Here is a 57,671-nt window from a genome sequence, read left to right as displayed (position 1 = left end):
CCCAGGCCAGCAAAATAACCAGCGAGGTCACAATCAGCACGGTTCGTCTCGTCGCTGCTTCCAGTAACCGATTCATCCTTAACCGTCTCTCCTTTTGCCGGTAATACGGCTGAATAGCGAGATGCCGGTCCGATGAACGGACCGGCTTTAGCGTACGCTGCTTGTTAAACCGAAACCTGTTAATTGACAGCCGGATTAGGCAGGCTGCTGGCCGGCTGCGCTTCGACCTGCGCGGGCGCCAGCGGCTTGTCGTCGCCCGGATACGGGGTATCGAAGCCCCTCGCGGCGTACCAGTTCACATGGTTCAGCATGTTGGCGTTCACGTCGTCCGGCGTGGCGCGGCTTCCGGTAAAGTGCTGCTTGTTGGCATTGGACCATTCCGTCCACTGCTTCGCCAGGTCCTTCGCCTGCGCCGTGACGTTCGCCGTATTGGCGAGCGCCGCCGTGTTGGCGGCCGGCTGGCCGTTCAGCGTGTCGAGCGGAATTTGGTTCTGCTCGAACGTGTACGGCGTGAAGTCCGGCTGATCGGTGAACAGCTCGCTCATCGGGAGCGCGGCCGCATCGTTCTGGTTCATCGGCGGCAGGCCGAGAACCTGCTCGATCGTGCGCACCATGTTGATGACGGTCCAGTAGTGGCTGTCGACAACGCCCCGTTTCACCCAGGGACTGACGACGAAAGCCGGCTCGCGGTGGCCGTCGACATGGTCGAGTCCGTTTTGCGCATCGTCCTCGGTAATCAGAATGAGCGAATCTTTCCAATACGGGCTGTGCGAGATGAGGTCGACGATTTTACCCACGGCCAAGTCGTTGTCGGCAACCTGCGCCTGCGGCGTCGGCGAACCGGTGTCCGTGCCGGACGTATGGTCGTCCATGACCCACATCGGGATAAACTGCGGCAGATCGCCGTTCTTCACATACTGGTCGAACTGCTGCTTGAAGATTTCGTACCGGTACTGGTCGGGAATATTCGTATCGAACGTCGGGAACGGCTTGTACGTGATCGGATTCAGCGAAGGAATATCGCTCGTCGCCTGGTAGCTGCCGATCGGCACGTGCAGCTCGCCCTGCTTTTGCCCGGACAGGATCAGATAATCGTTATACCAGTCGGTCCAGGTTCCGAAAGGCTGCGGTCCGGTAAAAGCGTTCGTGTCTTCGCCGTAGTTGACGACCGAAATGTTGTGCTTCAGCGCATTGTCCCACAGATGGCCGGTCGCCGCATAGGCGAGGGCATCGCCCGCACCGCCCGGATAGCTGCGGATGTTCGCGGTATCGGTCTCCTTGTCCTCGTAATCGACGTTCGTTCCCTGCATCACCCATTGGTGTCCGCTCGCCGACTGGATACCGGACGTATACATATTGTCGAGCAGCGGAAACGTATTCGCCAGCTTGTGCAGGTTCGGCGTAACCTTCTGGCCGAACTGGACGAGGCTCGGATCGGAATTTCCTTTGCCCATATCGCCGAGTACCTGGTCGTACGTGCGATTCTCCTTGATGATGTAAAAGACGTGCTTGATCGTGGAGGGCTCGCCGATCCGCTCCGGAATCGGAACCGGCTTCTTGTTGTTGCGCGGCTGGGCGTTGCGGCTGGCGATATCGAACCAGTTGTTGTTCTGGAACACCTCGTCCGTCCCCTGGGCAATCTCTTTGTCCGTCGGAAAGGGCATGAGCGACAGCGAGCCTTCCTGCGCATACGAGGAGTGGCCGGTCACCGTAATGTTTTGAATCGTCGATGTCCGGTCCGGACCGAGCGAGCCGACGCCGTCCGCATTGGCGACGAGCATCTTGCCGCTTGAGGCATCGACCGCGATATCGACCGGGAACCATGCGGTAGGGACAAGTCCTTTGAAAACCGGCTTTGCCGATAAATCGACGATTCCCGTGCCTTTTCCGTTGTTCTTCCGGTCGCTGCCGTTCTGCGCCTGCTGTCCGCTTTGGGCATTCTGACCGCTCTGAACGTCTTGACCGTTTTGTGCGTTCAGGCCGCTTTGAGCATCTTGCCCGCTCAGAGCGTCTTGGCCGCTTTGGGCGTTTTGTCCGCTTTGGTCATTGCTGGGCTGATTCGATTTGTTCGCGCCCCATTGATAAATCGCGATCGCGTTGTTCCGGCCGAGGCTGACGGCCAGCCGATTGGCGCCAATCATCGCAACGGCGTTCGGCGAAGAGCCGAGCGGCGCGTCCGGATACGGCTGGATATCGATCGTTTGAACGACGCTGTCCGTATTCGAATCGATGACCGACACGGTATCGCTATTCGTATTCGCGACCAATACGTAATGGCCCGAAACGGTCATCCGCGTCGGCTGAAGGCCGACCTGGACCGTGCTCTTAACGGTATTCGTCGCGAGATCGACGACCGAGACGGTGCCTGTGGCCGAGCTGCCTTCCGGCGTCGCCACGACCGGCGTACCCGAGGAATCGACCGTGAAGTCGCCCGGCTGCGCCATCCTGCCGCCGACATTCGTCACGTACGCCTTGCCGCCGCTCACGACAACGCTTGTCGGCGATACGCCGACCGGAATGCGCGCCGTCAGCTGACTCGTCGAGAGATCGAAGACGCCGAGGCTGTTATCGAGGTTCAGCGCGACGAGCAGCGTCTTGCCGTCCGGCCCCATCACGATGTCCTGCGGGTTGATGTTGCCGCCCGCATACGAGCTGTCGACGCTTGCCTTCGGCAGATCGACCGTTTTGGCGACGGCCGGAATCCCGTTGTCGTCAACGGTCATCACGACGATTTTGCCCACGCCGCTCTTCGAGCCTGTTGCGTACAAATACTTACCGTCCGGCGAATAAGCCAGCCCCCACATCGTGGACAGGTTGACCGAAATATCGCTCGCCTTCAGCGTTCCCGTCTGCATGTCGACGATGTTGATCCCTTTGCCCCCGTAATTGTTCCGGCCGACGATCGCAGCCGCCGTCTGTCCGTCCGGACGAATCTTGACCGAGATCGGATTTCCGCCGAATTCGATCTGCTGGCCTGCCGGCGTGACAAACTGGTTCACGTCGGTCAGCACCGAGCCGTCCTGCTGGCGTCCGGCCAGGCTGGTGCCGAACGGGTTGCCGTGCGTAGCGGCATAGACGCTGCCTGTACCCGCAAGCACGGAACCCGCCGCAAGAAGAGCTGCAAGCTTTTTCTTGCCGAGTTTTTTCATTTTCATTACCAATCCTCCTGTCAGCATTTGGTACATCATGACAAGAGTCAACTGTATAGAGGAAATGTAAGGACAGCGTAAAACCACTGTGTTATTCATGTAAAGGAAGAAATTTCCTACCTCGGACATATTCCGCAGCGATGCGACATCATTCCAATCTCCCCCTCCTAAGGGACTATATCTTTATTCCTACAATATGTAGTCTGTATAATCCAAGATTTTTTTATATATGTTACTAGAAACGACCATTTCAATTTATGGTTTGGAGAGGCTCTCATGAATATCGAACTTATGATTTTGATCGGCTCCATCGCCTTCACCGTTTTGATCCTTCCGCTGCTCATTAAACGGGACAGGCTGCTCGATGCGCTGATCAGCTTTTCCGTCATGCAGGCCATGACCTGGCTGTTCGGCGCTTTGGTGGTCGAAGAACGGCTCATCGAATACCCCGCCGATTTTTTCAATTTTGCGACACGGACAAGCTTCACCTTCGAATATTTCATTTTCCCGGCGGTCGGCGCCATCTTCAACGTCCATTATCCCCGCGGCAGCAGCCGATTCGTCCAGGCGCTGTATATACTCGGCATCCCCGGGGCGATCACGGCTGCGGAGGTGTTGATCGAGCACTATACGAAAATCATCGATTACGTGGATTGGAAATGGGAGTACAGCTTTTTGTCCATGACGGCTACGCTGCTGCTCTCTTACGGGTATTACCGCTGGTTTATCGGAAGAATAAGGCGGTCCCGCCTGCCGGAAGTCTGAACGGTTTCCCAACAAAAGCAAAGGACCGTCCCTTCAGGCGCGAAGCCGGGGAACGGTCCTTGTCGCTGCACGGGCCCGATCAAGCGATGCCGTGCATAATTTTTTTGACGAGAGTTTCCATTTTGGCGTTCATTTCATTGTCGTCCACCCGCTCCGCCGCCTGCGGCGTCAGCAGCTGCCGCTTCTTGATCAGGTAGTAATCGTACAGCGCCCCGCGCAGCGTCAAATTGCGCTTCATCAGGTACACCGGATCGATTAAACTACGGAACATGAGCTCGTCCTGAATGATCAGCAGCACCGGATTCTGCTTATAGAAGGCGCCCGTCTCCATGCCGGCCTCGTAAAATTCCCGCAGCCGCTCATTCCGCTGGCCGATTGCCGCATCCATCCTCTCGTACTGAGCGGGCAGCGTCTCGCGCAAATCGTTCAGAAAAGGATCGCTGGCGTAATTGACGATCAGCATCGTCTGGGTAAAGCTTCGCTGAAATTTCTCCCCGAACGGTACGTCCGGTTCGTTCAAATATTGCTTGTAAACCTCCACAACGTTCTCGATCAGCCGCTCGACAAGCAGCGTCACGATTTCTTCCTTGGAGCTGAAATATTTATACAAGGTCGCCTTGGAAATATCCATGTATTTCGAGATATCGTCCATGCGCAGCGACTGAAAACCGGATGATTTGATCGGGTGCAGCAGCTTGGCAGCAAATCTCGTTTTGCATTCCGGGTCCTGGTAACGGAAACTGGTCTGGTCCTCCTGAATGGCCATCAGCGCTCTCCCCCTTTCTTCTCCTCAGTATAAACAATTTTAACCTTACGGTAAACTGAACTGTACCGATTAAACCGATTTATATAAAATCAGTTTACTTTGTTTTAAAGATGGTGTATGATCTAAACCATCTTACGGACGAATGTCCGATACGGCAGGAAAGGAATGAAAGACGGTTATGCAAAACGAAACGAATACCATCCGCTTTTGGCCGGTCATGCTGGCTATATTTTTCGGTTCTTTTTTAAGCATCCTCGGCATCAGCTCGATTAATATCGCGCTGCCGGTCCTGATGAACGAATTTAGCTCCGATCTCGGCACGGTGCAGTGGGTGCTCACCGGATTTATGCTTTCTCTTGGCGTCGTCGCGCCGCTCACCGGGTATTTGGGGGACCGCTTCGGCTATAAAAAGGTGTATCTCTACGCGATGGCCGGCTTCGTCGTTTTTTCGCTGCTCTGCGCTTTGTCGTGGAATATGTCTTCCCTGATCGCCTTCCGGATCGCCCAGGGCGCGTTCAGCGGACTGGTGCTGCCGGCAACGATGACGATTATTTTTCAGGTCATGCCGATGGACAAACGAGCGTTCGCCATGAGCATCTGGGGCTTATCCGCCACGCTCGCGCCCGCCTTCGGCCCGACGATCAGCGGCTGGCTGATCGATCATTACAGCTGGCCCTGGCTGTTCTTCTTCAACATCCCGATCGGCGTCGTCGCAATCCTGTTCATTCAATGGATGATTCCCGATTACCGGGTCAGCACCGGCAAGCCGCTGGACAAATCCGGCCTTGCCGCCGTCATCCTCAGCAGTGCGTCGCTGCTGCTTGCGCTCAGCGAAGGGCGCGAATGGGGCTGGACGTCCGGGCGCACGCTCGGCCTGCTCGCGGCGGGAGTTGTTCTGCTCGCACTCTTTATTGTTCGCGAGCTGAAGGCCCGCCATCCGCTGCTGAACCTGCGCGTCTTCGGCAACGGGCGGTTTTCGGTCACGCTTGTATCCAGCACCATTATCACGATCAGCCTGTATTCCGGAACGCTGCTGGTGCCTCTCTTCCTGCAAAATGTCCAGGCGGTCACACCGCTCGACGCCGGCATCATTATGCTTCCCGCCTCGCTTATTATGGCGCTGGCGATGCCGCTTGCGGGTAAGCTGTATCCGGCGATCGGCCCGCGGTGGATGGTCGTCGGCGGCATCGTGCTCATCCTCGTCGGCAGCTATGAGATGACGCGTCTGCAGCCCGATACGTCCTATCTCTTCGTGATTTTATGGATGGCCGTCCGCAACATCGGCGTTTCGATGGCCTACACCGCAGCCAGCACGGCGGGCATGGAGGAAATTCCGCCGGAGCTGACCGGCCACGCCTCTTCGGTTTCGAACTGGGTGCGAAACGTAGGCGGCTCGTTCGCCATCGCGCTGTTTACGTCGCTGCTCATCTCGCACGCTTCGCGGCATGCGGGCGAACTCGCGGCAGGCGGCCGGCAGACCGGCGCCGCAGGCCTTGCTTATACGATGAGCGTAAACGACGTGTTTATGGCGGCGACGGTCATCGCCGCTATCGCTCTGCCTTTCGGCCTTCTGGCCGGCAAGAAGCGGCAGCTCAAAGCGGCGCCCGCCGCCGCGGCAGGGGCGCAGGAGCAAACCGCCTGATCCTATTCGTGCGCAGCCGCGCCTTGATATAGATTCGTCAAGTCCCTGGGAGCTTCAAGACCCGGGGCTTGTTTATTTCAACCGCCGCGGATTTCGAAGCTTGCAACATGGAGCTCGGCCCGATAAGCTTGAAGAGAACGGACAGCGCCGCGGCGGTCACCGCCGCCCGTGCGCGAATCCATCCGCAGGCCGTGCCGGTCCGTTACGAGAAGCGGAGCGAGAATCGGCATTTTTCACCGTGCGAAAGCAGGGTATTTGGGGAGGCAGGAAGCAATGGCGTTGAACAGGCGGCTGATCAGCGATGCGGATTTTCAGGAGGCGCTCGACCGGCGGACCACGATCCGTGTTTTTCAGGACGATCATATCATCGATTCAGGCAGCGTAATCGTGCGCTTCGATGAGCGGACGATCGTGACACAGTCCGGGGTCAGCGAGCTCGCTTATCATTCCAGGGCGGAATGCGAATTTTTCGAGATCAAAAAACGGTAGTCGTCCGATTGTGCGCCGAGGCAAAACCGCAAACATTTGTTCGCAAAAACCATTGACGGCTGCAGGGCATTACGCTATAGTAAAAAGCATATCGCATTCTTGATCGGAAGCACCGGTAAGAAATGGCGTTCGACACGCCGTTTTTTCCGGTGCTTTTTGCGTTGGAGTCCGAAATGGCATTGGAATGAGGAAAGGGGAGCCGAATATCATGAAAGCATCCATTTTTGTCCGGTCGTTTGCGGCGTTTCTTACGCTGCTGCTTCTGTCGATTTTGCCGCCGGCATTGGCGGGCGCCGCCGCCTTCGAAAGCACGCCGTCGCTGAAAGCCGCGCTGGCGAAAACCGCCGCCTCGGACGGAGGCCGCCTGCAGGCGGCCATTAACAGCCGCTACGGCGAGTTTGAAGCATTGCGGAAGCAGGAAACCACGCTGGATAAACGCATACAAGAGATCCACGGCGCGAACGGAACGAAGCTCACTCTGCTGCGCAAGCGGATCGGCTTGATCGATGCGGATAAAGTGGCCAAATTGGAGCAGGAGCTGAGCCGGACCAAAGGCCGGTATGAGCCGCTCTTCAATCTGTACACGGCGCAGAACAAGCAAGTTTCGCTGGCCCGGTCGTTCGGCGACAAAACGCTGGTCTCGGTGCTGCGGACGCAGGCGGAGGCGACGAAAGCCGCCGTTCAAATTGCCCGGCTCGATATCCATACGAAGGAGGCAAAGCTGAAGGCGGCCAAACGCGAGCGAAGCGATAAAATGAATCGTGCGCGAAAAGCGCTGTCAGCCGTCGATCCGCTCGGCAAGCAAATCAAAGCACAGCGGAGCGCGGCGTCCCTTCATAAGAAGCATGCCGCGGCGGAATGGACGAATTTCACGAAAGCGGCGAGGAAAACCGATGCCGGGCGAGCCGCGAGCGCGCTTGCCGCGCTAACGGATTTCCAGCGCCGGCTGCTCGCGCAAAAGACGAATATTTTAACGCTCGAAAACCAAATCGCCGCGATCGCGGCGAAGGTGGACGGGCAGGTCCGCTAGGCAGCTTACGATGCGCCCGGACGGCATTTTAACAAAATTTAAACCGGTCTTCAGTTCGCTTTAAGGTTGGTCGGTTACGATAAGTATGCAACCGAATTCATCATCCGCCGTAGTAGGTAAGAAGCGGACTGCCGGACGGCAGCGCAAATGTCCACTCTTCCCATGGCCGATATATACAGGCTACATAAGAATGCTTTTGAAAAGAGGTTAGCCCATGAATCCGAAACGAATTATTATCGTCGGCACCATGGCGTTTGTCATTACGGTTTCCGGCGGGATTTGGGCCGATAAAACGAGCGCTTCCCCGCTGAGCAAATCGGGCTCCTTCAAAACGAAAGACGGCGGCACCCCGGCCCGGCATCATACGGCGGGACAGGATGCGTTCCTGAGAGGTCTCGGCGCTTCTTCCGACGAGGATGTCTTCACCGCCTTGTATAACGGCAAATCGCTGGCCGATATCGCCGCGGCGAATCATGCGGACATCCAGAGCATTATCGATTTGCAGGTATCGGAATTGACGCGGCAGCTGCAGGAGCGGCTCGCCCGCGGCAGTATCACGCCGGATCAATTCGAAGCGCAGAAGGCCGAACTGCCCGGTCTGATCACGGGCAGCGCATACGGCGCGAGCAAAGCGTGAGCCGCGGCAGAGCTGCCGCACAGGGCCGGCTCATCAAGCCGGACGACGCACGATTGCTGCTTTCATGCATGAGCGGACAAGCCCGCAAGATCGACGCATGACGAAGCAGCCCCGAACGGGTTTCCACCCCCGTCCGGGGCTGCTTTTTTGTCTCGCGGCCGGCTTGTCTATCGCCCATCTCGGAAGCCGCAGCTCTGATTCGATGCTACTGAAACAGTTTCTCCTGGTATTTGGCAATCGTTTCGTACTCGTCTTCGAGCTTGCGCGCCAGGCTGATATACACCGGCAGCAGCTCATGATAAACCGCAGCCGCCTCCGGGTTGGGCTCATGCTCATGCGTCGACCCGACCATACCGGAGACGATGCCGAGCGAATCCGTTTTTCCGAGCGCGTACAAGCCGAGCACCGCGGCGCCGAGACAGGAGCTTTCGATGCTCTCGGGCACGACGACGCTCTGGTCGAAAATGTCGGCCATCATCTGGCGCCAAAGCGCCGATCGTGCGAAGCCGCCGGTCGCTTTGATCACCTTCGGCCGGCCGGTCGTTTCCGTCAGCGCGAGCAGCACCGTGTACAGATTATAGATCACGCCCTCCAGCACGGCCCGGATCATGTGCTCCTTCTGGTGATGCAGCGTCAGACCGAAGTAAGAGCCGCGCGCGTGCGGATTCCATAACGGGGCGCGTTCTCCCGTCAGGTAGGGATGAAAGATGAGTCCGTCCGAGCCGGGCCGGACGTGCTCGGCGATCCGGGTCAGGATGTCGTACGGGCTGATGCCGAGCCGCTTCGCCGTCTCCACTTCCGAGGCAGCCAGCTGGTCGCGCACCCACCGAAAAATGACGCCGCCGTTATTGACCGGCCCCCCGATAACCCAGTGCTTCTCCGTCAGCGCGTAGCAGAAATAGCGGCCCTTCGGGTCGGTCGCCGGCCGGTCGATGACCGTGCGGATCGCGCCGCTTGTCCCAATCGTGACGGCCACGACGCCGGGATCGATCGCGTCGACGCCGAGATTGGAGAGGACGCCGTCGCTCGCGCCGACAATAAACGGCGTCGAAGGCGCAAGTCCCATTTCCGCCGCGTACGACTTGTCCATATCCTGAAGCTTGTACGTAGTCGGTACAAGCCGGCTGAGACGGTCTGCGGTAATGCCCGCAATCCGCAGCGCCTCCTCGTCCCAGTCCAGCCGCTGTAAATTCAGCATCCCCGTGGCGGATGCGATCGAATAATCGACGACATATTCGCCAAACAGCTTGGCGAGCACATACTCTTTAATCGAAACGAATTTGCTCGCCCGGTCGAACAGCTCGCGGCGTTCCTCGCGCAGCCACATGAGCTTCGTGATCGGCGACATCGGATGAATCGGCGTGCCGGTTCTCAGATAAAGCTCATGTCCGTTCAGCTCCCGCTTCAGCCGTACCGATGACGCGGAGCTGCGGTTATCCGCCCAGGTCAGGCAGCGCATGAGCGGCTTGCCGTCACCATCGATCGGGATGACGCTGTGCATGGCGGAGCTGAACGAGACGAACAGGATCCGCCGGGGCGGAACGCCGCTCACGGCCTGTTTGACGGCGCGGACGACGGCGGCGAATATTTCGTCCGCGTCCTGCTCGGCGACGGACGGAGTCGGCGTATACAGCGGGTATTCTTCGTTAGCCGTTGCGGCCACCTTGCCGCTAAGTTCGAACAGAACGGCCTTCGTGCTGGTCGTTCCGATATCGATGCCGAGCATATAATCGGTATGGGTCACGGGTTAACCTTCTTTCGTTTGAGATGAACCTTGCCGGTTATGATGAACCTTAGCCGATTTCAAAAACGTACTCGGAATGTTCAACCGGGCAAGCCCATTCGGATCCGTTTTCAACATTCGCTGCCGCAGTGTGCGGAAACGTAACCGTTCCTTTTGGCGGCCATTTACATTTCGCCGGCTGCCGTCATCCAGCCCGCTATTTTCGCAGCCCATTATTTTTGGCTGCGCACACAGCTCCCTAGTGCGCGCTGTGGCGGCGCATAATGGCAATGACCCGCATGTTCCCGGACTCCGGGAGGCGCAGGGTCGGTCAGCTGCGGCCGATACTGCGGTACAGCGTCGCAAGCGAGTCGGCGAAATAACCGCGGACAACCTCCTCGATCCGGGAGCCGTCCTTCGACTCGAGCGCATGGATGATCAGCCGGTGTTTGTTGACGACCGCCTCGATCGCTTCATCCGTTCTTGCAAAAACGTCTTCGGTCGTCACCAGCATCACCGTCATCACGACGTTCCGGATGCTCTTCCACAAATGCAGCATTCTCGCATGACGCGCTTCCGCAACGATCGCATCGTGGAACGACATATCGTGCCAGGCAAATTCGGCGATATCGCGATGTCTCACCGCCAGCTCCATTTTGTCGACGATGTGCCGAAGCCGCTTCAGAAGAGCGCCGGTTTCGAACCGGGAAACGCGCAGCTGAACGAACCGTTCGATCAAATGCCGCACGTCGTACAGCTCCTCGACATCTTGCAGCCCCAGTCCGAGCACGACCGCTCCCATCCGTTCCGGACGGATCAGGCCTTCCCCCGCCAGCAGCTTGAACGCGTCCCTCACCGGCGAGCGGCTTGAGCCGTAATCGCCCGCGATCCGGTTCTCGGACAACACCTCGCCCGGCGCGATGGCGCCCGTAACGATGCGCAGCCGGATTTCGCAGGCGATCTCCTCGCCGCGGGAAAGCCCTCGCAGCCAAGCCGCCGGATATTGATCGATCACGTGCACACTCCCGTTCATCAGCTTGATTTTAACGCCGGATTGCCAGATGCGGCTAAAAATAAAAAACGCTGAAACCACCGCGATGAGGCTCGATCCAAACGTAAAATGTATGATTCGTACACTTGTATACAACATTGTCATCGTACCTTGTTCCGGCTCGCATGTAAATCTTTCTTTGACGTTAAGCGTTTTCATCTTTTGGAAGCAAGCCGCCCAAAGGTTTATCCTGAAGCCTGCCCTTCCTTTAAGCTTCGGGGTGCCGTTTTCGTCCGATGAAGCCTTCGTCCCAGCCGTGATAATACGCGACGCGTTCTTCACCCTGCTTCCAGCAGATGAGCGCGTTTCGCCCGTCTACGACGGCGGGAAAGTCGATCAGGCCGGGGTCGATCATTTTGAGCAGCACGCCTTTGCGTGAAAAATTGTCAATCATGAGGTCGGCTTCCATCCGCATAAACTCGAGCTTCGCCTCCTGCTCGAAGAACGGATCGGCACCTCCCTCTGCACTGCGGCCAGCCGGCCGGCCTTCGGCTGCCTTCCGCTTGCGCAGCTCGGCGGACTGGTCCGCAAACTGCGCCGTCAGCCGCTGCAGCTTCTGCAAATCCCGGTTCAGCTCCGGCAGCATCGCATTCGCTTCGCTCAGCGTAAACATTTTATGCACCGCAGGTCCTCCTCTCCCGCATGTATAGAGGGCGGTTCTCCATGCTTAACCTTAAACCGGACGACATTCCACCGCATACCGTCCCGCCGGCTGCCGCACGGCAGCCGTTACCTCCAGTCCGCTTGCACGGGCAATCTCCCGAAACTCGGACAGCGTATTGGTTTTGCCGCCCAGCAGAACCATCTCGATGGTCAGCTTCCGCGGCGCATCGTCGGGCGTAACCCCGCCCAGAACCATCACTCTCCCGGAAGGACGCGCCGCTTCCGCGCAGCGCCGCAGGATCGCCGCCGTCTCCCGGTCGGGCCAGTTGCTGAGCACGCTTTTCAGCAGGTACAGATCCGCGCCCGCAGGCAGCGGATCAAAGAAGCTCTGGCCGACTGCCGTCACGCGGCCGGCCACGCCGGCGTTCCGGAAGGTTTCCGCCGAACGGGCCGCGGTTGCCGGAAGGTCGACGAGCGTGCCGCGAATCTCGGGATGAGCCTTAAGTATCTCCGCAAGCATCGCTCCCGTGCCTCCGCCGACGTCGACCACGCTCCGAATCGGTCCCCATCCCCCGGTAACCGGGATATCCGGATCCGGGATGCCGTGCCCGGCCGGCCCCATCAACGCATCGAAGCTCTCCGCAAGCTCCGGATGGGCGGCCAGGTCTTCCCAGAACGGCAGGCCGAAAAAGGCGGCATAGCCTGAAGCCCCGGTCCGGACATAGGCCGGCAGCGTTCCCCAGGCCAAAGCGAAACGGCCGCCGATGCCGTTCAGATCGGGACGCCGGGACGGATCGAGCAGCCCTTTGGATACGTCGTTCAGCGCAAACCGCCCCGGCTGCGGCTCTTCGAAGACGCCTTTATCCGCAAGATATCCGAGGACATTGTGCAGGGCATAGGCGTCGCAGCCCGCCGCCGCGGCAAGGGCCTCTACATCGTCCGTTCCAGCGGCGATATGGTTGGCAATGCGAAGCGTGCCCACGACATGGATACACCACGGGGTGCAAAGATCGCTCAAAGCTTCGAGATCGGGACCTTTTTCTGCGGACATGCCGTAACGCCTCCGTCTTATCCTTTTTCGCCAAGTTTCCAAGTATGCCCATTATAGCACGGGCACTAGTCGTTCTCAATGAAGGCGCGCTCGGAACGGCTATGAGAAAGGCGGGATTCGCCGCCCCTTCGAAGACGAACTGCCTGCTGAAGGAACATCAGGTTCACAGGCGGCAGCTCCATGAAAACCAGCCGGGATCTAGACAGTAATGCTGGTTGTCCGCCTCCAGGGATAGCGTATCAAACAAGAAGAAGCATCCGAAACGGCCCCAGCCGTTCCGGATGCTTCTGTTATGATTTGCTGCAGACGGCGCCCAGCGTCACAATCTCGCATGGACCGGCTGCAAGCGTCGCTCGCCCGCCGACCGGGCCGGCAGACAGGGCATCGCCCCGCTGCTCTAAAATGCCGCTTTTATAGAAGCCGCCAATATTAAGGTCCTGCGCCGCGCAGACCGAAAGCTCGGCCACCTCAGGCATCATGTTGAACCACCGGAGCATCAGGTCGCCGGTTTCAGGGCTCCTTGTCAGCGACGAGAAAGCGAGACCCGCGCCTGTCCACTCCAACAGCGCGCCGGATGAGGCGAGCTTGCCCCGGTGAACCCCGGTCTGGCAGACCGTCCACGGCGTCTGATATTGATAGGCGTCCGCATAGGCCTCCAGCCGCGAATCGTCGCCGCCGTGCGGCAGCACTCGCATTCGGGCAGTATGCTGGCCGATGCACTGCGCCTCCGGCGTCGGGAAGACGCCCCAATCGCCCAGCTCGCCGACGGCGCGCAGCAGCGTGACGGCGATCGTATTCCTTCCGTCGCGCAATATCTCGTACTCGTTCAGCCCAAGGTTTGCGACCGTCAGCCCCGCTTCCGCTTCGCTGACGTCCACGAACGCCTGCTGGTGCTGGCAGTTGCTCGGATTCTCCCACTCGGCCGCCGGCTCGGTGTCCCGGACCGCCACTTCAAAGATCGAATCCGCCCGGTGCCGCGCCGCTTGCAGGTCGGTCGGGAACAGCGCGCGGATGCGGTGGTCCTTCGCCCGGTTGTCGAACGAAACCTCGAAGTCCACGCCTTTGCCCCCGCGCTCCAGCCGGACGATCGTCTTCAGCGTCAGCGGCACGAGCTCGCTTACGCGCTTGCCGCGGCGATACGGGAAATAGACGACTTCCCGCTTCTCCCGCTCGAACGTCTCGTCCCCGCCGGCGGGAACCTTCCATTCGTGCACGATTTCAAGCGCCGCCCGGTACGGTGTATCTTCCACGACGCGCACCGAAGCGGGCATCCCCTTCGTCGTCAGCGGCGTCTCGCCGTCCGGCTGCCGGTACATATACTCGTTGCCGATGTCGCCGGTATCCTCGAACACGAGCAGATCCCGGTACGTCCGGCCGCTTGCCCGGTCCGTCAGCGTCAGCGAACCGTCCGCCGCAGCCTCGACGCGGATCCGCCCGTTGTCGAGCACGCGTTCGCCGTCGACCAAGGAAGCGGCGCCGCCGGTGTGCGCCGCCGGGGATACGGGAACCGATGCTTGCTTGCCGGATGTTCCCGCTTCTTCTGCCGCGCCGGCCGATGCCGTTGGCTCGCCGGATGCTCCCGCTTCTCCTGCCGTGCCGGCCTTATCCGCCGCAGCGCCGCCTTCCGCCCAGGCGTAGCTTGCCCAGCCGAGCGCCGGCACACCTTCCGCCGCGAACGTCAGTTTCACCCGGCGGCACATGTACGGCTGGCGGAAGCGGTCGTCCGGCAGGTCGTAGCCGAACTGCAGCCCCAGGTCCTCCACCGTGCAGGCAGCCGTTTCGCCTTTATCGCTGACCAGCACCCGGCCCGACAGGTCAAGCGCCTCCAGGCGGCGGTTCATCTCCGGGAACCGGATACCGTCGCGGAAATAAATCCGCTCGGCGTCGAGCTCGACCTCGACCGTCCCGCTGCGCTCCGTGCCGGACGTATTAAACACGACGAACGGCACGGCGCCCGGCCGCTTGCTGAAGCCGGACGTATCAACCGCTTCGGCCAGCGCACGCTTGCTGTCGTCCACGATCGTCTCCGCCACGTGGCGGCTTTTCGCAAAGCGCGTCACCATCTCTTGATGCACCTCGTCGACGCTGCAGCCGCAAATGCTGTCATGCGGGTGGTTCTGCATAAGCGTTTTCCATGCGTAGGTGAACAGGTGGTGCGGATATTCCGCCCCGCCCAGCGCCGAGGCCATCGAAGCGAGCGGCTCGGCCGCCCGCTCCAGCAGCGCCTGGCCCCGCTGGTTCATCTGCTTCAGATACACGCGCGCCGAAGCCGTGTTCACGAGCGTCGACCAGCCGTCCGTCCGCTGGCTGCGCAGCTCGCCCTTTACGACGGACAGCGGGCGGTTCTGCGCGCCGCGCACGGCGGCCAAGTAATCGGAGAAGTTCGAATGGACGAACTCCGTATCGGGGAAGAGCTTCCGCGCCATGCGGATCGCCTCCGGCAGGTCGGTCTGGATCGGCTGGTGGTCGCAGCCGTTCATGAACAGCAGCTCGCCGGTCGAGGCGTATTTCTCCGCGTCCGCCAGCTTGCGCTCCCAAAACGCCTGCGCCTCCGCCTCGTCCGCCGGCACCTCGTTGCCGTTGCTGTACCAGTTGGCGAACAGGATGCCGAGCACCTGCGAGCCGTCCGGCCCTTCCCAGACCAGCTCCGAAAACGACGATTCGTATTCGGCGTCGGCGATCGTATTGTTGAAGCCCGTCGGCTTCACGCCGCGGCCGAATACGGCGTTATCGATGCCGGCCTGCAGCATAAGCTGCGGCGCCTGGCCGATGTTGCCGAACGTGTCGGGAAAATAGCCGACCTTGGCGGGCCTGCCATAGCGCAGGGCGTCCCGGTGCCCGATCTGCATATTGCGCACATTCGCCTCGCCGCTCGTCAGGAACGCATCCTGCAGGATGTACCACGGACCGATGACGATGCGGCCGGCGCGGATCAGCGCCTCGAGCCGCTCGCGGTTTTCCGGCCGGACCTGCAGGTAATCCTCCAGAATGGCCGTCTGGCCGTCCAAATAAAAGCTCCGGTACTCCGGCTCGCGCTCCATCGTATCGAGCAGCGTATCCATCAGCGCGACAAGCCGTACGTGATGCTTCTCGTAAGGCAGATACCATTCCCGATCCCAGTGAGTGTGCGAAATGATGTGCGCCTTCCGCCCGCTCACAGCAGCTCCTCCTTCATCGCCTTGTAAACCAGCTGCGAGAACAGGCTGTTCGACCAGGCGAACCAGCTGCGCGTGAAGACGGCCGGATCGTCGGCATGAAACCCTTCGTGCATAAAGCCGGTATCGGCGTCGGTCGACTCAAGCATGTCGATCATCGCCAGCTTCTCCTCCTTGGAAGAAGCGGTCAGCCCCTGCATGGACAGGCCCATGTGCCAAATGTAGCCGGGCGGCGTATGCGGACTGCCGACCCCTTTGGCCGCTTTGCCTTCGTAATAGAACGGATTCTCCCTGCTGAGGGAGAAGCGCCGCGTATTTTGATAAACCGGGTCTTCCGCGCCCACATAGCCGAGATACGGGATCGAAAGCAGGCCGGGCGTGCCGGCGTCGTCCATCAGGCAGTAGTTGCCGAAGCCGTCCGTCTCGTAGGCATAAATCGGGCCGAACTCCGGATGGCGGTAAATGCCGTACAGCTTAATCCCGTGGTCGATGTCGGCCTCCAGCTTCTTGAGCTCGTCCAAAAACGCGAGATCGCGAAACACCCACTCCGCGAATTCCTGCATCTGACGCAGCGTTGCGACGATAAACATGTTGCCCGGAATGTTATAGTGAAAATCGCAGGCGTCGTCGCTCGAACGAAAGCCGGACCAGACCATGCCCGTATAATTGACCGGCATGCCGAGGCCGTTATTGCGCAGCGAGTCGGTCGGAATCCCGTTGTTTCGCGTAAAACGGTACGGCGACAGCTCGAAATGCCGCTGCTCCGTTTTCCACAGGTCGACGATCGTTCGCATCGCGGATTTGAAGCCGGCATCGAAAATATCCGTCCGTTCCGTCGCTTTCCAGTACAAATAAGCGAGCCGCATCGTGAAGCAGACCGAATCGATCTCGAACTTCCGCTCCCATACCCAGGGCGACATGTCCGTCTCGTCCGTCGTGTTCCAGTGCCAGTCATTGGCCGTTTCGTTGAACGCATTGGCGTACGGATCGATATGGATGTAATGAATATGCCGTTTAATCAGGCCGCCGATGATCCGCTGCAGGCTGGCATCCTCTTTTGCGAGCGGCACGTAATGCACCATCTGCTCGACCGAATCCCGCAGCCAGAGCGCCGGAATGTCCCCCGTAATGACAAAGGTCGTGCCGTCGTCCATCAGCTTGGTAGTCGTTTCCAGCGTATTGGGAAAACAGTTCCGGAACAGCCGGAGCAGCTTGGGGCGGTGCGCCAGCTTCGCTTCCGCTTCCTCCAGCACCTGCTGCACGGCCTCGGGCAGCGGCAGCTTCGGCATCGGGATTTTGGGCAGTCTAAATTGCTCCACGGGCATCGGCTCCTTCGAAATCGTTAATGGGATGTATAATATGCGCCGTAAATATTACTCTTTCACCGCGCCGATTGTCAAACCTTGAATGAAAAAACGCTGGAAAAACGGATAAGCCAGAATAATCGGGCCCGTAGCCAGCACGACCATCGCCATCCGCGACGTATCCTGGGGCAGAGATTGGATAATACCGAAGCCGAGGGACGCATTCTGGGAATTTTGCAAAATGAACTGCATGCTCGTCTCGATCCGCATCAGCATCGACTGCAGCGGCACCAGATTAGGATCGTCAATATACAGCAGCGCGTTAAACCAGTCGTTCCAGTAGCCGAGCGTGCTGAACAGCGCGATCGTGGCCAAGCCCGGCATCGAAAGCGGCAGCACCAGCTTGGTGAAAACCCGCGCTTCGCCCGCGCCGTCGATCCGGCCGGATTCGATAATGGCGTCGGGCACCATCGTGCTGTAAAACGTGCGCATGATCATGATGTAAAAAGCGTTGACGGCGAGCGGCCAAATGAGCGCCCAGACGGTATCCTTCAAATGAAGGAGCTGCGTGGCGACGATGTAGCCCGGCACGAGGCCGCCGTTGAACAGCATCGTGAAAAATGCCATAAACGCAAAGAAATGGCGGTATTTGAAGCTTTTCCGGGAAATCGCGTAAGCGAACAGCGAAATCATGACCAGGCTGATGATCGTGCCGACGACGGTGACGAAAATCGTTACCCCGTAGGAGCGCAGCAGCATATCGCCGGATTTGAAAACGTATTGATAGGCCGCCAGGCTCCATTTGGCCGGAATGAGGGCGTAGCCGTTCTTGGCCAGCGTCGCCTCGTCCGTAAACGAAATGACCATGACAAACAGAAACGGGAATACGCACAGCGCGGCGAATACGGCCGCAATGAGGTTGAAGATGACGTTCCACACCGGCGTAAGCTGCTGAAAATCGCGGCGCTTACTTTTGGCATTCGTCATAAGCACGGCGCAAAACTCCTTTCGGCTATGCGGATGGTTTTAGAACAGCGCATTGTCCTTGTTGAATCTCCGCACGATATAGTTCGACGTGATGACCAGCACGAAGCCGACGAACGACTGGTACAAGCCTGCGGCCGTACTCATGCCGATCTCGCCGTTCACCTTCAACCCGCGGTATACGTAGGTATCGATGACGTTCGTGACGGAATACAGCGTTCCGGAATCGCGCGGCACCTGATAGAACAGCCCGAAGTCCGCGTAGAAAATCCGTCCGATCGCAAGCAGGGTCAGAATCGTAATAAGCGGCGTCAGCAGCGGAATCGTAATGCGGCGGATTTGCTGCCACTTGTTCGCGCCGTCGATCATCGCCGCCTCGTACAGCGATTTGTCGATCCCCATGATGGAGGCCAGATAGACGACGCTGTTGTAGCCGACACCCTTCCACAAGCTGACCAGGACGAGAATGTACGGCCAATATTTCGGTTCGGAATACCATTGAATCGGATCTGCGCCAAGCCCGCTCAGAATCCGGTTAAGCAGGCCCCGGTCCATGCTCAGAAAGCTGAACACAAAGTAGCCGACAATGACCCACGACAGAAAATAAGGAAGAAACATGCCGGTCTGGTACCATTTGGCCAGCCGTTTGTTGGCGATTTCGGACAAAATAACGGCCATTGCAATCGAACAGACCGTTCCCAAAATGATAAACACGAAGTTGTACAGCACCGTATTGCGGGTAATGACCCAGGCGTCGTTCGTCTGGAACAGGAACTTGAAGTTATCGAAGCCGACCCACTTGCTGTTCAGAATGCTGGCGATAAAGCCGTCGGGGTCGAAGCGGTACTGCTTGAAGGAAATGATCGTCCCGAACATCGGCAGGTACGAAAAAAGCAAAAACCAGATCGTGCCCGGCAGAACGAACAGCAGCATCGCCCGGTTTTTGGACACGTCCTTAAAGAAACGCCCGATCGCGCTCATGATGCACCTCCTAAAAGTTTTGTGCAGGGAAACTTCGGAGCATTTGCTGCGCAACAAACCTTGCTTCAGAAGCATCCGCTTGGTTTTGTGAAGGGAAACTTCGGAGCATTTACTTCGCAACAAAACTCGCTTCGGAAGCATTCGCTTAGTCTTCGTGAAGGGTAACCCCGTGCGGATTGAAAAAAAATCGGGCGAATGCTGCCATTCGCCCGATCTTACGAACGCTATTACTTGCCGTTGGCGGCTCTCCAGGCGTCGAGCTGCTTTTGCGCTTCCGCAATAATCTTGTCAATGCCGGCCGCTTTGAATTTCTCGATCGCTTTCGGCAGGTATTCGTCGGGATCGACCGTACCGGTCATCAGCGACGACCAGAACTCGTCCTTCACATTTTGCACGGCGGTAAGCTCGGACGAAACCTTCGTCGCGTCGAAGTTGAAGCCGAGCGTCGGCGCAGCCACGCCGGACGCGTTAAATTTCTTGAACACGTCCCACTTGTCCGCCGGATCGTCCTTCGTGCGGTACGTAATCATGATGTTGCCGAACGTAAAGGTCGGCATATCGTAATCCTTCGACGCCGGCAGGTTTTCCATCACGTCGTCGCCGGTTTTTTTGTAGTGCACGCCTTCGATGCCGGAATCCACCATGTTGCGCAGCACCGGATCGGTATTCAGCAGGTTCAGGAACTCCATCGCCTTCTCCGGATGCTTGGAGTTGGCCGAGATGGCTTGCAGGGAGCCCATGACGGACCAGTTGAAAATATACGCCGGGCTTGCAGGCGTCGAGACAACCGGGTAGCCGTAGCTGGACGACCACAGGTTATCGGCGAACGGCTGCGTCGTTGCCAGGTCGGTAAACCAGGTGCCCGCTTTCTGCAGGTCCGAAGCCGACGTCGTCGTGGCCGCTTCAGGCGAAATGTAGCCCGCTTTGTAGTATTTGTGCATCGTTTCGAGCGTGGATTTCAGCTCCGGCGTCTCGAGAACATCCACGACTTTGTAGTCCTTCTTATCGAGACTGACCGCCATCGGCATGTTTTGGATCAAATAGTCGTACGGCACGTAAGGCATGAACGTTTTGTCCATTGCGAACGGCGTGACGTTCGGTTCTTTTTCCTTGATCGTCTTCAGCAGCGGCTCAAGGCTCTCGAGCGTGTTGACGTTTTTGATATCAAGCTTGTATTTGTCGAGAAACGTCTTGTTGAAGCGCCATACCTGCTGCGCCGGAAGCTCCTTGTTGGCCGGAATGCCGTAGTTGTGGCCGTCGACCTTCGAGCCTGCCAGGAAGGCCGGGTCGAGCACCTGCTTGATGCCTTGGCCGTATTTGTCGAGCAGATCGTCCAGCTGCATGAATGCGCCTTTGCGCGCGTTCTGCACGTAATCGAACGCCCAGGAGCTGGTAAACATAATGTCCATCGGCTCGCCGGAAGCGACAAGGACCTGCATCTTCTGCGTGTAGTCGCCCCAATCGATCATTTTCATATGGACGGTGACGCCGATTTTATCTTTTGTGTATTTGCTGACTTCTTCCATCACTTTGTCCACGTCTTTTTGCGGCGTTCCGATCGTGTACCAAATCAGATCGACCGGCTTGCCGGACGCGTCGCTGCCGCTTGTATTACCGGATGTATTGCCTGAAGCGGAATCGCCTGCCGCGCTGCCGGACTTGTCGCCTCCGCCGGAGCCGCATGCGCTTACAATGACCGAGACGGCCAACAGCAGCGCAGCGAGCAGAGCGAAGCTTTTCTTGGACTTGCTCATCGTGTTCGAATCCTCCCTTTATGTGTATCACGCACTCATTTCACCCTGATTGGGCTACCTTTACACTACCTGATGAAAACATTTTCAAATAGGCGACATACTTAATAATCACTGTTCAAACTAAAGAAACGCGGAGCAAAAAATGAGAAAAAAAGAGACCGCCCCGGTGATCCCCTAAAGCAGCCCCTGATAATCCTTCGGCGATATGCCGACGTATCGCTTGAATTGCTTGTAAAAATAGCCCGTCTCCCAATACCCGACCTGCCGGGCGATATCCGCGACCTTCTTGTTCGTTTCGCGGAGCAGCGCCTTCGCCTTCTCGACGCGGAACCGGTTAACGTATTCGGAGAACGTCTCGCCGGTTTCCTTATGAAACAGCTGGCCGAGGTAAACCGGGTGGATGTTATACTGCGAGCTGAGCGACTTCAGCGACAAATCCTCGGCATACGCCTCGTGGATCCGGCCGAGCACCTGCTGGATGACCGGGCTTTTTGCATCGCGGACCAGCGAATCGACGGCTTCTTCCGCCACCTTGGCGACGGCGGTCTTCAGCTCCGCGATCGTCCGCGCTTTGGACGCCCGCTCCACGCCCTCCCGGATCAGATCGGGCGAATCCGTCTGCTTGATCAGCTTCAGCTCCAGCTTGATGCGGATCATCATTTCGATCGCGACGCTTTGGAGAACGGCAGGCGTAATTCCTTCCATCCGCTGCAGCCGGTCGAATTCCCCGTCCGACGCCGCGATCAGCGCATCCTTATCTTTTGCCGCAATCAGCTTTCCGTATTCAGGCCAGTTCACGGGGAGCTGCGCGTTCGCTTTTTCTTCCTCAATCGCAATCTCTTCATAGACGAGCAGCTCACGGTCGGGATAAATCAGAAAATATTCCTGCGCTTTGCCGGCGCGGCCGAAGCTGACCCTCACGCGGTCGGCCGACCCGGATGCGCCGGCCGCCGAAATGCGCAGCCCCGCTTCAGGGAATGCGCCCGGCAGGCGGCGCAGAAAGGCAAGCGCTTTCTCCCTGCCCGCTGCTTCATCGCCCAATGCGAAGACGATCACGATGCCTCCACCGACATCGCGGCACGGCATGACGGACGGATCGGACTCGGCCATCCGCATGATATGCCGGTACATTTCGTCCTCCTGCGACCCGGTCCGTACGATTGCCGTCACGACATGCGGCTTATGGACGTCGAGCTGCAGCAGCGCCGCCCGCTCCTCCAGCTCCTTCGGCGCGATTTGCGCGGTAAGCCACCGGTGCATGACGTGGTTTCGCAGCACGTCGATATCGTACGCGCCAAGTTCCCGGTCCGTCCGGGATGCGTTCAGCTTCTCCAGCGTTGCGGCGAGGGTCGATTCAAGCTCCTCCAGGTTGATCGGCTTAAGCAGGTAGTTCTCGATGCCGAGCTTCATGCCTTCCTTTAAATAATCGAATTCATTGTAGCCGCTTAGGATGATGACCTTGAGCTCCGGCCGGAGCTTCCGCGCTTCCCGGATCAGCTGCAGGCCGTTCATAACCGGCATGGAAATATCGGTGATGAGAATGTCCGCAGGCGTCTCGCGCAGCGCCTGCAGCGCCTCCTGGCCGTTGCCTGCGCTGCCGGCGATCTCCAGGTCGAGCGCCGGCCAGTCGATGACGTCGAGCAGCCCTTCGATAATAAACGGCTCGTCGTCTACGAGAAACACTTTATACATGCCCCTCTCCTCCTCCCTCCGCCGGGTACCGGAACTGCACGATCGTCCCTTTCCCATATACGCTGTCAATGCTGAGTCCGTAGCCGCCGCCGTACAGCAGCTTCAGCCGCTCGTGCACGCTACGCAGGCCAAACGAGCCTTCCGCCGCGGCCGGAAGCGACAGCGACTGCCGGATTTTGTCCAGCTTGTCCGGCTTGATGCCTGTGCCGTTGTCCTCCACGGCGACGAGGATGTGTCCCTCCGAACGGCGCACCCGGATTTCGATCCAATTATCGTCCCGGTCGGGACGGAGGGCGTGTACGATATAGTTTTCGATGAGCGGCTGCAGCGACATTTTCAGCGCCTTCGTGCCCGCAAGCTGCTCGTCCCAGTCGATGCGGTACGCGAATTTTTCCTTGTACCGGATCTGGAACAGCTTGAGGTATAACCCGCAAGCCTCCAATTCATCCCGCAGCGTATACACCTGCTTGTCCTGCACAATATTTTTGAACAGCACGGACAGGCTGTAGATCATCTCCCCGGCGTCCCTGGCGCCCTGAGACAACGCGCGCATCCGGATCACCTCGAGCGTGTTGTACAGAAAATGGGGATTGATCCGCGCCTGCAGCGCTGAAAATTCCGTATGCTTCTGCCGGATCTCCGCCTTGTACACCCTGTCGATATGGCGGTTAAGCTCGCCGATCATTTCATTGAAGCTGCGGGAAATTTCGCCGAGCTCGTCCTCCTTCCCGTCCTGGATCCGCACCGTCATATCGCCGGTTTCCACCTTGCGCATGAGCCGAATGATGTTGCCCGTCCGCTTCGCATAGTTGCGCACCACGAATGCCGGAACGAGAATGGTGAACAAAATGCAGATGGAGCTCACGATGGCGATCGTCCGCTGCAGCCCCCGGTACGCCATAGCGACCTCGCTCTTCGGCGCGACGCCGACGACCGTGTAGCCCGCCTGATTTTGCGTGAGCGTCGTGACGTACGCCTGCTGCTGAAGCCGCCCTCCCCCTTCCGCCTGCTGCAGCTCGTCGGCATAGGGGTACGTCGTGCCGTAATAGGTTCCCGAAGAATCGAACAGCACCTTTCCGTCGGCGGCGAGCACCAGAATGCTCCCCTTCAAATCCTTGCTGTAATTTTCCATCGCCCCCGCGATCGCGTCCGAATGAAAATAGACGTGCAGCTGGCCGATGTTTTTGTACGTCCGGTTATTGTTGACCGGCTCGCTCACGTCGAACAGCGCCAGGTCTGGGTCGCCGCCGATCGCCCTGCGCACCCATTCGTTCGGCAGGGAAACCGGCTGCTTGTCGAGCGCCATCGCGTCAGGAATGTAAGAATTCGCCGCATTCGTCTGGATAAGCCGGGCCGTGCCCTGCTGGTTGAAGACGAACAGGAACTGCTTTTCCGCGCTGTACAGCAAAATATTTTCGATGCCGGGGTCATCCTCCAGCCGGTTTTTAAAATAGTCGAGCAGGTCGAGAGAGCCGCCGTCCGCGTAATATTGATCGAGCCGGTGCGAGTAATAATCGTCGAGCGAATGCAGCAGTAAATACGAGCTGTGATCGGACAGCTGCGGATCGCGGTAAATATCGCTCATCATCGCGTGCACGGCTTCGTATTTGCGGTCCATGAAATTGTTGACGCTGTCCATCGCTTTCCGCTGGTTGGCCAGCTCGCTGCGGACAATCGACTGGCTCGTGAAATACGACATCAAATAAGCAAGCGTCGCGATCGACAATACCGTAATGCCGGCGAACAGCAGAATAAGCTTCGTGAACAGATTGTTCCGGATATGAGCGCGGTACAGCTTTCCGATCATCGGCGTTCCTCCTGCAGGACGGTATGCCAGCATTATATCACGTTCGACAAATGACGACATTTTTCACCGGTTTACAGTTTCAGGATGTTCGACTCATAATGAACTTGCATGACCATCCCGCTAGATGAGGAGCTGATTGAATGTCCAAAAAAGTGCTGATCGTCACCGGCGACGCCGCCGAGGTGCTGGAGGTGTATTATCCGTATTACCGCGTGCTGGAGGAGGGCTACGAGGCCGTCATCGCCGCGCCCGTTAAAAAAGTGCTGCATACGGTCGTGCACGATTTCGTCGACGGCTGGGAAACGTACACCGAGAAACCTGCGCACCTGCTGCCCGCCCATATCGCCTTTGCCGACGTCGAGCCCGCGGATTACGACGGCCTTATTATTCCCGGGGGAAGAGCGCCCGAGTATATCCGCTCGGATGTCAATCTGCCGCGCATTCTGAGCCATTTTCTCGAAAACGGCAAGCCGGTCGGCGCGATCTGCCACGCCGCGCAGGTGTTCGCCGCGCTGAAGGACACAAGCTTCTTCGAAGGCCGGACGATGACGGCCTATACCGCCTGCCGGCTCGACGTCGAACGTCTGGGCGCAACCTACGCGAAGGACACGCTCCACGTCGACGGGAAGCTGGTCACCGGCCACGCCTGGCCGGACTTGCCGGGCTTCATGCGCGAGTTTTTGCGACTGATGCAATAACGCCCTCTTTCAGACGGCCCCGAAGACGCCGGCCGGCCCGCGGTTCGGGCTTCCGCGTCCGGGGCCGCTTTGCTTTGCCCCGCAGCAGCCGTATGCTATAATCACAGGATTAACGGACAGCCGTCATGGAGGCGCATATGCTTACATTCGAACAAAAACAGTCCATTCTGGACGCCTTCCCGGAGCTTGAGCGCAAGCCGGTTTCGCTCGGGCGGATCAATTATCATTACGAAGGCAGCCTTTACGACAAGAAAACGGTCGTGTATCACCTGCATCCAAACGGCAACGGCTACGTCTATGCCGGGCTGCTGCAGGAGTTTCCGGTCGATGACCGGGGTTTCGTCAACATCCGGGATTTCGGCGCCGACGAGCTGCGCCGGATCGTTGCGGAGTCGATCCGCTCGCTCTCGCAGCGGGAGGAGGAGCCGGCGAAGCCGAAACGCCGCAAAAAGAAGAAGGAGCAGCACTGGACGAACACCGAAGGCCAGTCGCTGGTGCTGAAGTTCGAAGACGACCTGTGGTACGTGTATGCCGGGCTCAGTCTTGAATCCGTCTTCGAGACGTTCGAAGAGGCGGAAGCGTATTTGCGCGAGGAAGGCTTCTCTCCGGCGACATAGCGAAGCGCCGGATACGCCCGCGCTGTCGATGAAATGGGGAAATTAGCGGACGGCAAGACGCGGCCCCGAATCGATGCGCAGGCGCACAAAAAAACACTTTGTTTAGCGAATAACCACTACCTTTGTCAGCCTTGCAGGGAGTTCGGCGCGGAGCGCGAATACGTTCTTTAAACTAGCCGAACGAGGTGATTTCCATGGAAGCCAAGAAAACGAAGGAAGCCGCGCTGATGCTGGGCGTCAGCCAGACGACCATCAAACGCTGGGTTGCTTTTTTTCACATGTCGTTCCGGAAGGACAGGTTCGGGCACTATATTTTTGATGAAGCGGATATCGACAAGCTGGCTTTTATTAAAGAGCAGATCGAGCAGGGGCTGATTTTAAGCCAGATTGAACTGCCCGGGCACGAGGACGTCCGGGAGGAGCAGACGAACGGGGCGGCGGATGGCTTGAACGCCGGCGAAGTGCTCTCCCGTATCAAGCAGCTGGAGTTCCGGCTGGCGCAAAAAGCCGACGATGTCGTGTCGATTCAGGTGCTGCAGCACCGCAAGGAGCTGGAGGAAATCCGCAAAACGGTGGAGCAGCTGGCGGCGTCCGTCGAGTCGATGCGCCAGTCCGAGCGGAAAGCCGCCGTACAGCAGATCGCGGTCCCGGTCCCGGCTGCGGAGCCTTCGTCGCCGAAGCCCGCCCGGAAGCGGGGGCTGCTCGGCTCGCTGTTTCATTTATTTTAGACCGGCTGAAGCGGCTTCTCGCGCACTTCGGCCGTTTGCAGGAACACGTGCTGAGCCGGATAAGCCAGCTGGACGCCTTCCTCCTCCAGGATGCGCAAAATCGAAAAGTTCTCGTCCTGCCGCGTCTGCAGGTGCTCGGACCAGACCGTCGTTTTGGTGAAAAAATAAAAGTACAGGCCGAGGCTGCTTTCCTGAAACGAATTGAACTTGACCTGGATCGTCTCCGGATCGATGCGTTCATCCGAACGCAGCTCGGTCTCGATGCGGGAAATGGCCGTTTTCAGCTGCCGGGATCGGAATCGAGCGCCGCTCCGAGCGTAAACGTAATGCGGCGCTTGCCCATCCGGCTCCAGTTCGTAATCGGATTGCCGGCCAGGGTGGCGTTCGGCACGACCACCAGCGAATCGGCGAACGTGCGGATTTTCGTGCAGCGGAACGTAATATCCACGACTCCTCGGCATCCGGCGTCACGATCCAGTCTCCTTTGGCGAACGGCTTCTCCAGGATGATGACGACACCCCCGAAAATATTGCCGAGCGTGTCCTTCGCCGCAAGCGCGATCGCCAGACTGCCGAGCCCCAAACCCGCCACCAGCCCGTTGATGCTGAAGCCCCACTCCGAGCCGACCGCCGCTATGACCAGCACCACGATAAAGAAGCGGAGCACCTTGGACAGAAACGGAATGATCATGCTGGACGCTTCGGGCCCGAACCGTTTGCCCACGCCTTCAAGCAGGGCCGAGGTGGAAGCGGATACGTTGAAAATGCCCCAGCCCGCCAGCACGATGCCGACGCTCCGGCAGACCCGGTCGGCCAGCAGCTTTACGCCCGCGTGCGGAAACGCCAAATAACGCACCGCCAAATACGCCCCGATCAGCACGATCAGCGCACGGACAGGCCAATTCGAACGCCCGCGCCCATTTGACCGCCGTGTCGGAACGGCTCAACCTTCGGAGCAGCAGAGGAAACAGATAAGCCGCGAACAGCTTGCGAAACAGCAGAAAGAGCAGCAGGATGCCGATGGCCATCAGAATCTCCGTCCCCCGGACCTGCGTCACCCACGTCCAGTTCAAGGATCGTTAACCTCCTCAGCGTTTTACGGCGTAAAACGGTGTAAAACGCCGCTTCGTAAGCCTATGCTTTACGTTTTACGTAGTAAAACTCCGCTTCGTAAGCATACGCTCAGCGTTTTATGGAATAAAGCGCCGCTTCGTAAGAAGCTTGGTAACCATTAGCTTGCGACAGCGAAGCCAAAATCATGAAAAACAGCAGCCCTCCCCGGCGCAGCGGCAGCGGGCCGGGCCGCCGAGACGACAAAAAGACACCTCGCGGTGTCTGTAATTATGCATATGGAGCGGCTTTCCGGGATTATTCCCCGTTCCGCCGCGGATTCGTATTGACGAGCACGGCGAGCTTCTTCTCGCCTTTCTCCATCGGGGATTGGCATTGAGGGCATGTCGGATTGCTGGAAAACGAGAAATTATCCCGCATCCATCCGTTGCACGTTTCATTCGTACACGACCAGATTGCAGTCATTTCTTCAGCAATTTCTTCCATCGGTTTTTTGCGTGAATTGTACATGGAACGCTCCCTCTTTCTTGTTTAATTTGGACGGACCCAAAAGCAAAATGCCCCAAACGATAATACCGCTTGGGGCATGCCGATTCCTGCTTACAGCTTAACGACGTTCTCGGCTTGCGGTCCGCGGTTGCCTTGAACAACGTTGAACTCAACGCGTTGGCCTTCGTCGAGCGATTTGAAGCCTTCGCCTACGATCGCGCTGAAGTGTACGAATACGTCGTTGCCGCCTTCAACTTCGATAAAGCCGAAGCCTTTCTCTGCATTGAACCATTTCACTGTACCTTGTTGCATGTGTTCATTACCTCCTAAGTTTAACTCTATATGACCTTTTATTTTGTCAAAAATAAAAATTCACATATTGTACAAGGTTATTCCTCATCCAAAATAATAACCCTCTACAATATGTGAATTCATCCGAATTCCTCAGGTCACAATTTTATATTCATTGTACCACGTAAAAATCGGAAATGCAACAAAGAGCTGGAATCGGATAACGGTCCAGACGGTTTCTGGAATAACCGCCGGCCAAGCGCGAACCGCCGTTCGCTTCGGCCGGCGGTTCCCGTCTACCCGAGCGTCTCCGCCGGCATGCCCATACAGAGCGCCATGCCCCGCCGCGCCGCCGGAACGTTCATGAAATGGCGCCAGACGAAGCCCGCCCGGTAATTCTCGATCATAAGAAGCGAAATGCCTTTGTCGATGCCGATCACGTCCTCCGCAAACCAAGCCGGCGAAACGTCCAGGTTGTACGCGTCCTGAAAGCCGTATTTGCCCCAGAGGTGCGGGAAATGCTCGTAATAATGGCGCAGCGCGGCGATCGATTCCTCAGGCGCAAACACGATCGAGCCGGCCGCGCCGCACGGCGGAATCGTGCCGTCGACGTAATCGCGCTTCGTCGTGTTCGGGTTGGCGCCGTAGCCGCCGCTGTAGCCGCGCGGCCCGTCGCACGCCGTCAGCCCCCAGGAATTTGCGCCGAACGTTTTTGAGCGGTCCCTATGATCGATGCAAAACTGCCGGTTGGCCAAGGTAGCCTGCACTGAATTTTCAAACCAGTCGACGCCGAATTTATCTTTCCGCCCGCGAAAATCGAACCAGGCGTGCGAAAACTGGTACACGAACAGCGCCCCGCCCGTACTGTGGATGACCGGCCCATAGCCGCCGTAATAGCCGACGTACCGCACGAAATCGTCGAACATATCGGCCGGTACCGGATGCGTGGGCGACGCCGCACCCAGAAAATACATCATAAACTGCTCGGCGTAATGGTCCCAGGCGCCGAAGTGGCGCTTTTCCTTATCACTGTAGCCCATATAGAACTGGTTCGTTTCCGGGTTGCGGTACCAGTCCCATTCCACCCGCTCGTAGAGGTCCTGCGCCAGCTCCCGGACGTATCCGCCGAAATATTCGCCGGCCGCCAGGACGCCGCAGATGCAGATCGCCGTATCGATGACGGAAACCTCGCATCCGCCGTATTGCTTCGCTGTGTTCCAATCAAGGAAATGGAAGAAAAACCCGTGCCGCTGCTCCGCATGGCGAAGCAGCGTAACCATCGTGCCCCGAGCCCGTTCGTGCGCTTCCCCGCGGGGAACCCAGCCGCGCTCCGCGCCGATCGCCAGCGCGGTCAGCCCGAATCCGACGGAAGCGACGCTCGTCATATCCGGCTGCCCCGGCGCCCGGTCGCGGATCAGCCCGTAGCCCGGACTGTCCGGATCGTCGTTCGCTTCTTCCCAGAAAAATAGAAAGCTTTGTCTGCTCTCCAATTCGAGCAGCTCTTCGTCCGTCAAGCGGCGCATCCCCATTCCCTCCTCTTTGAAATGAACCCGTAACTGCCCGGAGCTACTCCCACGGCTTTCGCGCCGGGGAGCCGATTTTCTCGAAACGGAACAGCCGCTTGCACCGCTCCGACATGGCGTCGTACGTCTCCTGCGGAATCGGGATGCTGGAACCGTAGCCGTACCAGCTCTTGCTATAAATAAACGCCAAATTCGTTCGCCTGTAATCCGACCGGTTCGGCGTCCCGCGATGCCAGACGCGGATGTCGCGGATAACGACCGAGCCGGCCGGCATCAGCACTTTTTCCGACGGCATATGCGACGCGGCGCGCACGATGTCCAGATGCGGGTTCACGCTGCCGTCCAGCGTATCGTGGTTGGAACGGTCCGGGTTCAAGTGAGTGCCGCCCGGCCAAATTTCAAGCGGCCCGTTATCCTCCGTCACGTCGACGAGCGGAATGTTGACGACCAGATTAAAAATCGGCAGCGGGACCGAGAAATCGGGGAACAGCGGCCTAATGTCGCAGTGCGCGTTCTGGTAATCCGAGCCCGGCATCGGCGTGTCGGAGGCAAAATAGATGCAGCGGCTGTCGTCGCCCAGAATCCGGTCCACCACCGACATGGCGATCGGATTGCAGACGATGTTTTCGTCGCAGTACGGGCGCTCGAAGGGCAGAAACATTTGCGCCCGGTTTTTGCCGGTATTGTAGCCCCGCCGGCCGATGTATTCGTCGAACAACGGGTCGAACGCCGCGCGAATCTCCTCGATTTGTTTCCGCGGAATAACGCTTTCCAGCACGACGTAGCCGTTGACCCGCACCAGCTCGGCAAGCGTATCCAGCTTCTTCGGGCTCAGCTTTCCCGTATTTCGCTCTTCATCCGTCAATGTAAAATTCATCTTGATTTCTCCCTCCGGAATAATTAGCGGACGCCGAACCGGACGGTCATCCGGTCGTTCGCCTTGGCGTGCCGTTTCGATAAGACTAGCTGCGCTTCCCCCCGATGCTCGACCGTGTAATCTTCATCCGGTAAAATTTCGCGGCCGGTCTCGATCAGTACAGCGTCACGTTCCCCGGTCAGCCGGAACGAGACGGAGCGGTCGCCGATTTCCGCAATTTCGGCGGTGGACCATACGATGTGCGCCTCGCCCGCCGCGATATGAAGCGGCAGCATGACGCCCTCCTTGCTTCCGAGCGTCAGCGTGCGGCCGCCGAAAAGCGGCTCGCCGTTTTCGAAGATGCGGAACGTTTTGCCGAACCCGTCCAGGTTCAGCGCATGAATGAACCGCTCGCCCGTTTCGCTCCGGGTGGAGGTCATGAAGATCCCGTGATCGCGGCAGTCGTGCGTAAGACCCGGCGCCGCCCCCAGCCGCTCAAGCGCAGCCCGGAACAGGCCGATGTCGCATTTGTAGCGGGCGGTAATCACGACAGCGCGCCCCATGCCGGCCCGAAGCTCGAAGCCGCATGCTTCCCCGGTGCCGTACAGGCGCAGCACCGTTTCCGCTTCCGCTCCTCCCGCGGGCTCGAACGTCTGCGCGAAATGCGTCCGCACCTCCGGTCTCGGCGCCGCCCAGCTTTCCGCGACGACGGAAGGGTACGCATGAGGCCCGTCGCGGCGGTCGCCGGTATGGCGCAGGCCGAGCGCGTCCGCCAGCTCAGAGCAGGGCTCGCCCTCCATATCGTACAGCGGAACCTCGCCGTAGAGCAGCAGTCCGCCTCCCTGCCGCACGTAATCGGCGAGCTTCAGCTGAAGCGCCGCCTCCATATAACGTGCCGACAGCAGCGCGAGCACCGGCATTGTCTGCGGCACAAGCGGCTTGTTCTGAATGTCGGCGGCGCCGAACCGGTAGCCGGCAAGCAGCATCGCCCGGGCCATCGTTTCCCAGCCCCAGTGGGCGCGGTTCGCTTCAATATTTTCGTAGACGGCTTTCATTTTGGCGCTGCCCGGATAGCGGTATTCCGTCATGTAGTAGTCGGGAATGAAAGCAAACGTGACCGCATCCCGCTCCTCGCGCATGACCGCCAGCTTGTCGCCTACGGCCATAGCCGCCTGAATGCCGCGCGCCATCCGGTCGAACGTGTAGTTCAGTTCCCCATCCGGGCTGACGGGGGCCGCGAAGCCGTGGCGCTCGCCGGTAAACGCAATGCGGTCGTTGCCGTCGCCGGGCTTCTCGTCCAGCACGTAATTGCGCCCGCCGCAGAACAAATAATAGTTGATCAGCCGGTTTCCCTGCGCGATGCACATCCGCATTTTGAAATCGGCCGCCGACGGGTCGTAGCGCCCGCCGTACGTTTCGCCGAAATTGCCGTCGCCGCAGTTGAACTCCACCGAGGTCAGCGGCTGATGCTCGTCGTGCACGGCATCCATAAAGCCGTTGATCAGATACAAATCCTGAAACGTATTCATGTCGAGATCGCCGAAATAGATGTCGGAGCCCGATAAATAGCCCGGCTTGCCCTCGTAGCATTCGTACAGCTGGCTGATCCCGATCGGGAACGTGAAGCCGCGGCCTCCGCCGGTGCCGTGGATGTTGATGACGAACGGCACGCCGTGCGCGCCGAACTCCTCGGCGTAGCCCTTCAGCGTATCCGCGTATCGGGCGAACCGGTCCCGCATGTAATGGCCGAGGTCCAAATGCAGCGCCGGCGCGTAATCCTCCCCCGGCGAACGGACAGCGGTGCGCCGGGCGTCCGCATCCCTCAAATCGAACGGGTAGCGGGCAGCCAGCGCTTCCGTGCCGTACGTCCGGCCGAGCCAGCCGGCAAAATCGTCCAGCACGAAATCAGTCAGGTCCGGGCCGTTGCTGACCCAGGGCAGCATACCGATTTCGTTGTCGAGCTGGATGGCGATAATATTGCCGCCGACGGGCTGCAGGCGCGGTGCGGCGACCGCCATCACCGCTTCGTACCAGCGTCTCGCCTCGGCCAGAAAGCCGGGCGCCAGGTAGTCCACGGTCCGCGTCGTCGCGGGGCGGCCGTCCCAGCCGCGCGGCATTATCTCGGGATGCTTCGTGTATACCCAGTACGGCAGCCCTTCGTTCTTCATCTCCGCCATAATGAACGGACCCGGGCGCAGAAAAAAATAGAGCCCGTTGTCGCGGCATAAATCGATGAAGCCCGCCAAATCCAGCTCCGGCCGCGTGCGGCCGTGCAGATCGATCCGCCCTTCTTCCGGCTCGTGGCACAGCCACGGCACGTAGCTGGCGACCGCGTTGCAGCCCGCCGCCTTCAGCTTGTCCAGCCGGTCCTGCCATTCGTCGCGCCGCAGCCGGAAATAATGAATTTCACCGCACAGGATCAGCTGCGGCCGTCCGTCGATCCGGATTTCCTTGTTTACGATTTCAATCACAGTTGATTGCTCCTCTCTCTCCTTATCGCATGCCGCTCTCCCTATAGAGTTCCCAATCCAGCCCCCGCTTGAACGCAAAATGAATCTAACCGCATCCGCTCCGGCTGCACGAGCAGCCTGAGTCCAAGCCTCCCGCACCCGCCTCCGCCTCCGCCGCATGCTACTCTCCCGTGAGGCCCGTCTTGTCGACGACCTGCGTGAACCATTTTTGCGCGAACAGGTAAAGCACGAGCAGCGGCAGGACGATCAGCAGCGTAGCGGCCATCCGGATCGCCTCGTTGACGTCCGTTACCTTCGACGATCCGGTGTACATTGCCTTAAACGCGTCGTTGAACGTTTTCAGCTCAAGCGGAAGCGTTGTCATCGCGTTGCCGAGGTAGAGCGGCGCGAGGTACGTCTCGTTCCAGTGCCACACCATCGAGAACAGGAACACGACGACGATCGCGGGCAGCGAAATCGGCAGGATAATGCGAAAAAACGTCCGCAGCGAGCCCGCGCCGTCCATCTGCGCCGCCTCCTCGAGCGCATCCGGAATCGTCCGGAAAAACTGGCAGTAAATCAGGATGAACAGCGCGCCCCGCAGCCCCTGCGCGAACAATCCCGGCACGATGAACGGCAGCGGCGTCTCGAGCATGCCGTAATCCTTGAACAGCAGAAACGTCGGAATCATGACGACCTGCTTCGGCACGATGAACGTCAGCAGCATGAGGCCGAACAGAAACGTTTTGCCGGGGAAACGGAACTTGGCGAACCCGTAGCCGACGATCGCGCACGATACCGTCTGGCAGACGGCGGGCGCCACGGCGACCAGCAGCGTGCTGCCGAGCGTGCGCATATAATGCAGAACCTGCCACGCCTCCCCGTAGTTCGCCCAATAAAGCGTCCGCGGAATCCAGGCGACGGTCGGATCGAGCAGGTCGTCCAAATTTTTGAAGCTTTGCGAGACCATAAACAGCAGCGGATAAACGTAGATGAAGCCGATGCTGATTAGCAGGGCGTAAATGACGATTTTCATCATGAGCCCGTCGCTGCCTTTTCGCCCGAGCAGCACGCTGCGCGTTTTGACCAGCGCTGCCAGCGCCGCAGCCCGGACGTCCGCCGTCCGCCGGCGGCGGGCGATTTCGATTTTGCTCATCCCGGCACCCCTTTCTTACCGCCCGGCGGCGGAAATCCGATGTTCTTTGCTGCGGAAAAAGAACGCTGCGACAAGCAGCACGGCGAAAATGACCGCAAAATAAATCCACGCCAGCGCGCTGGCATACCCGAGGCCCGTGTCCGTCTGGAACATGTTGTCCTGGATCAGCTGGATGACGTCGCTGAACCCGTTCGTGAACAGGTCGATGACGGTGTAAATCAAATTGACCAGAATGAACGGCTTCACTTCCGGCAGCGTGATTTTCCAGAACGACACCCATGGGGACGCCCCGTCGATCGCCGCCGCTTCGTACACCTGGGCGTTCACCTTCTGCAGTCCGGCCAGGAAAATCAAGATTTGCACCCCGGAGTACCATAATATGAGAATGAACTGATTAATAATGCCGATGATCGGGTCGGCCCAGGACGGGGGCAAATTGTCTTGAATCATCGTGACAAAGCCGTATTTCTCGACCAGCGGAATCGTTGCGGCGCCCTGCGCGAACAGCTCCTGCACGACCTCGCCGCTCGTAATGACGACCGGCAGGAAGAAAATCGCGCGGAACAGGCTGCGTCCCCGCACCGGCTGATTGATGAGCAGGGCCACGAACAGCGAGAACACGATGACGATCGGAATCGTCAGCACGTTCGATTTCAGAAACAGGAACAGCTTCTCCGAAAACTCGGGGTCCGTCAGAAACGCGTCCTTATAGTTGCTCCAGCCCAAATAACGCGTTTCGATGCCGTACGGCGTGATCGTCACCTTGTTAAAGCTCATGAAAAACGAGTCGATCAGCGGATACGCCATGAACAGCAGAAACCCGGCGATCCAGGGCAGGATGAGCAAATAGCCGGTTAACGCCTCCCGCTTGCGTTTGGATAGTTTCATGATCGGCCGCCTCCCGCTGCCAGCGCGCTTTTCGCCTTGACGGTAATTCGGCCGTCGCTGTAGTCGCTGCCGGTATAATTGACCCACACGTCGACGCCGTTATCGTAGCTGACCTTAACGACGCCGTAGCGAACGACCGTCCGGCCGGTCATAGCTGCGCCGCGCACCTTTTTCAACACCGCGTTCACTTCGTCGTACTGCCGCTTGATTTCCGGCGCCCAGTCGGCGTACGCGGACGTGAACAGCTCGCCGGACGGCGTATTCTGCAGCTTCGACGCCGGCTCCTTCGTGACGATGAACGACGGGGACGCGCCGTAATCGATGAGCCGGAGCAGATCGAGCTCCGGGTCGGCGTCATTGTTCGCGTAATCGGCGAAATAATCGACGAAGCCGTGCAGCACCATCGGCACGAACGGCACCGTATCGCTCTCGTACATGTACTGCATCGATTCGACCGGCATGCCGAAATACGCGCCCGCCGCCCGCAGCATGTAATCGTTCGGTTCATAGAGCGCCAGACGGATGGAACGGCCGGACGCCTCGTCCGCCAGCTTCCCGTAGAGGCTTGCCGCTTCCGTGCGGTTGATCGTTTTGCCTTTATGATAATCGGAAAACAGCTCGCTGCCGGCGCCGGCCAGCGCCACGGCGCGGACGCCTTCGCCGGCAAACGCCTGAAAGTCGTTCCGGGCCAGCTTCAGCGCCGTATACGGGCTGAGGTAATACCCTTTCATATCCTTAAATAAATCGGATACGTATTTGCTGACATACGGGTATTCGATCAGCCGGCCGGTGATCATCCGGACGGCATCGCCGCGCGTGTCGACCCTGGGGCTGCCGCTGAGCAGGTTCGTGTAGTCCGCGTATAAATACAGGCCGATGCCTTCCCTGCCGGCGAAGTCAATCAGCCGCTTGAAGCCGCCGGGTCCGCCGAGTCCGCCCGCAAATCCGGGGGCGGGCGGGCGCGCGCCGTTCATGCCGTCCTTGCTCCAGCCCTCCAGCACCGCTTCGATGTTGTGCACGCCGGCTTTGCGCAAATCGGCCAGAATCGCCTGCGCATCGGCAAACGTCGTCATCTTCACAACATGGCTGCCCAACACGCCCGGCTCGATGTCGCCGCCGAGCAGAGCGACCTGAACGGGAACGTCTTCGCCGGGCGTCGCCGCCCGCTTGTCCGGCATCATCCCGCGTTCCTCCAGATAGCCCCGGTAGGCCCGGGCCATGCCGGCATAGTCGGCCTGCGCCCCGCTCAGCAGCCGGTACCGCACCTGCTTGTCGCCTTCGGTTTTCGCCTGCGTGAACGTATTGATGCCGCCCATCGTTTGGCTGGTCGGCTGGAAATAGCCGTAACGGATATTGAAGCGTGCCGAAATCCAATAGAAATTCGTATTGACGCCGCTCGGATACGCGACGATATCTGCGTTTGTTTTACCGTCCTCAACGATGCCCATCATAGCGTTATGCTTCACCCCGCGCACGATGCCAAATATGGGGTACTGGACGACATTACCCACGCCCGCGAGGTCCGTCACGGCGATGTCGCTGCCGTAAATTTGCCCGACGTACGGCTCGTCGTACTGCGTATGATTGTCCGCGAACCGGATCAGGGCGCCGCTGCCGTCGGGAACGAACAGGTAACCCGGCACGGACGCCTGCCGCACCGCGCCGAGAAACGGATACAGCTGGATGGAGGCGAGCCGGCTGCTTCCCTGTTCCTCGATGCTGCCGTTCGGAAGCGTAATGACGAGACTGCCCTTGTCCAGCTTCACCCGGACCGTCAGCTTCGTCCGGATGTCGGGCAGCTCGCAGGCGATCTCCATCCCGTTCGCGATCGGTTTCATCGCCGTCACCTTGCCGTGCAGCGACTTATAATTGGAAGAAACGCGCGTCGCATCTTCCATATAGTAGTCGAGAATGAACGGCGACAGCATCGCGTTGCGCCAGTCGTCGTTCAGCTCCTCCTTCTGCAGGTCGCTCCGGTCCGGCTCGGACGACCACACATAACCGGTCGCTTTCAGCTGAACCTGAATGGCGAGCGTCTTCCGGTTCATATAGAGCGCCAGCCCGCCGTCGTCTGCGATTTTGTCGTATCCGGGCCGGATCGCCGCCGGCGGTACGTTCTGCACCGCATCCTCCGGCATCGTAAAGGCGTTCGAGCGGAAAAGCAGCTGCTCGTCCTGCGTGCCGGCTGCCTCGGACGCCTGAGCCTTCGCCGAACCGGGATTTGCGTTCATCCCGGCGGCGGCGTTCGAATTCAGCTCGGGTGCGGCGTTTGCGTTCCACCCGGCTGCGGCGATCGCATTCGCTGCTGCTTCGGCACCTGCGGCCGAAACCGCGTCCGCTGCCGACGGCTGTTCGCCGGCACCCGGCGCCGCGGACGTCTGCGCCGTTTTCGCCGCTGTCCCGGCCTCCGCGGTCAGGGCGGCTGCCCGGAACGGCCGCGCATCGGACACGGACCCGCCGTATACACGGACAATCGAGCCGCCCGTCAGCAGCACGGCCGCAGCCGAGCAGACCAGCGCCGGCAGCCATTTTCGCTTGTTAAACACGGTACTTCACCTCTTCCGCGACGCTTCGCACGAAATCCCACACCTGATCGGACAGGCCGAAGAAAATGAAGGCGATCAGCGCCATGACGATCATTCCGGAAACGGTGATCGCCGCGTTTTTGAACGTCTCCTTCAGCTCGTAGCCGTGAATTTCCTTCACCATGACGAACATCAGGAAAACGCACCACAAAATGACGAGCTGCCGGGAATACGCGTATACGACCGATTCGAGCAGCGTCAGCCCTTTGGACATGACCGTGATCGGCACGGTGAACAGGATATACGGGCTCAGCGCGTAAACGGAGCCTTTGTACACGTCCCGGAATTTGCCCTCGCCGTCGTTAATGACGCTGACGAGGTAGTTGCAGACGACCCAGGCGAAGAAGGGGATGAGCAGCTTCAGCGCTTCGCCGATCATGTTCACCCGCACCGGATCGATGCCGCTGAAAATAAAGTTCGTCCCGTACACCTCGTACAGCCGGACCGCGACCAGCAGCGCGAGCAAAATCGTGGCCGACAGCACGGACGCCCGTCCGTTCTCCAGCTCGTAATAGCCGTCGATCGGATGACGCAGCATCCGAAACGTATGGAGCAGGCCGCGGACGAGCGGAATTTCGCCGATGCGCCGCAGCGTCCGGAGCGCCGGTGCGCCGAAGCCGGTTTTGCGGTGCACGCGTTTGACAATCAGCCACAGCGCGATCAAGCCGGCGAGGGCCGCGATGATGGTCGAGACGTGGCTCATCAGCCACTGCCGCCGCAGCTCCCAGTACGTGTTGGAATATTCGGTAACGTTGCGGGCGATTTTAAGCTCCTCGAACGCCTTGCCGTATTCGCCCTGCTTGTAATAAGCAAGGCCGATGCCGACGTGGGCCAGGTCGAACATGCCGTCCATTCGCAGCACCTGGCGCCACGGCTCCAGGCTTTCCGCGTATTTGCCGTCCAGGTACAGCGAGGTTGCCTTGTAGACGAGCAGTGCGAACGGCGTCGGCTCAAACAGCTGGATATTGCCGCGTTCCTTATCGAGCACATACAGCAGCCCGTTCCCGTTCACCGCGACGCCCGAGGGAGAAGTAAAGAAGCCGAGCCGCTGGTCGCCGCTGTCGTTGCCGCCGAACACGAACAGCAGGCTGCCGTCTTTGTCGTAGACGTAAATCAGCCCTTCCACCGCATCGGCCGCGAAAATGTTCCCCATGCCGTCGACGGTGATATCCGACAGATTCGTATCCATATAAGCCGAACTTTGAAACAGGTCTTCGCCCGCCACGTTCAGCTTCTTGACCGCCTTCGATTCCAAGCCGACTGTCGCGGTATAGATGAGGCCGTCCCGGTCCACTGCGAGGTTCGTCGGCGACGGGGGCAGCTTCTGCGACAGCTGGCTCAGCTGCTTCTTCGTGAAAAAGATGCGCTGCACCGCCCGCTCCAGATCGAAGCCGGCGCGGTTGCCCCCGAAGTAGCCGAGAAAATCGCCTTCCGGGCTGAGCTCGACCAGCCCCTGGATCAAGCCTTCGGCGACGATGTACAGGTTGCCGCGTTTATCGGCGATGATTTTCTGCGGCTTAAACGCATTGTCCGCGCCGAACAGCTTCGAAGCCGGTTTGCCGATCGTCTTCGTCTTCCGGCCGTTCTTGTCGAAGATAACCACCTGCCCGGCACCGTAGTCCGCGACGTAAACGTTCCCCGCCCCGTCGACGTACAGGCCGGTCGGCTGCTTCAGCTCGCCCTGGCCGATCAGGCGCAGCAGGCTGCCCCGCTCGTCCAGCTCCACGATGCGCCCATTGCCGGTATCGGCGACATACAGCCGGTTGCCGCTATCCACGAACAAGTCCTGCGGCTCATCGAGCGCGACTTCAAAATCGGGGCCGCCCGCCGCCTTCGCCGCAGCGCCGGACTTGCCGAAGATGCCGTAGCCGTCGATTACGCCGACAGGGATATAAGCGCTTTGCGTCAGCCGGGCGCTGCCCTGCTGGTTGACCGTGAAGGAAACGTAAGGCTTCGCATAAGCCGGCGCCGCGCCCAGCAGCAGAGAGAGCAGCAGGCCAAGCGCGATGCCGGGCTTCCATATTTTCAAGGTGATCACTCCCCAGGTGTTTCCGAAGGAAACACCGACTTCGTAAGCATAGGCTCAGGTGTTTCCGACGGAAACACCGGCTTCGTAAGCATAGGCTCAGGTGTTTCCGACGGAAACACCGACTTCGTAAGCATAAACTCTGGGTGTTTTCGGAGAAAACACCGGCTTCGTAAGAGGCGCTACTTGATGCCGGAGTGCGCCATCGTATCCATGACCCGGCTCTGCATGACGATGAAAATAATCAGGTTCGGCACGAACATCAGCAGCGCCGCCGCAGCCGCCAGCCCCTGCCCGGCGACGTTGTTCTCGATGCCGGTCGAAAGCGTCGTCAGGTAGAAGGCGAACGTCTTCAGCGTCTCCTTGCTCATATAAAGCGTCGACGTTTCCGTATTGTTCCAGGCCAGCTGGAACGCCAGAATGGCTACCGTGGACATCGCCGGCTTAATGATCGGCACGACGATGCGCGAGAAGACGGTCAGATCCTTCGCGCCGTCCATCTGGGCGGCCTCGATCAGCTCGCCGGGAATCTGGTCGACGAACTGTTTAATGAGGAAAACGCCGACGGGCAAGGCGAGCAGCGGCAGCATATGGCCGAGGTAGTTGTCGGTCAGCCCGAGCCGTTCCACCACCAGATACTGGGGAATCGTGACGGCCGTCGGCACGAACATGAGCGCGATCGTATTGATTTCAAACAGCGACTTGCGCAGCCGGAACTGCTTCTTCGATAACGCGTAGCCCGTCATGGCGCTGATGATCAAGGACAGCGAAACGACAAGCGCCGTGATGATCAGGCTGTTGAACAAATATTTCGTCGCCGGAATCGCCGTCAAATCCGACAGGCTGAGCAGCCGGTCGATATTTTCGAAGGTCGGCTTATGTACGAGAAACGTCGGCGGGTACAGAAACAGCTCGTCCAGCGGCTTCAGCGACTGCGAAAAAATAAACACGATCGGCAGAACCATGAACGCCGCGATCGGCACGAGCAGCGCGAAATACTTCAGCTGGCCGAGGCCGAAGCGGCTCGGGTTGATTTTGTTGCCGTGGAAGGAAGCCATCGCCATCACCTTTCTCCGTCTTTTTCCCCGAACAGCCGCCACGCCAGCTTGGAAAAGCCGTAAATAATGAGCAGCAGCACCACCGATACAGCCGACGCGTAGCCCATGTCATACCGGATGAAGCCGTAATCCGCGATATGGTTGCTGATCAGCTGCCCCGCATACTGGGGCGTCGGGTTCGCACCGGACAGCTGCACCCCGATGTCGCCGGCCTGGAACGTGCCGACCACCGCCATAACCGCCCCGAACAGCATCTGCGGCTTCATGGACGGAATGGTAATGTACCACACTTCCTGCAGCCGGCTGCGGATGCCGTCGATATAACCGGCCTCGTACATTTCCGGGTTGATGTTGAGAATGCCGGCCAGCATCGCCAGGAAGCCGACGCCCATGCTGTTCCACAGCGTGACCGTGATCATGATCGGCATTAAATAATGCGGCGATTGCGTCCATTGAATCGGCTCGTTAATGAAGCCCCATTTGATCAGAAAAGCGTTTAAATAACCGGTCGAGTCCCCGCTGAACACGATCAGCCAAACGACCGCCATCGCGACCGACGCCGTCAGCGACGGCGAATAAATCGCCAGCGTCAGCAGCGTGCGCGAGCGGCGAGGGATCTGCGCAAGCAGCCAGGCGAGCAGGAACGAGAGGAGGTAGCCACCCGGACCGACCACCAGCGCAAATTTAATCGTGTTGGGCAGCACGTACATCATGAATTCGCTGTCCTGCGTCAGCAAATTGACGTAATTTTGCAGCCCGATAAATTTCGGCGCCTGCACCGTGTTGAAGTACGTAAACGAGAGCCCGACGGCTGCCAGGACCGGGATGACAATGAACAGCGTGAACAAAAGCAGATAGGGGCTCAAAAACAAATAGGCCGATAGTTCGTTTCTGAAGGTTCGTTTCCGGTACCATCTCAGCTTCAGCGGTTCGCTCCGCGGCCCGTGAAGCTTGTCGCCCTGAAGCAGCTCAGCCGCCTGTTTCATCCTTCTTCACCTCTGTCTGCGGCATTTCCGGCAGCTGCGGCACGCGCAGCGGTTTGACAAGTCTGCCGTCCTTCCGGTACCCGAACTCCTCGAGCTTCTTGTCGATTTCGCGGTCGGCGGTAATGGTCGCATCCTCCACGGCCCGCCGCGGATTGACGCCGTCGAACACGATTTTGTTCCAGGCGTCGCTGATTCCCCGTTCCAGCATGTAATCGCCGGGAACGTGCGGGATGTCCTTCAGCCACGTCCACTGCTTCTCGATGACGGCGATGTCCTCGGCCGGCCACGGCAGCTGGCCGAACGCTTCCAGATTGGCCGTGTTCCACCTGTACGTCGGCCCGAAAATCGTCTGCATCCGGCTGCCGAACCGGCTTTGCGTTTCCGCCGATGTCCACCATTTTAGAAACTGCCAGGCTTCCTCCTGATGTTTGCTGCTTTTGAAAATGACCGTCGACTGGCCGGTGCCCGGCGCCCAGCGCTCCACCGTCCCGCTCGCGTCCTTCACGCCGGGCAGCGGCGCGATGCCCCACAGGCCGTTAATTTCCGGCGCGGCCGACGTCAGCTGGACGTAGGCGCTGAAATCGGCGATTCCGATCGGCAGACTGCCGTCGCGGAAATGGTTGTAGAAACTCGGCACGTTCAGCGGCAAATTGTACACCGTGAACAGGTCCGACATTTGCTTTATCCCGGCCAGGGCGTTATCGGTGTCGATGGCGGCCTCGGCCGTTCCGTCGCTGCGAAACAGCTCCCCGCCGTTTTGATACAGGAACGGTACCGTCAGCCAGAACGCCTTATAGCCCCCCGTCTGCGACAGCGGATCGTAGAAATTAAGCCCGTACCGCTGCAGATCAGGCAGAATGGCGCGCACCTCGTCCATCGTGTCCGGAACCGGAATATGCAGCTTGCTTAAAATATCCTTCCGGTAAAAAAGCACCCAGAAGTTTTGCGTTTCCGGCAGCGCGTACGTGCCGCCGTCGAACTGAAACGGCAGCAGCGCTCCGGGAGAAAACCGCTTCACGACTTCCCCGTAATCGGGAAACTGGGTCAGATCGTCCAGCGTCCCTCGCACCGCAAGGTTGAACGGCGTCGTATTGTTGATCGACAGCGCGATGTCCGGCGAATTGCCGGCGGCGTTCGCGAGAATGAGCTTGGTCTCGTCCGGCATAAGCGAGAACGAGACCTTGACGCCCGTTTCCTTCGTAAAGCTTTCATTCGCCAGCTGCTGCATCGCCGTCACATACTGCCGGGGCCGGTTGACCCAGATTTGCAGCGTATCCGAACCGCTGCCCCCAAGCTTCGAATAGTCCTTCGTAAACGAATGAAAAAAGGCGGCCGCATTCGCCTCCAGCCTCCGCAGCAGGCTTGCCCGCGCGGACGGCAGCTTTCTGCCCGAATAGACATAGAAGCGGTCGATCGTGAGCGGCTGGTTCGGCAGCTTGCCGAGCGCTTCCCCGAGGAGCTGCATGATCGAGCCCGAGCCTTCGGACAGCTGGCTGTACCGGTACGGCAGCGAATTCGGTTCCTTGGCCAGATTGCGCAGCCGGTCGGCGGACACCGCCAACGCATTGGCGGAGTCCGGATTGCGGCCGACAAGCTTCACAAGCGCGTCAAAACGGCGGCTCAGCTCGTCCGCGAACCCGTTCAGCCGGTCCGCCGCGTCCGGAATCTGGTCGGTCAAATCCCAGTCCCTGTTCGCGTCCTGCGTATTGCCCGTCGCCATTTTCACCTCGATGGCCAAATCGTTGATGCCGTCCATTACTTTGCGGATCGCCGTTATCGTCTCGCGGTACGGAGCGTCGTTCGCGGTCAGCGTCAGCGTATGCTCGCCCTTCGTCAAATGAAACCGGTACGGCACGCCGCCGGCGTTCGCAACCACTTGGTTCGTCCAGTCGTTCGCGAACGGAAAAGCGACCCGGCGCATCTCCTCGAAGGGGATCGCCCCGTCTATGCGCAGCGTCCGGTAAACCGGCAGATCGGTTCCCGAATCGCTTGTATTCGTGTTGTGCTTGTACTTGAACGCAAGCTGGTAATCGCCGTCCGCCGGTGCCTCGAACCGCCACGTGACGCTTTGCCCGCTGGTCTGCCAGGAATCGCCGCCGAGCGCGTTCAGCCTCAGGCTGCCGCTGTCGAACGGCACGGACGACGGGCTGCCGTCGGCCAGCGCGCGGACAAACGGCTCATTCTTGTTCAGCGTCCGCTCCGCCTCCACCGTTTGAAGCGCCGCCGGAGCCATATGCATTCCGCCGCCGTTCAGGGCGTATTCCTTATAGGATGGCACGTCTTCGGGGCTTGTCACCGTGATGCCGCCGAGCAGAACCGGCTCGCTGATGTACGGGAGCGCAATCGTGTTGCTCCCCTGCTTCAAATAAAAGAGCAGCGGCCGGTCGTCCGCCGACGCCGGATCCTCCACGGTTTCCGAGCGCCAGCCGGGAATCGGCTTCTGCTGCGGCAGCTCGTCGCCGCCAAGGCCGTCCTTCGCGAACGGGTAAACCGCGTCCCGCCAATACTTGTAGAGCTCGAACTGGCGCGCCTGAAAATACGGGTAATCCCCGTTCACTTTAATGCCCCGCTCAATGGACATGATCGTATCCGACAGCGGATAGTAATCGATTCGGACGTTGTACAGGCCGCCGGCCGGCACGTCCACGGTAAAGTCGACCTCCGGCGTATTCTTATCCCAGCGGAATACCGGCCCGCCGTAACCTTTGCTGTCCTGCGCCGGCAGCAGCGGCGCCGCGGCGCCGCGAACGCGGAATGCCGCGGGCTTCACCTGCCGCTCTACGCCGCTCGCCGCCCGGATCCCGTCCTTCGCCCAGCGGCTGAGCGCGTCGAAATAATCGTCCTCGGCCGCCTGCGGGGCGGCGGCTGCGGGCTCCTGCTTGCCGCCGCTTTCGCCTCCCTGCGGCTGCTGCGCTTTGGCGTCGTCCTTGCCGGACGGGCCGCCTCCGAACAAGGCGTCCAGCACGTCGCTGTCGGACTTGGCCGACTGGCCGCCGCCCGGGCTGGCCGCGGCGGCAGGAGCCGCTTCTGCGCGCTCCGGGCGGACGCCGGACGTATGGACGACGCCGGCAAGCATAACGGCGGCAGCGGCGGCAGCCCAGATCCTTCTCTTCATGTTCTCACTCCCGGTTCCGCATCCCCGCACCCGAAGACGCGGTTCCCCTCCCCCGGGCGGGAGGAGGGAAGCTGCGATATTATTTGGCGGCTGCTTCGATTTGCGCCTTGTCCTTGTTGAAAATATCCATGGCCTTCTTCTGGAGGTCCTTGGAAATGTCCTCCGGCTTCACCTTGAGCGTCAGCAGCTCTTTCTTCGTATCGTATGGGTCGAGCAGCTTGGAGATAATCTCCGCATCGCCCGGCAGCCATTTGTAGCCGTCGACGAAGCCGTTCGGAATGCCCGCAATGACGTCTTTCAGACCCGGCGCGGTGAACGTTGTTTTCAGATAGGCGTCCCACACGTCGCGGTCGTTGATCAGCGGCATCGTCGCGATCGGCTTCTCGATGTCGTTGATGCGCTGCATCCAGCCTTCCTTGGAATACGTCAGCCATTTGATGAACTCGAACGCTTCCTTCGGATGCTGCGTGTTCTTGGCCATGCCGATGTAGTCGGTGACCATCGGAATGCGCTGGCCGACCTTGCCCGGGATCGGGAGGAAATCCCACTTGAATTTATTGTTTTTGGCGAGCTCGGCGAACGACCAGTTCGCGTCGATTTTCATGCCGATTTTGCCCATGACGAAGCCGCTTTTGTCCTTGCCGTACCATTGGTCCTGCAGCTTGCGGTCGTAATAATCGACGGACGATTTGTCGTTGTAAATGACGTTGTTGATCCAGTGAATCGTGTCGGAGAACGCCGGCTTGTCGAAATTGAACTGTTTGCCGTCGTATGTAAGCCAGCCGAGGCTCGGATCGAACTGCGGCACAAAAAATTCCCGGGCGCCCGCCAAATTTTCGACGCCGAACTGATGCTCGCTCGGCTTGGTCAGCTTCTTGGCGATGTTCTCAAAGTCGTCGATCGTCCAGTTCGGCTTCGGCAGCGGAATGTTTTCCTTGTTAAACAGGTCGACGTTGATCAGCACGCCCTGGGTAAACAGCTGCTGCGGCAGTACGTACTGTTTGCCGTTATACTGGCCGGTCGCGCTCAGGTTGCCGAAAATATTTTTCTCGTTGTAGTCCGGATCGGCGCTCAGCATCGGCGTCAAATCGGCCAGCCAGCCGTTTGCCACATCCGCCGGCGCGTTGAATACGAAGAAGACATCGGGCAGCTTGCCTGCGGCCGCCGCAGCGCCGAGCTTCTCGTCCCACGGCCACGTCACCGCTTTGTCGATCTCAATTTTGATGTTCGGATGCGTTTTCTCGAAAGCGGCGATCTTCTTCTGCTCGACCGCCGGATCGTTCCATGTTCCGTACTTCAGCGTCACGACGCCGCCGGAAGAAGCGTTCGCGCCTCCGCCATCCGCGGGCGGATTCGTTTCCGCACCGCCTCCGCCGTTTGCGCTGCCGCCGCTCGACCCGGCATTGCCGGACGCTCCCCCGGTTTGATTTCCGGTCGAAACATTGTTTCCGCTTTCATTTGTTCCATTGCCGCTTGAGCCGCCGCAGCCTGCAAGCAGCAGACCAAGCAGCACGACGGACAAGACCAGTACAAACGACTTTTTCATCATTCATCTCCCCCTGCGTTGGATGGTTGACTCTGTCGACCCGAAAATACCGTTCCGAGTGTCCTAACCTCTGACCGGGACACGGCCGCGCTCGTTTCATCCGAATTCGACAGAACGAGGCGATATCGCATTCCAAATCGCCGGTTTCGGCCATTTCATCGAAACGTTTCGAATCTTGAACCTACTATACGTTATGAACGATAACGCTTTCAAGTTCCTGTTTTTGCCGTTCTCATGCAAAAATAGCGCTTCTTTTACCATTTATCCGTTTATGCTTCGTTTCTCGCGGCATATCTCTCGAAACGTTTCGAAAAATTCGCGCCACAAGAAGAACCGGCTCACGCCCTCTTTTGGGTGCGGAACAAGCTTTTTCCTTCGATTGATAGCCAAAGTCAAGGTGAATAGTTAACCCTTTTGAGACAAGTAAAAGCCGGCTGGAAACGTTCCAGCCGGCCTTCCGCTCAATTTTTCGTTTTTAACATGGGCCGCAATTTTCTGCCGTAAGGACCTTCCAAAGCACCTTTGCTCTCAACCCGCGTCGTTCAGGCGCCCCGGCGGTTTCGCAGCCAGCCCGCGTCCGGATTCGGGCTCCGGGTACGGGAACAGCTCGCTCATGCGGACCGTCCGTCCGAGTTCGTTCTTGAAGACGATATGCTCCCGCGCAAACTGCTTCGGGCTGTCGAGATTGCAGGCGGCAGCCAGTGCATACAGCCCCTCGCGCATTTGGAGCACGTAATTCATGACGCGCCACTTCTTCTCCTCGGGCGCCAGAGCCGCCATATATTTCGGATCGGTCGTCGTCACGCCGGCCGGGCATTTGCCGGTATGGCACTGCATCGCCATGATGCAGCCGCTCGCCATCATGAAGCCGCGCGCGGAATTGACCGCATCGGCGCCGAACGCGAGCGCGATCGCCACCTTGTCGGGCGTAATGAGCTTGCCGGAAGCGAAAATGCGGAATCGATCGCGCACTCCGAGCCGCCGGGCCGTATCGTCAAGCGCGATGAGCGCCGGGTACAACGGCAGGCCCATCGCGTCGGCCATCGCCTTGAACGTCGCGCCCGAGCCGCCTTCGCTGCCGTCGACGGTAATGAAGTCGGGAAAAATGTCGAGCTCGATCATCGTCTGCAGAAACGATTCCAGCTTATAGGGATCGCCGACGACGATTTTGATGCCGACGGGCTTGCCGCCGGCGTCCTGCAGCTTTTTTACGAATCGGAACGTCTCCTCGGCGCTGTGCAGAAACGGGAAGCGGTTCGGGGAATTGACGGTGCGGCCGACCGGCACCTTGCGGATGGCCGCGATTTTGGCGTTCACCTTCGCGCCTTCGAGATGGCCGCCGCGGATTTTTGCGCCCTGCGCGAATTTCAGCTCAAACGCTTTGATGTTCGGCTCCGCCGCTTTCGCGCAAAATTCCTCCATCGAGAACTCTCCGCGATCGTCCAGATAACCGAACAGGCCCGGACCGATCTGCGCCACTACGTCGGCTCCGGAAGCAAGATGCTCCGGCGCGACGCCGCCCTCGCCGGTATTGATCCAGGAGCCTCCGGCCATTCGTGCGCCGCTGCCGACCGCTTGAATGTAATGCTCGCCCACTGCACCGTAAGAGGTCGCCGATGCGCCGAACATCCCTTTGAGACGCCACGGATGCGCGCGGCTCCCGCCAACGATGAGCGCATCCTCATCCGTGTACAGCCAGCGCTTCGCCTCGTCCTCCGTCATTCGCTCCCGCCGCGTGAACAGCCCTTCCTTTTCAATGACATACTTCATCGCAGGCGCCTTCTCTGCGTTGTCCACCTTCAGCTCGTCCGTGAGCTTCGGAAACATGTCGTTGGCGATATAATAGCCGGACTGCTCGTAATCGCGCTTGGAACCGAAGCTGACCAGATCGGTCCGGTATTTGGCCGCGAACACGACACCGATAAAGTCAGCGCGCGAGAACGGCTTCCCCTCCGTATCGCCGTCGAACCAGTACTGCCGGAACTCCGGTCCCAGCTTCTCAAGCAAATAACGGATCCAGCCCATATAGGGATGGGCGCGGATAATCGAATGCTGCGGCTTTTTTGAAGCGGCATACATATAACCGAGCAAAACGGCGGGCGTCATAATCAAAACGGCAAGCAAAATCACGACGACGGTAAGCATCTTGTATCAAGCTCCTCTCCTGAAACAAGGAAAACATCCTTTTTCAAGTATAGCACACCCGGAAGAATCGGCCTAAACGCGGGATCCGCCGCCGCAATGCGAAACCTGCTTCTGTTCATGGCCCGGCATGGGCCTAAGGATGGAGCTGCCGGTTTGAAATCTCGAACGACCCGTGCGGAAGCCTTTTTTTGGTCCGGTTAGAGCATTGACAACATTTTTGCGGAATGATAACCTATTGGTAGTTCTTTATATAGAACAAAATCCACCTGCTTTTCTTCGACAATTGTTCGCTAAGAAGAACAATTTTTCGACAATATTCGGAGGAATCCATGAGCGCAATTGCCGGAATTTGTCACCTGCGGTACGAAAATATTGACCCCCGTCTGGGGATGTCCATGATGAAGGACTTGGAAAGGTATCCGGCAGACGATGCGCAGTATTGGCACAGGGGAGCTGCGTTTCTCGGCTGCCGGGCCCATTGGATTACTCCGCAGTCGGCGCAGGAGCCGATGCCGTATTATGATTCCGAGCGCAAGCTGGCCATTGCGGCGGACGCGATCATCGACAATCGGGAAGAGCTGTGCGACAAGCTGCTTATTCGCCGGGAGGACCGGAACACAATACCGGACAGCGTGCTCATATTGCTCGCTTACGAACGGTGGGGCAGCGAGGTTCCCGTACATCTGGTAGGCGATTTCGCGTTTATGATCTGGGACGAGAGAAATCGCACCCTATTCGGTGCAAGAGATTTCTCGGGCGCCCGCACCCTGTACTTTCACCGGTCTGCCGACACGTTCGCTTTCTGTACGGCGATTCATCCGCTATTCTTGCTGCCCGGCGCGGAGAAGCGGCCGAACGACCAGTGGCTCGGCGAATTTCTTGCGCTGCCGATTATGGCCGATGCCGTCGACAGCTTCGCTACGGCGTATGATTCGATCGGCCAGCTGCCGCCTTCGCATGCGATAACCGTTGCAGACGGGAAAATCGTCTTTTCCAGGTACTGCACGCTTTCGGCCGGCAGCAAGCTTCGGCTGAAATCGAACGGCGAATACGAGGAAGCGTTCCGGGACGTCTTTCGGACGGCCGTGAAGGCCCGTTTGCGCACCCGTTTGGGCATCGGCGCCCATTTGAGCGGCGGTCTCGATTCGGGATCGGTCGTCAGCTTCGCCGCACGGGAGCTTGCGCAGGAAAACAAACGGCTGCATACGTTCAGCTCCTATCCCCTCGATGATTTTACCGACTTTACGGGAGCGAGCCGGATTGCCGACGAGAGGCCGCTAATCCAAACCACCGTCCGGCATGTGGGCGGGATCGAGGACCACTATTTCAATTTTCCGGATATGAGCCCGCTGTCCGTGATGGACGATATGCTTGACATGCTGGAGATCCCGTACAAATTTTTTGAGAATGCCTTCTGGATGAAAGGGATTTACGAGCAGGCGAGCCTGCTGGGCATCGGCGTGCTGCTTTCAGGACAGCGGGGCAATTGGTCGGTATCGTTCGGTCCCGCCCTCGACTACCAGGCGAGGCTGATCCGGCAGCTGCGGCTGATCCGTTTCGCCCGCGAATTTTGGCATTACACGAAACACGCGTACAAAGGCAAAGTGATCCGGATCGTCGGCAAAAAAGCGTTCCCGTCGCTAGCCCGCCTGTTTCCCGCCAACCGCAGCCACGAGCAGCCGCTGCTGATCGCGCCTCATTTTGCGGAGCGCACGCAAGTGCTGCCGCGGCTGAGAGAGAAAGGTCTCGACGTATGGGGCTCCACCCTGCAAAACACGTTCGACGTCCGGGACGACCTTTTCCGCCAGCTCTATTTCTGGAACAATAACGGCACAATCGGCACGAAGCTGTCGCTGCATTACCGTCTCTGGGACCGGGATCCGACGAACGACCTCCGCGTTGTCCGGTTCTGCCTTTCCGTGCCGGACGACCAATACGTGCAGTACGGAATGGATCGCTCGCTGATCCGCAGGTCCACCGAAGGCTATTTGCCGGATAAAATCCGCCTGAACCGCCGCTCCCGCGGTATTCAGGGAGCCGACGGCGTGCACCGGATGCTCCCGGGCTGGGATCGCTTCACCGCCGAGCTGCAGCGCATGATCGAAGATCCGCTTGCGAAGGATTATTTGAACACGGAGCAGCTTGCCGTTTCCCTGGCCGTCATTCGCAAAGATCCCCGGCCCGAATTTGCGTTCGACATTAATTTCCGGCTGCTGATGCGCGGGCTGACTTTTTACCGTTTTATGAAACGCGCCTTTTGAAAGGAGGTGAAAACAATGACCAAAAAAGCATGGAAAGAACCGCAATTGGAAGTGCTCGACGTTAACATGACGATGGCTGGTCCGGGTATGGCTATTCCCGACGCCGTACAAAACGACCCGGATGAAACCGACCACTACACACCTTCCTCGAGCTAGGTCTAGGTTTACACAAGCCCTTATACACGAAAGTGTATAAGGGACTCTTTTCTTATTTCATACGACGTTTGGAGTGGGGTTTGTTGAACGATTCCAATTGCCGTTTTACGTATAAAGCGTTCGGCTTGCGGGTAGAGAGCGAGATCTCCCTGCCCGAGTTGACCGAGCCGGACGGATTCGAGCTCCCGGAACCGGTACATATCCATCGGTGCGACCTCGCTTCGGAATGGCAGGCCCAGGATAAAATTGGCCAGTATTGGGCTGTCGCAGGGATGCAGGTGATGTTCACGGTTCCCGAGGTCGGCATTTTTCGTATTCAGGACGGCAGCACGATTCACGTATCGCCTTTCGCGGACGCCCTGGAAGACAGGGTTCGGCTTTATATTCTCGGCACCTGTTTCGGTGCCGTTCTGCTGCATCGGCGCATTCTTCCGCTGCACGGCAGCGCCGTCGCCATTAACGGGAAGGCCTATGCCGTCGTCGGTCATTCGGGTGCGGGCAAGTCGACGCTTGCGTCCACCCTGGTCGGCCTCGGGTACAAGCTGCTGAGCGACGACGTCATTCCCGTCATCGTCGACGATCAGACCCCTGTCGTCATCCCCGCATATCCGCAGCAAAAATTGTGGCAGGACAGTATGAATCAGCTCGGGCTGCCGGAATCGGATTATCGCCCGATCTTCAGCCGCGAGACGAAATTCGCCATCCCGGTACGCGCGCATTTTCATGACCAGCCGCTGCCGCTTGCAGGCGTTTTCGAGCTCATGAAGACGGCCGATACGGAAGTGATGGAGCCGATTCGCGGGATGGAACGGTTTCATATGCTCTACCGGCACACCTACCGGCCGTTTCTGGTGAACGATATGGGACTGCGGGAATGGCACTTCGGCACCCTCGCCCGCATCGTCAACCGGTTCGCCTGTTATCGGCTCAGCCGGGGAACCGCCCGTTTCAGCGCTCACGAGCTGGCCTCGCGCCTGCTCGGCGAAACTCAGAAGGAGGAATCCATCCATGCACCAGGCTAAACAACTGTCGCACGCAGACGCGCTGATCCCAAGCGAAGGCAATATCGTAAGCGATATGGACGGTGAAAAGGTCATGCTCAGCGTACAGAACGGTAAATACTATAATCTCGGCGATATGGGCGGTATGATTTGGGACAAACTGGGGCCTACCGTTACTGTCGGTCAAATCATCGACGCCCTGCTCGAAGAGTACGACGTGGATCCCGATGTGTGCACCCAGCAGGTGTACACGTTTCTGCAGCGGCTGCTCCATGAAGGCTTGATCCGTTACGCCGACGCAAAATGAACCGGCTTCGAAAAATCCGCTTGCTGCTCAGCTACGACCACAGGACGGTCCTACTGTTCGCAGAAGCGTTTCTTTTTTTGGGATGGGCGCGGATGTTACTGGTTTTCCCTTTTGCCAAAATTGCGCCTTCGCTTGGGTCAAAAACGGCGGAGACCTCGAACGAGCTTCAGCCGCAGGAGGTCCGCATCATTAAAAGCATATCCAGTGCGGTCAACATTGTGAGCCGGCACACGGTTTGGGACAGCAAGTGCCTGGTCCGGGCCATTGCCGGAATGAAAATGCTTCAAAGACGGCACATCGGCAGCACGCTTTATTTGGGCACGGCCAGAGACGGCAGCGGACGGCTGATCGCCCATGCGTGGCTGCGCAGCGGCCCGCTGTATATTACGGGAGACGATGTCATGCGAAAATTTGCCGTTGTGGAAACGTTTGCTCAATCTGCCGGCATGCCGCGGAGGAACGCCCAATGAAACCGATTATGCATTATTTCAAGCAGCTCCAAGCTTTTGCGGGAATGAAATTGTATCTCAGTATCGCCAGCATGGTGATCAGCAGCCTGCTGGACAGCATCGGCATTCTGCTCTTGATCCCGATGCTGAGCCTGAGCGGCATTCTGTCGGGCTGGCAAGGACAGAGCTTCGGTTTCAAGTGGCTGAACGTTCTGCACGGCCTGCCGCAGGCAAAGGCTATGCCGCTTATTCTCGGCTGCTACCTGATTATCGTGCTGGGCCAAAATTTACTGCAGCGTTTTATCTCCATCCGCAACACGGAAATTCAGCAGCGCTTCAGCCGGCGGCTTCGCCATGACATTTACGAGTCGCTCTTAAAAGCGAAGTGGTCGTTCTTCCTGAGCAAACGTTCGTCGGATTTGGTCAATTTGCTGACGGCCGAGCTGGCGCGCGTCGTGAACGGCATTAATCTGTTTATGCAATTTATGACTTCGTTTCTGTTCACGCTTATTCAAATCGCGCTCGCTTTCTGGATTTCACCCGGACTTACGCTTTTCGTCCTGATCGGCGGCGGCATTATGGCGCTATTTTCCCGTAATTTTATCCGCCATGCCAAGCGGCTGGGGAGTCAGACCTCCCAGTTCGCCCAGGACTATCTGGCCGGCATTTCCGATCAGATGAACGGCATCAAGGATATTAAAAGCAACAACCTGGAGAGCTCCCGGATGACCTGGCTGTACGGGCTGACCGAAGGTATGATGCATGAACAGATCAACTACGTCCGGCTGCGAATGAATTCCCAGCTGGTGTACAGGTTCGCTTCGGCCGTTCTGATCGCCTGCTTCGTCTTCATGTCCTTTTTGCTTTTTCATACGGGAGGGCAGTCCCTGCTGCTCATCATCTTGATTTTTGCGCGCTTATGGCCGAGATTTACCAGTCTCCAATCCAATATGGAGAACATTGCTTCGACGATTCCGGCGTTTCACGCTCTGATCGAGCTGCAGAGGGAATGCCTCGAAGCGGCTGAACAAGGGCTGCAGGAGCTGAACGGTCCGGAAACCGCTCCGCTTCAGGTTCGGCATGGCTTGGAGTGCCGGGGGTTATTTTTCCGGTATAATGCCTCGTCGCCCGCCTATGCGCTGCAAAATATTAACCTGTACATCCCCGCCAATCAAATGACGGCGATCGCCGGACGGTCGGGTGCGGGAAAAAGCACGCTCATCGACCTCGTGATGGGTCTTATCCAGCCCGAATCGGGAACGCTGCTGGTGGACGGGACTCCGGTCACGCAGCACAACTTGCTGGCGCTCAGGCGATCGATCGGCTACGTGGCGCAGGATCCATTCCTCTATAACGCCAGCATCAGGGAGAATCTGATCATGATCAAACCGGATGCGACGGAGGACGAGCTGTGGGAGGCACTGGAATTTGCGTCATCAGCCGATTTCGTGCGCAGGATGCCGCAAGGATTGGATACCGTTATCGGGGACCGCGGCGTGCGGCTTTCAGGGGGCGAGCGTCAACGTCTTGTATTGGCCCGGGCGGTTATCCGCAAGCCGGCGATACTCGTGCTGGACGAGGCGACAAGCTCGCTGGATACGGAGAACGAGAAACGGATTCAAGAGGCGTTAGACCGGCTTAGGGGAACGATGACCGTCATTGTCGTTGCGCACAGGCTATCGACGATCCGGCATGCAGACCAGATCATTGTGATCGATAACGGCCATTTGGTCCAGAGGGGCACCTTCAGTGAGTTGGCTTCCGCCAATGGAGGCGTCTTTAGAGGTTTGTTAAGCAATCAGGGAGAGGCGGTCTAGATACCCGTTCTCTCCCTTGAAATGGAAAACAACCTGCCAAATTTCCCGATCCTTTATACACGGTTGCAATAAATCGATCGTAAGCATTATGCTATATGTAATGAAGTTGTAAGTTAAGATGGACAGCATGATGTATAGAGGAGGACCAATCAAACATGATCGGAGAACGTATAAAAGTGCTGCGCAAGAAAAAAAATCTTTCCCTTACCGAGCTCTCCGAAAGAGCGGGAGTCGCCAAATCTTATTTGAGCTCCATTGAACGAGGAATTCAGCAAAATCCGTCGATCCAATTTCTTGAAAAGATTGGCGTGGTGCTGGGCATTACCGTTGAGGAATTTCTGCAGTCTGAATCGACTGCCGACAATAATGAACCGCTCGATGCTGAATGGGCCGCTCTCGTGAAGGAAGCTATGCTATCCGGCGTAAGCAAGGAGCAGTTCAAAGAATTTCTGGAATTTAACAAATGGAGACTTAACCGCGATTAACGATTGTCGCGGTTATACCGCTTCTTCTGCCGTTTTCCCGTCCGCGCTCGTCGAGGATTGCAGCTCGCTTAGTGTATTTCGGATCTCCTCAATGCCAAACCCCATTTTGCGGGCAAACATGATTAACGCCACCCATTCGACATCCAACAATTCTTTGCCTGCCACTTTAGCCTGATCCATGATCCAATTCCTCCCGATTTACATCGGCCGGTTGCACCACTGACTCCATGCGTTTAAGGTGCCCAGATAAAAACGCACTTCTTCGTCTCCAATACTTTTTTATTCTGCCTATATCAACCATTATATATGAGACGGGCGAACCAATGTTGTCGAAATTTGTCGTTCAAATTATAAAATTTTAATCATTTTTTGTTAAATTAATAGGTATATATGCCTATGAATAAATAAAAAGACGGAAGAATGGCTCATTCTCTATTCTTCCGTTTATTACCGCTTATACCGTTTGGATGAACGTTCGTTCCAGCTCATTCTCATTGTAGCCTTCCGGATTGCCCGCCTGCCACCGCCAAGTGTCCTCGCACATCTCTTCTAAGCCTCTGACAGCCGCCCAGCCGAGCTCGCGGTTCGCCTTCGCGGTATCCGCGTAACATACCGCAATATCGCCCGGTCTGCGGGGCGCAAACGTATACGGTACCTTTCTGCCCGTCACGCGTTCGAATGCGGCAATCATTTCGAGGACGCTGTAGCCCCTTCCGGTCCCCAGGTTATAAACATCAACCCCCGTATGCCGCATGATCCGCTCCAGCGACCGGAGATGTCCCCCGGCTAAATCGACGACATGGATATAATCCCGGACGCCCGTTCCGTCAGGTGTCGAATAATCGTTGCCGAACACCTTCAGCTCCTGAAGCCTCCCTACGGCTACCTGGGAAATATACGGCATTAAATTATTCGGAACACCGCTCGGATTTTCCCCGATCATGCCGCTTTTATGCGCCCCGATCGGGTTAAAATACCTCAAGATCGAGATCCCCCAGCTCGGGTCGGCTGCAGCCAAATCCTGCAGCATCTGCTCGATCATCTGCTTGGTGCGGCCGTACGGATTCGTCGCTCCGATCGAAGCGTTTTCCCCGATCGGCACACGCTCCGGTGCGCCGTAGACCGTCGCCGATGAGCTAAAGACCAGCTTGTGCACGCCGTATTTCCTCATCACCTCGCAAAGAATCAAGGTGCTGGCCACATTCGTTTGATAATACGTCAACGGCAGCTGAACCGACTCTCCGACGGCCTTCAAGCCGGCAAAATGGATCACGGCCTCGATCCGATGCCGGGCAAACAGCTCGTCCAGCCCAAGCCGGTCAAGCAGGTCCAGCTCATAGAACGCGAACGGCTTGCCGGCAATCCGCGCAATCCGGTTCAGCGCCTCCGGCTTGCTGTTGGCGAAATTGTCGATCACCACAAGGTCATAACCGGCTTCAAGCAGCTCGATGCACGTATGACTGCCGATATACCCGGCCCCGCCGGTTACTAAAATGGACATCTACAATCACATCCTTATGCCGAATTCCTGTAGTTAATCAATTCAAGCACGCAGCAGCTTGTACAACTTGTCCAGCTCCTTATTGTTCTGATAATCAATCCGATCACAATTGGCCGACAACCGGCGCTTTAGCCCGGCATCCTGATACAGCAGCTCGATGCCATCGGCGATGCCTTCGACCGATAATCCGGTGATGCAGCCGTCGACGCCGTCCCGCACCTGGCTTGCCGCTGTCGGATAATTCGTAATGAGCACCGGCTTTCCCAAAATTTGCGCCTCCGTTACCGTTACTGCCTTCCCTTCATACCTGGACGGTTGAACGTAGAGATCGCCCGCCTGCATAAACGGGTACGGGTTCGTCTGCTTCCCAAGCAAAATAAAGCTGTTTTGCAGCCCGTATTCAGCAATCAAATCCCGGATCATCGTTTCGTCGCCGCCGTACCCGACCACATACCAAGCAATGTCGTGATATCCGTGATCCCTGAGCCTCGCCAGCGCTCTCACGGCGTTGTCGATGCCTTTGGCATTCGACAGCCGTGCGACCGTGATCAGCTTGAAGCGGCCGTCCTGCAGCATCGGATTCGTCACCTGCTCGGTCGCCATCATCCGGATAAATAGGGGCGACGCCATGTTTTCGATCACGATCACTTTATCTTGAAGTGAGCCGTACTTGGCAAGGAACGACCGTCTGCACGCTTCCGAAACGGCGACAATCACATCGAATTTGTTCCAGACCGCCAAATCCAATGCCGGTTCAGTCGACACAGTCGAGTAATCGGTGTGAATCCAAGCGATTTTCGTTTTCGCGCTTACTTTTTCGGCCACGAAATCGTGCGGCCAGAGGTAGCTAATCGCCGCATCGTACTCCTGCTCCAGCTTGGGCA

General features: G+C 58.5%; 47 protein-coding genes, 1 pseudogene and 1 riboswitch (2 of these 49 running past the window's edge). Of the genes and pseudogenes, 15 read left to right on the top strand and 33 right to left on the bottom strand.

Annotation, left to right across the window (positions count from 1 at the left end; genetic code table 11):
* Positions 1-76, bottom strand: partial view of an efflux RND transporter permease subunit gene (locus PD282_RS01680; RefSeq protein ID WP_274648661.1) — the 5' portion only. 3,266 nt of this gene lie to the left of the window's left edge; 76 of the gene's 3,342 nt are visible here — the first part of the coding sequence; the start codon lies at positions 74-76; its stop codon lies off the left edge, out of view.
* 103 nt (positions 77-179) lie between these two features.
* On the bottom strand, positions 180-3,155 hold the full coding sequence (locus PD282_RS01675; RefSeq protein ID WP_274648660.1) for a bifunctional YncE family protein/alkaline phosphatase family protein: 2,976 nt from the start codon (positions 3,153-3,155) through the stop codon (positions 180-182).
* Positions 3,156-3,425: 270 nt separating this feature from the next.
* Here PD282_RS01675 and PD282_RS01670 point away from each other — a divergent pair, with 270 nt between their 5' ends.
* Positions 3,426-3,914: a CBO0543 family protein gene (locus tag PD282_RS01670; RefSeq protein ID WP_274648659.1), complete on the top strand. Its 489-nt coding sequence runs from the start codon at positions 3,426-3,428 to the stop codon at positions 3,912-3,914.
* Positions 3,915-3,993: 79 nt separating this feature from the next.
* Here the strand turns inward: PD282_RS01670 and PD282_RS01665 are convergent, their stop codons facing one another.
* On the bottom strand, positions 3,994-4,680 hold the full coding sequence (locus tag PD282_RS01665; RefSeq protein ID WP_274648658.1) for a TetR/AcrR family transcriptional regulator: 687 nt from the start codon (positions 4,678-4,680) through the stop codon (positions 3,994-3,996).
* A 178-nt stretch (positions 4,681-4,858) separates the two neighbouring features.
* Between PD282_RS01665 and PD282_RS01660 the strand changes: the two genes are divergently transcribed.
* The 4 genes from PD282_RS01660 to PD282_RS01645 all read left to right on the top strand — a co-directional run bounded on the left by PD282_RS01660 (position 4,859) and on the right by PD282_RS01645 (position 8,478).
* A complete protein-coding gene (locus PD282_RS01660; protein ID WP_274648657.1) occupies positions 4,859-6,322 on the top strand; it encodes an MDR family MFS transporter in 1,464 nt (487 codons plus the stop codon).
* 273 nt (positions 6,323-6,595) lie between these two features.
* Positions 6,596-6,811, top strand: coding sequence for a hypothetical protein (locus PD282_RS01655; protein WP_274648656.1), 216 nt, complete (start codon positions 6,596-6,598; stop codon positions 6,809-6,811).
* Between the two features lie 208 nt (positions 6,812-7,019).
* Complete coding sequence (locus PD282_RS01650; protein ID WP_274648655.1) at positions 7,020-7,841, top strand: hypothetical protein; 822 nt, start codon at positions 7,020-7,022, stop codon at positions 7,839-7,841.
* 214 nt (positions 7,842-8,055) lie between these two features.
* Positions 8,056-8,478, top strand: a complete 423-nt coding sequence (locus tag PD282_RS01645; protein WP_274648654.1) for an SHOCT domain-containing protein — start codon at positions 8,056-8,058, stop codon at positions 8,476-8,478.
* Between the two features lie 205 nt (positions 8,479-8,683).
* Here PD282_RS01645 and gntK read toward each other — a convergent pair whose 3' ends face one another.
* The 11 genes from gntK to PD282_RS01590 all read right to left on the bottom strand — a co-directional run bounded on the left by gntK (position 8,684) and on the right by PD282_RS01590 (position 24,583).
* A complete protein-coding gene (gntK, locus tag PD282_RS01640; RefSeq protein WP_274654972.1) occupies positions 8,684-10,204 on the bottom strand; it encodes a gluconokinase in 1,521 nt (506 codons plus the stop codon).
* Positions 10,205-10,532: 328 nt separating this feature from the next.
* Positions 10,533-11,294: a GntR family transcriptional regulator gene (locus PD282_RS01635; protein WP_338045151.1), complete on the bottom strand. Its 762-nt coding sequence runs from the start codon at positions 11,292-11,294 to the stop codon at positions 10,533-10,535.
* Positions 11,295-11,460: 166 nt separating this feature from the next.
* Positions 11,461-11,865, bottom strand: coding sequence for a DUF2203 domain-containing protein (locus tag PD282_RS01630; protein WP_274654969.1), 405 nt, complete (start codon positions 11,863-11,865; stop codon positions 11,461-11,463).
* A 60-nt stretch (positions 11,866-11,925) separates the two neighbouring features.
* Positions 11,926-12,906: a methyltransferase gene (locus tag PD282_RS01625; protein WP_274648653.1), complete on the bottom strand. Its 981-nt coding sequence runs from the start codon at positions 12,904-12,906 to the stop codon at positions 11,926-11,928.
* Between the two features lie 290 nt (positions 12,907-13,196).
* Positions 13,197-16,064 (bottom strand): alpha-mannosidase, encoded by a 2,868-nt coding sequence (locus tag PD282_RS01620; protein WP_274648652.1) that lies wholly within the window; start codon positions 16,062-16,064, stop codon positions 13,197-13,199.
* Entirely contained in the window at positions 16,061-17,380 is a 1,320-nt protein-coding gene (locus PD282_RS01615) for a glycoside hydrolase family 125 protein (RefSeq protein WP_274648651.1), read from the bottom strand. Before PD282_RS01615 ends, PD282_RS01620 begins: the two co-directional genes overlap by 4 nt.
* A gap of 54 nt (positions 17,381-17,434) precedes the next feature.
* Complete coding sequence (locus PD282_RS01610; RefSeq protein WP_274654968.1) at positions 17,435-18,352, bottom strand: carbohydrate ABC transporter permease; 918 nt, start codon at positions 18,350-18,352, stop codon at positions 17,435-17,437.
* Between the two features lie 39 nt (positions 18,353-18,391).
* Positions 18,392-19,330 carry an ABC transporter permease gene (locus PD282_RS01605; RefSeq protein WP_274648650.1) on the bottom strand — a complete coding sequence of 313 codons (939 nt, stop codon included), beginning with the start codon at positions 19,328-19,330 and terminating at the stop codon, positions 18,392-18,394.
* Between the two features lie 227 nt (positions 19,331-19,557).
* The gene (locus PD282_RS01600; protein WP_274648649.1) at positions 19,558-21,084 is read right to left on the bottom strand and encodes an ABC transporter substrate-binding protein; all 1,527 of its coding nucleotides are present in this window, start codon (positions 21,082-21,084) and stop codon (positions 19,558-19,560) included.
* 174 nt (positions 21,085-21,258) lie between these two features.
* Positions 21,259-22,776: a response regulator transcription factor gene (locus tag PD282_RS01595; protein ID WP_274648648.1), complete on the bottom strand. Its 1,518-nt coding sequence runs from the start codon at positions 22,774-22,776 to the stop codon at positions 21,259-21,261.
* Positions 22,769-24,583, bottom strand: coding sequence for a sensor histidine kinase (locus PD282_RS01590; RefSeq protein ID WP_274648647.1), 1,815 nt, complete (start codon positions 24,581-24,583; stop codon positions 22,769-22,771). The genes PD282_RS01595 and PD282_RS01590 overlap by 8 nt, the downstream gene beginning before the upstream one ends.
* A gap of 140 nt (positions 24,584-24,723) precedes the next feature.
* On the opposite strand from PD282_RS01590, the gene PD282_RS01585 reads away from it, so the two are divergent.
* The 3 genes from PD282_RS01585 to PD282_RS01575 all read left to right on the top strand — a co-directional run bounded on the left by PD282_RS01585 (position 24,724) and on the right by PD282_RS01575 (position 26,626).
* Positions 24,724-25,281: a DJ-1/PfpI family protein gene (locus tag PD282_RS01585; RefSeq protein WP_274648646.1), complete on the top strand. Its 558-nt coding sequence runs from the start codon at positions 24,724-24,726 to the stop codon at positions 25,279-25,281.
* Between the two features lie 137 nt (positions 25,282-25,418).
* Positions 25,419-25,898 (top strand): hypothetical protein, encoded by a 480-nt coding sequence (locus tag PD282_RS01580; RefSeq protein ID WP_274648645.1) that lies wholly within the window; start codon positions 25,419-25,421, stop codon positions 25,896-25,898.
* Positions 25,899-26,092: 194 nt separating this feature from the next.
* A complete protein-coding gene (locus tag PD282_RS01575; RefSeq protein WP_274648644.1) occupies positions 26,093-26,626 on the top strand; it encodes a MerR family transcriptional regulator in 534 nt (177 codons plus the stop codon).
* A gap of 128 nt (positions 26,627-26,754) precedes the next feature.
* Here PD282_RS01575 and PD282_RS01570 read toward each other — a convergent pair.
* The 16 genes and pseudogenes from PD282_RS01570 to PD282_RS01490 form a co-directional block, all read right to left on the bottom strand.
* Positions 26,755-26,859 (bottom strand): annotated as a pseudogene (locus PD282_RS01570) (mechanosensitive ion channel family protein); the annotation flags it as partial.
* 4 nt (positions 26,860-26,863) lie between these two features.
* Positions 26,864-27,505: a mechanosensitive ion channel family protein gene (locus PD282_RS27550; protein ID WP_476703958.1), complete on the bottom strand. Its 642-nt coding sequence runs from the start codon at positions 27,503-27,505 to the stop codon at positions 26,864-26,866.
* A gap of 488 nt (positions 27,506-27,993) precedes the next feature.
* Positions 27,994-28,206, bottom strand: coding sequence for a cold-shock protein (locus PD282_RS01555; RefSeq protein ID WP_274648643.1), 213 nt, complete (start codon positions 28,204-28,206; stop codon positions 27,994-27,996).
* 90 nt (positions 28,207-28,296) lie between these two features.
* The gene (locus tag PD282_RS01550; protein ID WP_274648642.1) at positions 28,297-28,497 is read right to left on the bottom strand and encodes a cold-shock protein; all 201 of its coding nucleotides are present in this window, start codon (positions 28,495-28,497) and stop codon (positions 28,297-28,299) included.
* Between the two features lie 275 nt (positions 28,498-28,772).
* Positions 28,773-29,999 (bottom strand): glucoamylase family protein, encoded by a 1,227-nt coding sequence (locus PD282_RS01545; RefSeq protein WP_274648641.1) that lies wholly within the window; start codon positions 29,997-29,999, stop codon positions 28,773-28,775.
* A 43-nt stretch (positions 30,000-30,042) separates the two neighbouring features.
* Entirely contained in the window at positions 30,043-30,876 is an 834-nt protein-coding gene (locus PD282_RS01540; RefSeq protein ID WP_274648640.1) for a phytanoyl-CoA dioxygenase family protein, read from the bottom strand.
* Between the two features lie 23 nt (positions 30,877-30,899).
* Entirely contained in the window at positions 30,900-33,326 is a 2,427-nt protein-coding gene (locus tag PD282_RS01535; protein ID WP_274648639.1) for a beta-galactosidase, read from the bottom strand.
* A 160-nt stretch (positions 33,327-33,486) separates the two neighbouring features.
* Positions 33,487-34,461, bottom strand: a complete 975-nt coding sequence (locus tag PD282_RS01530; protein WP_274648638.1) for a carbohydrate ABC transporter permease — start codon at positions 34,459-34,461, stop codon at positions 33,487-33,489.
* Between the two features lie 15 nt (positions 34,462-34,476).
* Complete coding sequence (locus tag PD282_RS01525; protein WP_274648637.1) at positions 34,477-35,349, bottom strand: carbohydrate ABC transporter permease; 873 nt, start codon at positions 35,347-35,349, stop codon at positions 34,477-34,479.
* Positions 35,346-37,895, bottom strand: coding sequence for a DUF5696 domain-containing protein (locus tag PD282_RS01520; protein ID WP_274648636.1), 2,550 nt, complete (start codon positions 37,893-37,895; stop codon positions 35,346-35,348). The genes PD282_RS01525 and PD282_RS01520 overlap by 4 nt, the downstream gene beginning before the upstream one ends.
* Positions 37,888-39,963, bottom strand: coding sequence for a YIP1 family protein (locus tag PD282_RS01515; protein ID WP_274648635.1), 2,076 nt, complete (start codon positions 39,961-39,963; stop codon positions 37,888-37,890). Before PD282_RS01515 ends, PD282_RS01520 begins: the two co-directional genes overlap by 8 nt.
* A 179-nt stretch (positions 39,964-40,142) precedes the next feature.
* Complete coding sequence (locus PD282_RS01510) at positions 40,143-41,024, bottom strand: carbohydrate ABC transporter permease (protein WP_274648634.1); 882 nt, start codon at positions 41,022-41,024, stop codon at positions 40,143-40,145.
* Positions 41,024-42,004, bottom strand: coding sequence for a carbohydrate ABC transporter permease (locus PD282_RS01505; RefSeq protein ID WP_274648633.1), 981 nt, complete (start codon positions 42,002-42,004; stop codon positions 41,024-41,026). Before PD282_RS01505 ends, PD282_RS01510 begins: the two co-directional genes overlap by 1 nt.
* Entirely contained in the window at positions 41,988-45,119 is a 3,132-nt protein-coding gene (locus PD282_RS01500; RefSeq protein ID WP_274648632.1) for an extracellular solute-binding protein, read from the bottom strand. The genes PD282_RS01505 and PD282_RS01500 overlap by 17 nt, the downstream gene beginning before the upstream one ends.
* Positions 45,120-45,198: 79 nt before the next feature.
* Entirely contained in the window at positions 45,199-46,665 is a 1,467-nt protein-coding gene (locus PD282_RS01495; RefSeq protein WP_274648631.1) for an extracellular solute-binding protein, read from the bottom strand.
* Positions 46,666-47,193: 528 nt separating this feature from the next.
* Positions 47,194-48,810, bottom strand: a complete 1,617-nt coding sequence (locus PD282_RS01490; RefSeq protein ID WP_274648630.1) for an FMN-binding glutamate synthase family protein — start codon at positions 48,808-48,810, stop codon at positions 47,194-47,196.
* 329 nt (positions 48,811-49,139) lie between these two features.
* On the opposite strand from PD282_RS01490, the gene PD282_RS01485 reads away from it, so the two are divergent.
* From PD282_RS01485 to PD282_RS01455, 7 genes are all read left to right on the top strand, one after another.
* Positions 49,140-51,071, top strand: a complete 1,932-nt coding sequence (locus tag PD282_RS01485) for an asparagine synthase-related protein (RefSeq protein WP_274648629.1) — start codon at positions 49,140-49,142, stop codon at positions 51,069-51,071.
* A 15-nt stretch (positions 51,072-51,086) separates the two neighbouring features.
* Entirely contained in the window at positions 51,087-51,227 is a 141-nt protein-coding gene (locus PD282_RS01480; protein WP_274648628.1) for a paeninodin family lasso peptide, read from the top strand.
* 83 nt (positions 51,228-51,310) lie between these two features.
* Positions 51,311-52,249 (top strand): phosphoenolpyruvate carboxykinase (ATP), encoded by a 939-nt coding sequence (locus PD282_RS01475; protein ID WP_274648627.1) that lies wholly within the window; start codon positions 51,311-51,313, stop codon positions 52,247-52,249.
* Positions 52,236-52,535 (top strand): lasso peptide biosynthesis PqqD family chaperone, encoded by a 300-nt coding sequence (locus PD282_RS01470; RefSeq protein WP_274648626.1) that lies wholly within the window; start codon positions 52,236-52,238, stop codon positions 52,533-52,535. The genes PD282_RS01475 and PD282_RS01470 overlap by 14 nt, the downstream gene beginning before the upstream one ends.
* Entirely contained in the window at positions 52,532-53,005 is a 474-nt protein-coding gene (locus tag PD282_RS01465) for a lasso peptide biosynthesis B2 protein (RefSeq protein ID WP_274648625.1), read from the top strand. Before PD282_RS01470 ends, PD282_RS01465 begins: the two co-directional genes overlap by 4 nt.
* Positions 53,002-54,801 carry an ABC transporter ATP-binding protein gene (locus PD282_RS01460; protein ID WP_274648624.1) on the top strand — a complete coding sequence of 600 codons (1,800 nt, stop codon included), beginning with the start codon at positions 53,002-53,004 and terminating at the stop codon, positions 54,799-54,801. The genes PD282_RS01465 and PD282_RS01460 overlap by 4 nt, the downstream gene beginning before the upstream one ends.
* Positions 54,802-54,956: 155 nt before the next feature.
* Positions 54,957-55,286: a helix-turn-helix domain-containing protein gene (locus tag PD282_RS01455; protein ID WP_274648623.1), complete on the top strand. Its 330-nt coding sequence runs from the start codon at positions 54,957-54,959 to the stop codon at positions 55,284-55,286.
* A 12-nt stretch (positions 55,287-55,298) separates the two neighbouring features.
* Here the strand turns inward: PD282_RS01455 and PD282_RS01450 are convergent, their stop codons facing one another.
* The 3 genes from PD282_RS01450 to PD282_RS01440 all read right to left on the bottom strand — a co-directional run.
* Positions 55,299-55,466 carry a hypothetical protein gene (locus PD282_RS01450; RefSeq protein ID WP_274648622.1) on the bottom strand — a complete coding sequence of 56 codons (168 nt, stop codon included), beginning with the start codon at positions 55,464-55,466 and terminating at the stop codon, positions 55,299-55,301.
* Positions 55,467-55,482: 16 nt separating this feature from the next.
* Positions 55,483-55,565: riboswitch (cyclic di-GMP riboswitch) on the bottom strand.
* Positions 55,566-55,740: 175 nt separating this feature from the next.
* Complete coding sequence (gene galE / locus PD282_RS01445) at positions 55,741-56,787, bottom strand: UDP-glucose 4-epimerase GalE (RefSeq protein WP_274648621.1); 1,047 nt, start codon at positions 56,785-56,787, stop codon at positions 55,741-55,743.
* A gap of 42 nt (positions 56,788-56,829) precedes the next feature.
* Positions 56,830-57,671 carry the 3' portion of a glycosyltransferase gene (locus PD282_RS01440; RefSeq protein WP_274648620.1) on the bottom strand. It continues 355 nt past the right edge of the window, so 842 of the gene's 1,197 nt are visible here — the last part of the coding sequence; its start codon lies off the right edge, out of view — the gene reads right to left on this strand; the stop codon is at positions 56,830-56,832.

The sequence above is a fragment of the Paenibacillus humicola genome, assembly GCF_028826105.1.
Classification (GTDB): Bacteria; Bacillota; Bacilli; order Paenibacillales; family Paenibacillaceae; genus Paenibacillus_Z; species Paenibacillus_Z humicola.
Note: the sequence above shows the minus strand (reverse complement) of the source record. Positions and strands in the feature narration are given on the sequence as shown.

What these genes read in the sequence shown, in the direction of transcription:
- gntK (WP_274654972.1), bottom strand. Translation starts at nt 10,204, where the DNA reads ATGCTCGGCATCGATATCGGAACGACCAGCACGAAGGCCGTTCTGTTC.
- PD282_RS01675 (WP_274648660.1), bottom strand. Translation starts at nt 3,155, where the DNA reads ATGAAAATGAAAAAACTCGGCAAGAAAAAGCTTGCAGCTCTTCTTGCG.
- PD282_RS01655 (WP_274648656.1), top strand. Translation starts at nt 6,596, where the DNA reads ATGGCGTTGAACAGGCGGCTGATCAGCGATGCGGATTTTCAGGAGGCG.
- PD282_RS01555 (WP_274648643.1), bottom strand. Translation starts at nt 28,206, where the DNA reads ATGTACAATTCACGCAAAAAACCGATGGAAGAAATTGCTGAAGAAATG.
- PD282_RS01500 (WP_274648632.1), bottom strand. Translation starts at nt 45,119, where the DNA reads ATGAAGAGAAGGATCTGGGCTGCCGCCGCTGCCGCCGTTATGCTTGCC.
- PD282_RS01610 (WP_274654968.1), bottom strand. Translation starts at nt 18,352, where the DNA reads ATGACGAATGCCAAAAGTAAGCGCCGCGATTTTCAGCAGCTTACGCCG.
- PD282_RS01665 (WP_274648658.1), bottom strand. Translation starts at nt 4,680, where the DNA reads ATGGCCATTCAGGAGGACCAGACCAGTTTCCGTTACCAGGACCCGGAA.
- PD282_RS01670 (WP_274648659.1), top strand. Translation starts at nt 3,426, where the DNA reads ATGAATATCGAACTTATGATTTTGATCGGCTCCATCGCCTTCACCGTT.
- PD282_RS01510 (WP_274648634.1), bottom strand. Translation starts at nt 41,024, where the DNA reads ATGGCGATGGCTTCCTTCCACGGCAACAAAATCAACCCGAGCCGCTTC.
- PD282_RS01660 (WP_274648657.1), top strand. Translation starts at nt 4,859, where the DNA reads ATGCAAAACGAAACGAATACCATCCGCTTTTGGCCGGTCATGCTGGCT.
- PD282_RS01485 (WP_274648629.1), top strand. Translation starts at nt 49,140, where the DNA reads ATGAGCGCAATTGCCGGAATTTGTCACCTGCGGTACGAAAATATTGAC.
- PD282_RS01550 (WP_274648642.1), bottom strand. Translation starts at nt 28,497, where the DNA reads ATGCAACAAGGTACAGTGAAATGGTTCAATGCAGAGAAAGGCTTCGGC.
- PD282_RS01600 (WP_274648649.1), bottom strand. Translation starts at nt 21,084, where the DNA reads ATGAGCAAGTCCAAGAAAAGCTTCGCTCTGCTCGCTGCGCTGCTGTTG.
- PD282_RS01580 (WP_274648645.1), top strand. Translation starts at nt 25,419, where the DNA reads ATGCTTACATTCGAACAAAAACAGTCCATTCTGGACGCCTTCCCGGAG.
- PD282_RS01595 (WP_274648648.1), bottom strand. Translation starts at nt 22,776, where the DNA reads ATGTATAAAGTGTTTCTCGTAGACGACGAGCCGTTTATTATCGAAGGG.
- PD282_RS01480 (WP_274648628.1), top strand. Translation starts at nt 51,087, where the DNA reads ATGACCAAAAAAGCATGGAAAGAACCGCAATTGGAAGTGCTCGACGTT.
- PD282_RS01575 (WP_274648644.1), top strand. Translation starts at nt 26,093, where the DNA reads ATGGAAGCCAAGAAAACGAAGGAAGCCGCGCTGATGCTGGGCGTCAGC.
- PD282_RS01590 (WP_274648647.1), bottom strand. Translation starts at nt 24,583, where the DNA reads ATGATCGGAAAGCTGTACCGCGCTCATATCCGGAACAATCTGTTCACG.
- PD282_RS01650 (WP_274648655.1), top strand. Translation starts at nt 7,020, where the DNA reads ATGAAAGCATCCATTTTTGTCCGGTCGTTTGCGGCGTTTCTTACGCTG.
- PD282_RS01630 (WP_274654969.1), bottom strand. Translation starts at nt 11,865, where the DNA reads ATGTTTACGCTGAGCGAAGCGAATGCGATGCTGCCGGAGCTGAACCGG.
- PD282_RS01495 (WP_274648631.1), bottom strand. Translation starts at nt 46,665, where the DNA reads ATGAAAAAGTCGTTTGTACTGGTCTTGTCCGTCGTGCTGCTTGGTCTG.
- PD282_RS01455 (WP_274648623.1), top strand. Translation starts at nt 54,957, where the DNA reads ATGATCGGAGAACGTATAAAAGTGCTGCGCAAGAAAAAAAATCTTTCC.
- PD282_RS01490 (WP_274648630.1), bottom strand. Translation starts at nt 48,810, where the DNA reads ATGCTTACCGTCGTCGTGATTTTGCTTGCCGTTTTGATTATGACGCCC.
- PD282_RS01585 (WP_274648646.1), top strand. Translation starts at nt 24,724, where the DNA reads ATGTCCAAAAAAGTGCTGATCGTCACCGGCGACGCCGCCGAGGTGCTG.
- PD282_RS01645 (WP_274648654.1), top strand. Translation starts at nt 8,056, where the DNA reads ATGAATCCGAAACGAATTATTATCGTCGGCACCATGGCGTTTGTCATT.
- PD282_RS01470 (WP_274648626.1), top strand. Translation starts at nt 52,236, where the DNA reads ATGCACCAGGCTAAACAACTGTCGCACGCAGACGCGCTGATCCCAAGC.
- PD282_RS01525 (WP_274648637.1), bottom strand. Translation starts at nt 35,349, where the DNA reads ATGAAACTATCCAAACGCAAGCGGGAGGCGTTAACCGGCTATTTGCTC.
- PD282_RS01505 (WP_274648633.1), bottom strand. Translation starts at nt 42,004, where the DNA reads ATGAAACAGGCGGCTGAGCTGCTTCAGGGCGACAAGCTTCACGGGCCG.
- PD282_RS01625 (WP_274648653.1), bottom strand. Translation starts at nt 12,906, where the DNA reads ATGTCCGCAGAAAAAGGTCCCGATCTCGAAGCTTTGAGCGATCTTTGC.
- PD282_RS01545 (WP_274648641.1), bottom strand. Translation starts at nt 29,999, where the DNA reads ATGCGCCGCTTGACGGACGAAGAGCTGCTCGAATTGGAGAGCAGACAA.
- PD282_RS01460 (WP_274648624.1), top strand. Translation starts at nt 53,002, where the DNA reads ATGAAACCGATTATGCATTATTTCAAGCAGCTCCAAGCTTTTGCGGGA.
- PD282_RS01530 (WP_274648638.1), bottom strand. Translation starts at nt 34,461, where the DNA reads ATGAGCAAAATCGAAATCGCCCGCCGCCGGCGGACGGCGGACGTCCGG.
- PD282_RS01465 (WP_274648625.1), top strand. Translation starts at nt 52,532, where the DNA reads ATGAACCGGCTTCGAAAAATCCGCTTGCTGCTCAGCTACGACCACAGG.
- PD282_RS01605 (WP_274648650.1), bottom strand. Translation starts at nt 19,330, where the DNA reads ATGAGCGCGATCGGGCGTTTCTTTAAGGACGTGTCCAAAAACCGGGCG.
- galE (WP_274648621.1), bottom strand. Translation starts at nt 56,787, where the DNA reads ATGTCCATTTTAGTAACCGGCGGGGCCGGGTATATCGGCAGTCATACG.
- PD282_RS01540 (WP_274648640.1), bottom strand. Translation starts at nt 30,876, where the DNA reads ATGAATTTTACATTGACGGATGAAGAGCGAAATACGGGAAAGCTGAGC.
- PD282_RS01450 (WP_274648622.1), bottom strand. Translation starts at nt 55,466, where the DNA reads ATGGATCAGGCTAAAGTGGCAGGCAAAGAATTGTTGGATGTCGAATGG.